Below are 56,183 nucleotides of genomic sequence, written 5' to 3'. Positions count from 1 at the left end.
GTCCAACGGATTTCCCTCGCTCAGGAGCGTTAATGCCTGATCCCACGCCGCTACCGCTCGATCAACTGGCCGAGCGCGGAAGTGCACAGGCACCCGCATTGGTGCTGCGCGACCGTACCCTTAGCTTCGAGGAGTTGAGGAAACGTGTCTCGCTGCTGGCCGGGTGGCTGGCCGCGCAGGCGGAGAAGGGTGCGCGGGTGGCCAGCTGGGCCGCCAAGGGCGAGCTGACCTGCCTGCTTCCGCTCGCGGCAGCGCGCGCCGGCCTCGTGCATGTGCCGATCAACCCGCTGCTGAAGCGCGCGCAGGTCGCACATATCCTTTCCGACAGCGGATCGGTATTGCTGATGGGCACCAAGGCGCGCCTCGCCACGCTGGAAGACGGCGATGCGCCTGCGGCCTGCACGGTGATCGAGGAGGACGCGGTCTTCGCCCTGGCTGAAGAGCACGGTGCCGGCCTGCCGCCATCGCAGCACGATCCCGACGACCTGGCGGCAATCCTCTACACCAGTGGATCGACGGGCCGGCCCAAGGGCGTCATGCTGAGCCATGCCAACATGTGGCTGGGTGCCGTCAGTGTGGCCGATTATCTCGGCATGGCGGGTGATGACGTCACGCTTGCCGTGTTGCCGCTAAGCTTCGACTACGGCCAGAACCAGCTTCTTTCGACCTGGTACGCCGGTGGCTGCGTGGTGCCGCTCGACTATCTCTTTCCGCGCGATGTCGCCAAAGCCTGCGCGAAGCACGGGGTCACGACGCTGGCGGCGGTTCCGCCCCTGTGGGTGCAACTGACCGATCTCGACTGGCCCGAAGAGGCCGTGTCATCCATGCGGCGCCTGACCAATTCGGGCGGGGCCCTGACGGTCGACCTGGTCGCCGATCTGCGCTCTATCTTCCCGCAATCGCGGCTTTTTCCGATGTACGGCCTGACCGAGGCCTTTCGTTCGACCTATCTCGATCCCGATCTGGTGGACACGCACCCCACCTCGATGGGCACGGCGATCCCCTTTGCCGAGATCCTGGTGATCACCGATGATGGCAGGCGCGCCGAGCCTGATGAGGAAGGCGAGCTGGTCCATTGCGGGCCGCTCGTGGCGCATGGCTACTGGCAGGACCCGACGCGCACCGCCGAACGCTTCAAGCCTGCGCCTGCCATGTCCGAATATGGCGGCACGGCGGTGTGGTCGGGCGACCGGGTCAAGCGCGACGCGCAGGGCCTGCTCTATTTCGTCGGTCGCCGCGATGCGATGATCAAGAGCGCAGGGAACCGCATCAGCCCGCAGGAACTCGAAAGTGCGGCGCTGGCGACGGGCCTTGTTGCCGAAGCCGTGGCGCTGGGCGTCAAGGACGAGCGGCTCGGCCACGCCATCCACCTTGTGGTCCGGCCCGATCCCGGCGCCGAGAACCCCGAAGAGGCGCTGCCGAAGGCGCTCAAGAAGGAGCTTCCCAACTTCATGCAACCGCACGCCTTCCACTGGCGCGAGACGCTGCCGCTCAACCCCAACGGCAAACTCGACCGCACTGCCATTGCTGCGGAGATCGGCGCATGAAGCCGCTTGGCCCCATTCCCGCAGGCTTTGCGGCTATCAATGGCGAGCTGGCGATCGGCGGCAAGCCTGCCAGCCACTGGGTCGAAGAGGCCGGCCGGACGCCGCTGTTCGTCTATTCGCGCGAGCGGATCGAACAGCGTTTTGCCGAGCTGCGCGCCGCGATGCCGGAACGTCTCAAGGTAAATTACGCCATTAAAGCCAACAGCTTTGGGCCCGTTCTTTCACTGGTTTCGACCCTTGCCGATGGCCTCGATATTGCCTCGGGCGGCGAGCTCGAAATGGTTCGCGCGACCGGTTTCGACCTGTCGCGTGTCAGCTTTGCCGGGCCTGGCAAGCGCGATGAGGAACTGAAGGCTGCGATCGAGGCGGGCGTCACGCTCAACCTCGAAAGCGAGAACGAAGCGCAGCGCGCGATAGCGATCGGCGGCGAGCTGGGCGTCACCCCGCGCATGGCGGTTCGCGTGAACCCGGATTTCGAGCTCAAGGGCTCGGGCATGAAGATGGGCGGGGGCGCGAAGCCCTTCGGGATCGACGCGGAGCGCGTCCCAGCGCTTATCCGGCGTATCCTGGATGCAGGCTGTGACTTCCGCGGATTGCACATCTTCACCGGCAGCCAGGCGCTGTCGGCCGAAGCGGTGATCGACATGCAGGCGAAGGTGCTCGATTGCGCGCACCGTCTGGCCGTCGAGGCGGACACGTCCATTCCCAAGCTCAACATGGGTGGGGGCTATGGCATCCCCTATTTCCCGGGCGACAAGCCGCTCGACATCACGGCGGTTGGTGAGGCGCTGGAACAGCGCTTCGCAGAACTTCCCGACACGCTTTCACAGTCCGAGCTGTTTATCGAACTTGGCCGCTATCTCGTTGGCGAAGCAGGAGTTTACCTGACCCGCATCGTCGACCGGAAGGACAGCTACGGCGAGACCTACCTCGTGACCGATGGCGGTTTGCACCACCAGCTTGCCGCCTCTGGCAACTTCGGCACGGTGGTGCGCAGGAACTATCCCGTCGCCATCGCCTCGCGCTTCACGGCCGAGCCGGTGGAGGAAGCCAATGTGGTGGGCTGCCTGTGCACCCCGCTCGACCGCCTTGCGGACAAGGCGCACCTGCCACGCGCCGAAGTGGGCGATCTGGTCGCCGTCTTCTGCGCCGGGGCCTACGGCGCCAGCGCATCCCCCAGTGCCTTTTTGGGACAGGGCCCGGCAGAAGAAATGCTCGTCTGAGCGCTGCGTGGTAAAGGCCGCAAAACCCGCGATTTCTGCGGGATTTGCTTGCTATGGCTAACGGTCTGTTCACCTTTTTCAGGCAATAGATATCCCAACTATGGGGAATAGCGGGCGCATTACGTGTCCGGGACAGCCCCGGTCGATGCCAGGGAAACGATTTATGCGCCTTACTCGTACCACCACGCTCCTTGCCGGATGCGCTGCCTCCACGCTGGTACTGGGCGGCTGCGCGGCGGGCAGCGGCGAGCAGCTTCCCCCGGCGACCTTTGTGGCCATGCAGGAAGGCCCGGGCGAGGAGTATGTGATCGGCCCGCTCGACGAGCTGACGATCCACGTCTGGCGCAATCCGGAACTGGGCGCCGAGAAGATCCAGGTGCGCCCGGACGGCCGCATCACGATCCCGCTGGTCAAGGACATGCCGGCGGTCGGCAAGACGCCTTCGATGCTGGAAGAGGATATCCGCCTCCAGCTCAGCCAGTACATCGAAGACCCGCTGGTCTCGGTGATCGTCAACGAATTTGCCGGCACCTTCAGCCAGCAGGTCCGCATCGTCGGTGCGACCGAGCAGCCGGCTTCGCTGCCGTACCGCGCGAACATGACCGTGCTCGACGCGATGATCGCCGTCGGCGGCCTGTCGGAGTTTGCCGCGGGCAACCGTGCGAAGCTCATCCGCTTCGACAAGCAGCTTGGCCGCCAGCGCGAATACGCGCTGCGCCTGACCGACCTGCTCAAGCGCGGCGACAGCAAGGCGAACGTCCTCCTTCAGCCGGGTGATGTGATCATCATCCCGGAAAGCACCTTCTAAGGGGATACGGGGGGCATGCAGGAAGTCTTCGACGAGATCCGCAGCGCGCTGCACACGGTGTGGAACCGCCGGTGGATCGCGCTTGCCGTGGCCTGGGGTGTCTGCATTCTGGGCTGGCTGGCGATCGGGTTGATCCCGAACAGCTATGAAAGCCGGGCGCGTATCTACGTCGAGCTTGAAGACGTGCTGTCCGAACAGCTCGATATTTCGGGCGATGGCAAGCAGGCCATCACCAAGGTCCGCCAGACGCTCGTGAGCGCCGTCAATCTCGAACGCGTGGTGCGCAACACCAAGCTGGGCGAGAAGGTGGCGACCGACACCGAGATGCAGAGCGCGGTCGAGAACCTGACCAAGAACATCCTCGTCGAAAGCGAGCAGGACAACCTCTTCCAGATCACTGCGACCGTCGGCAAGTCGAGCTTCAGCGATGCCGAGAACGCCGCGCTGGCCAAGGACGTGGTCCAGAACCTGATCGACATTTTTCGCGAGTCCAACATCGCCGGCAATCGCGGCGACGTGGCCGATACGATCGCGTTCCTCGACGAGCAGCTCGAAGACCGCAAGCGCGAACTGGAAGCGGCCGAGCAGCGCCGGCTTGCCTTCGAGGCGCAGCATCCCGACCTCATCGGCGGCACCGGCTCGGTTGCCGGTCGTCTCCAGGGCATGCGCAGCGAGATGCGCGGCATCGATGCCGATATCGCGGCGGCGCAAAGCGCGCTGGCAGCGATCAATGGCCAGATCGCCAGCACGCCGCGCACGATCCTCTCCCCGAACAGCGGCGGTGCTCGTGGTGCCCTGATGTCGGCCGAATCGCAGCTTGCCGCCATGCGTGCACGCGGGCTGACCGATAGCCATCCCGATATCCAGGCCCAGCAGCGCCAGATTGCCGCGCTGCGCGAACAGGCGGCGCGCGAACCGGCAGGGGCCGGCGGCTCGCCGAACCCGGCCTATACCTCGCTCCAGTCGATCCAGGCCGAGCGCCAGGCCAATGTTCAGGCGCTCCAGGCCCGCAAGGCCGCGCTCCAGTCCGACATCTCCGCGCTGGTCGCAGCCCAGGCCGACGAACCGGCCGTTGCTGCCGAAGCCAACCGCATCAGCCGCGACTACGAAGTCCTCAAGGACAAGTATGACGAGCTGCTCAAGGACCGCGAGGAAATGCGCCTGCGCGGCCAGGTCGAAACCGAACGCAGCGCCTTCCAGTTCGAAGTTATCGACCCGCCGACCGCGCCGCGCAATCCGTCGGCTCCCAACCGTCCGCTCCTGCTGCTCGGCGTGCTCATCGTCGGCATCGGTGCTGGCGCGGGCGTGGCCTTCGTCATGGGCCAGCTGAAGTCCAGCTTTACAACGGCCGACAAGCTCGAGCGCACACTCGACCTGCCGGTCATCGGCACGATCTCGCGCTCGATGACCGATGCGGCCCGCGCGCATGAGAAGCTTCGCCTCAAGCAGTTCCTGGCGGGTGCCGGGGGGCTGGCGGGCGTGTGCTTCTTGCTGCTGGTGGTCGAAATCATCCAGGTCGGCTCGGTGGCCTGAGGGGGGAACGTGTCCGTGAATAAGCCCACAAACATCGTCCCGCCCAAGGATGGCGAGGATAAGCCCAAAAAGGGATCGCTGTTCGAACGCGCGAGCGGCGCCTTCGGTCTCGACCGGTTGGCGCCGGCGGCCGTTCCCGAGAAGCTCGCGGACGACAAGGCCAAGAAATTCGCGCCCAAGCGCAAGAGCGACACGGCGGCTGCTCCCGCGCCGACGCAGGAAACGCCCAAGCGCCGTGCCTCCGACTGGATCGGAGAGGCCGCGTCGGACGCATCGGCCGTACCGGCCGCAGCGCCCACTGTCGCGGCAGAACCGGCCAAGCCCGCGGTAGTATTCAACGGTCCGAAGCAGGCGGTCCCGCGCGAAATCCTGCGCGAAAAAGGTCTGATCGATCCCGACGGCGGCGCTTCGACGCTGCTGGAAGAATTCAGGATCGTGAAGCGCCAGGTGCTCTCCACCGCAAAGGCGGAAGGCACACAGCAGTCGCGCCGGGTGCTGGTCTGTTCGCCGCACCCCAACGAAGGCAAGACCTTCTGCGCGCTCAACCTCGCCATCGCCCTTGCCGGCGAGCGTGACATGGAAGTGCTCCTGGTCGATGCCGATTTCGGCAAGCCCTCGATCATGGGCTCGCTCGGTCTTGAAGCCGGGCGCGGCTTCATGGACGTGCTGGCCGATCCCGCTTCGCATGTCGAAGACGTGGTCGTCGGCACCGATATCCCGGGCCTGTGGGTCCTGCCCGCCGGTCAGCGCACTGGCCGCGACAGCGAATACCTTGCCAGCGAGCGCACCTGGACGGTGCTCAACAGCCTGACCCGCGGCGCTCCCAACCGTATCATCGTGTTCGACAGCCCGCCGGCCCTGGCCGCGACGCCAGCTGCCGAACTGGCCAAGCATGTCGGCCAGGCGCTGCTCGTTGCGCGAGCCGACATGAGCGGGCGCGCCGCGCTCGAAGATGCCGTCGATCTCCTGTCGGCCTGTCCCGACATCAAGCTGCTGCTCAATGATGCCACGTTCAGCCCGAGCGGGCGCAAGTTTGGCAGCTATTATGGATATGGGGAGTAAACCCATGGCCCAGCGTTACAAATTTCGTCTGATCGCCAGCGCTTCTGCTGCGCTTGTCCTGGCCAGCGCCGCTCCGCTCGCCGCGCAGTCCTATCAGGGCGCCGGTGCCGATGATGCCGAAGCGGAAGCCGAGGGTGTCGGCCAAGGGCGCGGGCGCGTCGAGATCAATCCCTATATCGAAGCCAATTCGATTGCCGCCTGGCAGATTTCGCCCATCAGCGATGTGGTGACCTACACCCAGATCGCGGCCGGCGTGGACGCATCGATCAACGGGCGGAACAACGGGGGCAGCGTCTCGCTGCGCTACGAGCGCAACTTCGCGCACCAGAACAGCGGATCGGATTCCGATACGATCACGGGTATCGCTCGCGGCTACGCCTCGATCGTCCCGCGCGTCCTCACATTCGAGGCAGGCGCGCTGGCCAGCAGCACCCGGGTCGATGCGCAGGGCCGTTCGGTGATCAACCCGATCGTCGACGACAACTTCTCGACCCAGACCTACTCGGTTTACGCAGGGCCGAACCTGACGACCCGTGCAGGCGATGTCGAAATCGAAGGCAATTACCGGATCGGCTATACCCGTGTGGATGGACCCGATTTCGTCGGTGCCGGCGGACAGCCTGCCGACCTCTTCGACGACAGCGTCACCCATAGCGCCAGCATCCGCGCGGGCACGCGTCCGGGCGAACCGCTGCCGGTGGGTGTGGGCGTTGGCGCCGGGTACTACCAGGAAGACGTCTCCAACCTCGATCAGCGCGTGCGCGATGCCTATGTGCGCGGCGATGTGACCTTCCCGGTCACGCCGACCCTGGCCTTCGTGGCCGGCGCGGGCGTGGAGGATGTCGAGGTTTCGAGCCGCGACGCCGTGCGCGATGCATCGGGCAATCCGGTCATCGGTGCCGACGGGCGCTTTGTTACCGACAAGGCCAGCCCGCGGATCATCGCCTATGAAGCCAGCGGCCTGATCTGGGATGTGGGCGTTGTCTGGACGCCCAGCAGCCGCACCCAGCTCGAAGCGCGTTTCGGCCATCGCTACGATAGCGAAACCTTCTACGGCAGCTTCAGCTGGCAGCCGAGCCGCCGCAGCAACTTCCAGATCGGCGTCTATGACGGCATCCAGGGCTTTGGCGGCCGCCTCAACAACTCGCTGGCTGCGCTTCCGACCGACTTCACGGTCACGCGCGATCCGGTCACGGGTGAGCTGACCGGCTGTGTCGCCACGCTCGACGGCGCAGGCTGCCTCGACGGCCTGCTCGGCTCGGTCCGCTCCTCGGTCTTCCGCGGCCGCGGCGTTGTGGCGAGCTATTCGCGCCAGGTTGGCCGTGTGACCGCCAATATCGGCGCCGGCTATGACCGCCGCCGCTTCATCGGCGCGCCGGGCACCGTGCTCGCGCTGGCCGATGGCATCGTGGACGAGAGCTTCTACCTCACCGCGGGCGTTTCCGGCCCGATCGGGGACCGTGCGAACTACTCGATCAACACCTTCGCGAGCTGGTTCGATAGCGGCGCAGCCAACACGGGCGACGTCCGTGCGCTGGGTAGCTCGGCGAGCTACACGCAGGAGGTGTTCCGCAACCTCTCCGCCCGCGCTGCCGTCGCCATCTCGATGCTCGACAGCGACACGGCAAACGACAACTTCACGACCGCTTCGGCCCTGCTCGGCCTGCGCTACGATTTCTGATAGGACATCCGGCATGTACGAAGAATTTTACGGTCTCAGCGAGCGCCCCTTCCAGCTCACGCCCGACCCGGCCTTCTATTTCGAAAGCATCACGCACAAGAAGGCGCTGAGCTACCTCGGCTATGGCCTCAACCAGGGTGAAGGCTTTGTGGTCATCACCGGCGAGGTGGGTTCGGGCAAGTCGACGCTGGTCGCGCATCTCAAGCAGAAGCTCGACGATGATCGGATGACCGTTGGTGAAGTGGTGACGAGCGCGCTCGACGATGACGAGATGATCCATGTGGCCGCGCGCAGCTTCGGCCTCGATATCGAAGGCGGGGACAAGGCCGCCGCGCTCGCCGCGATCGAACTGTTCCTGCACGAAGAAGCCCGCAACGGACGCCGCGTGCTGCTGATCGTCGACGAGGCCCAGAACCTGTCCATCGGCGCGCTCGAAGAACTGCGCATGCTGTCGAACTTCCAGCTCGGCGCGCATCCGCTGCTGCAGACGCTCCTGCTCGGCCAGCCGGAGTTCAAGCAGCTCCTCGCCCATTCCGACGAGCTGGAGCAGCTTCGCCAGCGCGTAATTGCCGCACACCACTTGGAGCCGATGCAGCCGGGCGAGATCGAGCCCTATGTCATGCACCGCCTGGAGCATGTCGGCTGGAACGGCAGCCCCGAAATCGACAGCGGCATCTGGGTGAAGCTTCACAAGGCTACCGGCGGCATCCCGCGCCGGATCAACCAGGTCATGACTCGCCTCCTGCTGCTTGGCGCCGTGGAAGAACAGGCCGTTCTGGAAGCGGACATGCTCGACGCGGTGGTCGAGGAAATGGCCGGTGACGCATCGCCTTCCGACGAGCTGGAGAAGGGCCCGCGCCCCGATCGCGACCTCCCGGCAGCCGAAGCCATCGCCAAGGCGAAGGACGAAGCCCGCAAGCCGGTGGAACAGCCGCAGACTGCTGCCGCTCCTGTGGCGGACCAGGCGGAAACCTCGGACAAGGGGCTGCTCGACTACCAGATCGAGGCGATTGAGGCCGCTTTCGCCCAGCGCGACAAGCACATGGCCGCGCTGCGCCGCGAAGTGGAGAAGCTGGGCCAGAACGCCAGCTCGGGCGAGCTGCCGGACGATGTCGGCCAGCGTCTTTCCGCAATCGAAGCCCGGCTCGACGAGCAGGAACGCTCCTTGCGCCATGTGCTGACCATGATGATAGACTATTTCGAAGCGCAGGGTTCGCGCGCAGCGGCCTGACCATCCAAGAGGAGACTGCGTTGAACGAGAGTTCCATCGTCAACGGCCTCTCGGTCGATGTCGAAGACTGGTTCCAGGTCGGCGCGTTCGAGAACACCATCGCGCGCGAGGACTGGGACGGTCTCGAGCTGCGCGTGGGCGACAATGTCGCGCGTATCCTCGACCTGTTCGACGAAGCGGGCGTCAAAGGCACCTTCTTCTCGTTGGGCTGGGTGGCGGAGCGCAATCCGGCGGCCATGCGGGCGATTGTCGAGCGCGGACACGAACTGGCCAGCCACGGCTATGACCACACCCGCGTGTTCACCTTCACGCGCGAGGAATTCGCCGCTGACCTCGCCAAGTCGCGCGCGATCCTGGAGGATACGAGCGGGCAGGCCATTACCGGCTACCGCGCGCCCAGTTTCTCGATCGATGCGCGCAACGCCTGGGCGCATGAGGTTCTGGCGGAGCAGGGCTATGCTTACTCTTCCTCCGTCGCGCCGGTGGTCCACGACCACTACGGCTGGCGCGAGGCACCGCGTTTTGCCTTCGATCCCGTGCCGGGCAGCGATCTTGTCGAGATCCCGGTCACGACGGCGCTGTTTCGCGGCAAGCGGCTCGCAGCAGGGGGCGGGGGCTTCTTCCGCGTGCTGCCCTATGGCTTCAGCCGCTGGGCCATCCGCCAGGTCAACCGCGATGGCCGCCCGGCGATCTTCTATTTCCACCCGTGGGAAGTCGATCCGGGCCAGCCGCGGGTTGCGGGCGCGCCCATGCGATCGCGCCTGCGCCACTACACCAATCTGTCGCGCATGGCGGGCAAGCTCACCGACCTTCTCGGCGATTTCGAGTGGGGCCGGATGGACTCGCTGGCCGAGCGCGAAAAACCGCGCAGCCTGAAGTGGGCGGCATGAACGCGCCGCTAAAGCACAGCGCAAGCCTGCGCGTGGCCGAGCTGCGCCAGCCCGACGAGGCGGCGCGGATCGAAGGCTTCGTGCGCGAGCAGGGCGGCAGTGTGTTCCAGCGCCCGCTCTGGTTGTCGGCCATCGAGGCGGGCACCGGCAACGAAGCGACCGGTCTCGTGCTGGAGCGTGCCGGTCAGCTCGAAGGCTGGCTGCCGCTGACCCTCGTCCATTCCCCGCTGTTCGGCCGCGCGCTCGTATCGAGCGGTTTCGGCGTAGGCGGCGGCGTGCTTGCGCGGCGCGATGACGACGCCGCGGATTTGTGCCGCGGTGCGGAGGAAATGGCCCAGCGCCTGTCGGTCCCGACCATCGAGCTGCGCGGCAAGGGCGCGCCGGCCGACTGGCAGGTCATTGAAGGCAAGCACGCGAACTTCGCCGCCGATCTCGCTTCGGATGACGAAGCGCAGTTGCTCGCCATTCCGCGCAAGGCCCGCGCCGAAGTGCGCAAGGGCCTGAAGAACGACCTCGAGATCACCACGGGATCGGGCGAAGCGGACCGTGCGGCGCATTACGCCGTCTACGCCGAAAGCGTTCGCAACCTCGGCACGCCGGTATTCCCGCGCAGCCTGTTCGATGCGGTTCTCGATGCTTTTGGCGAGAATGCCGATATCCTCACCGTGCGCCACCAGGGCGTCCCGGTTTCGAGTGTCCTGTCGCTCTATCACGCAGGCGCCGTCATGCCTTTCTGGGGCGGCGGCACCTGGCACGCACGCGGCCTGCGCGCCAACGAGCGCATGTATTACGAGCTGATGCTCCACGCGCGGCGCAAGGGCTGCACCCGGTTCGATTACGGACGCTCGAAGACGGGCAGCGGACCCTTTTCGTTCAAGAAGAACTGGGGCTTCGAGCCCGAACCGCTGACCTATTTCAGCTGGTCGGCACCCGGTGTCGAGGCGCGCAATATCGACCCCACCGACGAAGGCTATTCGGCCAAGATCGCCCTGTGGAAGCGCTTGCCTCTGCCTATCGCCAACCGGCTCGGCCCATGGATCGCGCGCGGACTGGGCTGACATGGGCGAAGTGCTGTTCCTGGCCCACCGGGTCCCGTTTCCGCCGGACCGCGGTGACAAGATCCGCTCGCACAACCTCTTGAAGGGCCTGGCCGCGCTTGGCCCGGTGCATGTCGGCACCTTTGGCGAAACACCGCAGGACATGGCGCAGAAGGGCGAGCTTGCCCGGCTTGCCAAGACCCACGCGCTGATCGAGCGCAGCAAGCCGCTGCCGCTGGCCGGGCTGGAGGCCCTGTTCAAGTCCAAGCCCGTCAGCCTTACAGCCTTCGACCACGAAGCGATGCGCCGGTATGTGGCCAAGACGCTGGGCAACCACCGGATCGAGACGATCTTCGTGTTCTCCGGCCAGATGGGCCAGTACATTCCCGATAGCTACACCGGCCGCGTCGTCATCGACCTTTGCGACGTCGATAGCGCCAAGTTCGAAGCCTATGCCGAGGCCGGGCAGCGGCGCTGGCTGAACACGCGGGAAGGGCGCCTGCTGTCGGCTGAGGAAGCCCGTCTTGCGCGGCGCGCCGATACGACCCTGCTCATTAGCGAGAACGAGGCGGCGCTGCTACGTTCGCGCCTGCCGCAGGGCAGCGAGGCATGCCTGCGCGCGCTGGGCAACGGTATCGATGCCGCATTCTTCGCGCCGGATCAGGCAGAGCTCCAGCCCGACCTCGAAGAGGGAGAGGATCCGCAGCTCGTCTTCACCGGGCAGATGGACTACGCCCCCAATGTTGCTGCGGCGGAATGGATGATCGAGAACGTCCTGCCCGAGCTGCGCAAGACCTACGCGCGGGCGCGTTTCCATATTGTCGGCCGCGCACCGACGCCCGCGCTCAAGGATCGTCATGGCGAACATGGCGTGCGCGTGTGGGGCGAGGTTCCCGATGTGCGCCCGTTCCTCAAATCGGCTGACCTTGTCGTCGCTCCGCTTCTGATCGCGCGCGGTGTGCAGAACAAGGTGCTGGAGGCGATGGCCATGGGAAAACCCGTCGTCGTGACGCCCGGCGCAGCAACGGGTATCGATGCAAGCGATGGCGAGCACTTCGCGATTGCTCCGGCGGAGGCCGCGCCGATGCTGGCGCGGATCGAAGCCCTGCTTGCCGATGACGAAGCACGCGCAGCCATGGGCCGTGCGGCGCGCGAATTTGTCCTTGAAAGGATGAGCTGGGCAAGCGTCCACGCGCAGCTTGCCGACCTTCTCAATTCAGACCAGGCGCCGCGCGATGCAGCCTGATGCCGCCCTGACCCGCGCACCGGCACAGGCCTGGGGCAGGGCGCTCGCGCTGCTTGGTGCGGTGTGGCTCGGCCTGTTCTGGCTGACCTTCCCGCAATGGGCGCAGATGGCGCATCAATGGTGGGATATCGACACCTACAGCCATATCCTCCTCGTCCCGCCAATCGTGGCGTGGCTCGCCTGGAACCGGATGGAGGAGCTGACGAAGTTTGCCCCGACGGGGTGGCTGCCCGGTTTGGCGGGCGTGGTTCTCGGCTTGGTCGTGTGGCTCATAGGACTCCGGATGGACATCAACCTCATCGCGCAGGCGGGCACGGTATTTGCCTTCCAGAGCGCGGCGTTCGCGGTTCTCGGCCTCCGCGCTGGGCTGATCCTCGCCTTCCCGCTCGGCTACATGGCTTTCCTCGTACCCTTCGGTGACGAGATCATCCCGCCCCTGCAATTCGTCACCGCCGAAATTGCCACGGCCCTGACGATGTGGAGCGGGATCGACACGGTTGCCGACGGCATCCTGATCGACACGCCGGCGGGCCTGTTCATCGTGGCGGAGGAATGCTCGGGCGTGAAATTTCTCATCGCCATGGTCGCCCTCGGCGTACTCGTCGCGCACACCTGTTTCTCGAGCTGGAATCGGCGCGCTTGGTTCCTGCTGGCCTGCGTGGTGGTGCCGATCATCGCCAATGGCATCCGCGCCTGGGCGACGATCTTCATCGCCCAGTATATCGGGGCCGAGGCAGCGGGCAGCTTCGACCATATCGTTTATGGCTGGGTGTTCTTCGGCATCGTGATCGCACTCGTGCTGGGCGTCGCCTGGCGCTGGTTCGAACGCGAGCCGGAAGAAGCGGGCTGGAGCGCGCAAGAGGTGGCAGAACTGCCCCTCGTCGCCCCGCTCGAAGGGCGCGCGCACACCCCTGCGCTGGTCGCCGGCATCGCGCTGGCGGTCGCATTGCTCTTTGCCGTTGTCGGCCGCGTCGGCTAGGCCGCTCGTCACATGTGCGGGATCGCGGGAATCTTCCATTACGAAACGGTCAAGCCGGTCGATCCCAAGCGGGTCGAGCGGATGGCCAATGCGCTTGCCCATCGCGGCCCTGATGGCAGCGGTGTGTGGACCGCGCCCGGTGTCGGCCTGGGGCATCGCCGCCTTTCGGTGATCGATCTCGAAGGCTCGCCGCAGCCGATGGCCTCGGTCGATGGCCGCGCGGTGATCGCTTTCAACGGCGAAATCTACAACTACCGCGCGCTGCGCCGCGAGCTGGAGCAGGCGGGCGCGAAATTCCGCACCGATGGCGATACCGAAACGATCCTGGCGGCCTGGCAGAAATGGGGCCCCGACTGCCTCGAGCGCTTCGACGGCATGTTCGCCTTCGCGCTGTATGATCTCGACAAGCGCCAGATGTTCCTCGCGCGCGACCGGCTTGGCGTGAAGCCGCTCTACCTTGCCCGGCTCGAGGGTGGGGCGCTCGCGTTTGCAAGCGAGCTGAAGGGCCTCCTCGCCAACCCCCTTATGCGCCGCCAGATCGATCCGCTGGCGATCGAGGACTACATGACCTGGGGTTACGTCCCCGATCATCGCGCGATGCTGAAGGGTGTCGAGAAACTACCCGCCGGGCATTTCCTCCTGCTCGAACATGGCCGCGAGCCCGCGGCGCCGCGTCAGTGGTGGGACGTGAGCTTTGCCGAGCGGGAGAAGGGCAAGACCGAGGACCTCTCGGCCCAGCTTCTCCACCTGATGCGCGAAGGCGTGACGAGCCGGATGGTCGCCGATGTGCCGCTTGGCGCGTTCCTGTCGGGCGGCGTGGACAGCTCCTCTGTCGTGGCGCTGATGAGCGAGGCGAGCGCGTCGCCGGTGACCAGCTGCTCGATCGGCTTCGATGTCGAGAGCGTCGATGAGACCCGCTACGCGCGCAAGGTCGCCGAATTGTTCGGCTGCGACCACCATGAACGCATCGTCTCGGCCGACCAATTCGGCGAGATCGACCGGATCGCTTCGATCTTCGACGAACCCTTCGCCGATGCGAGCGCGCTGCCGACGCTGCGCGTATGCGAACTGGCGCGCGAGCATGTGACGGTCGCGCTGTCGGGTGACGGGGCGGACGAGGCCTTTGCCGGCTACCGCCGCCAGTTATTCCATGCGCGCGAGGAACAGGCGCGCTCAGTCCTGCCGCGCGCCCTGCGCGAACCGGTTTTCGGGGCGCTGGGGCGCATCTGGCCCAAGGCCGACTGGGCGCCGCGTCCGCTGCGCGCCAAGACGACCTTCCTCTCGCTCGCCGACAGCGGTGAGGCGGGCTACGCGCGGGCGCTTGCTATCTTGGCACCCGAGCAGCGCGCTGCGCTCTATGGCGAGGGGCTATTGAAGGCGCGCGGCGACTACCGCGCCGAACAACCCTTTGAGGCTCTCATGCGCTCCGCTCCGGCGCGCAGCGGCCTCGACCGGGCGCAATACGCAGACCTCAAGTTCTGGCTGCCGGGCGATATCCTGACCAAGACCGACCGGACCAGCATGGCGGTGGCGCTGGAAGCGCGCGAACCTCTCCTCGACCACCGCCTGATCGAGTTCGGGGCGCGCCTGCCGCACCGTCAGCGGTTCCGTGGAAACACCGGCAAGTGGCTGATCAAGCGCACGATGGAGCGCTACCTGCCCGAAGACATCCTCTACCGCCAGAAACAGGGCTTCGTTACGCCGCTGTCCCAGTGGTTCCGCGGCCCGCTGGCGAGCGAGGCGCGCGCAATTGCCTCGAGCGAACTGCTGACCGGCAGCGGGTGGTTCGCCCGCCCGGCGCTCTCACGGCTTGCCGAGGATCACATTGCCGGGCGCGCGGATCATGGCCGTGTCCTGTGGCAATTGCTGATGCTGGAGCGCTCGCTGCGCCACCTGAAGCCGAGCGCCTGACGGCTGCTATGACGCGAGGCCATGGCCACGCGCCATGTAATCGGCGCTCTGCATTTCCTTGAGGCGACTGACCGTGCGTTCGAACTCGAAAGCGCCATCGCCCGAAGTGTAGAGGTTCTCCGGCTCCGCTGCAGCGGTCACGAAGAGCTTCACGCTGTTCTCGTACAGCGCATCGACCAGCTTGGTGAAACGGATCGCCTCGTTGCGATTGTCCGGCGACATGGCCGGAATGCCGACCACGATGATGGTGTGATAGGCATGCGCGACGGCGAGATAGTCGGCCGCACCCCGGTTCTCGCCGCATAGCCGCTTGAAGCTGAACACGCCGACGCCCTTGAGGCTCTTGGGAACATGCAGTGTCCGACCGCCGCCAAGGTCCAGCTCGGCGCTCGGCACGTGCTCGGCGTCTTCGGGCTTGTAGTCGGTCAGGCGGAAGAAGGCTTCGCGGACCTGCGCGGTGGCTTCTTCACCCAGCGGCGAATGCCATGTGTCGATATCGCCGAGGCGGTCGAGCCGATAGTCGGTCGGGCCGTTGAGGGGCAGCACGTCGAGCTCGGCCTCGACCAGGTCGATGAAGGGCAGGAAAAGCGAGCGGTTGAGCCCGTCCTTGTAGAGATCGCGGGGAGGGCGGTTGCTGGTGGTGACCACCGTCACGCCCTGGTCGCGGATGAGCGCGGTGAAGAGCCGCGCCATAATCGCCGCATCGGCGGTGTTGGTGACGACCATCTCGTCGAAGGCAAGGCAGCGCACGTCTTCTGCGATATCGCGGGCGACCTTGCCGGTCGGATCGCCCGGATCGGTTTCGCGGCGCTCGCGCATCCTGCGGTCGACTTCGAGCATGAACTCGTGAAAGTGCACGCGGCGCTTCTCATCGATGCCGAGTGTCTCGACGAAGAGGTCCATCAGCATGGATTTCCCGCGCCCCACACCGCCCCACATGTAGACGCCTTGCGGGCTCGCCTTCTTCGCACGGAACAGCTGGGCGAGCAGGCCGCCTGAGCTTTCGGCTTCGAGGTCTTTCTGGAGCCGGTCGAGACGCTCGGCCGCGCGGCGCTGGTCGGGATCGGCCTGGAGCTCGCCCGCCGCCACGAGCCGCTCGTAGCGGGCCAGCATCCCGGTCATGGGGTCACGCGGCGCTTCATCTTCTTCACGATCCCTGAGAAGCTGGCGACCGTGTGGTCTTGCTGCTCCACCGTGCCGCGCACAAACACCATGCTGCCGGTTTCGCGCACGATCTCGCACACCGCGTCGAGCGGTTCGCTTGGCTTGCCGCCACCGACGAACTGGGTCGAGAGTTCCACCGTTACCGAAGGCCCTGCGTTGCCGGTTCCGATAGTGTGCATGGTGGTGAACAGGCTGATGTCGATCAGCGAGAGCGTGACCGCGCCGTGGATGATACCCTGCAGGTTCTCGTGCCGCCGCTCGGGAAACATGCGCAGGCGCGCCTTCCCGTCATCATCGACGCGGGTGATGAGCTTGCCCATCACCGCGCCGTTGAACAGCGTCTGGTCCTTGAGGTTCCAGTGGCGCCAACCTGGGTTCTCCGGGTCAGGGCCGTGTTCGAAGATCTCGTCGCGCAGCGCCACGGGATCAGATGGCGCGTTCGGCCATCATCTTCTTGGTTTCGGCGATCGCCTTGGCCGGGCTGAGTCCCTTGGGGCAGACGTTCGCGCAGTTCATGATCGTGTGGCAACGATAGAGGCGGAAGGGGTCTTCCAGCTGATCGAGCCGTTCACCGGTCATCTCGTCGCGGCTGTCGGCAAGCCAGCGATAGGCCTGCAGCAGGATCGCCGGGCCCAGGAACTTGTCCGAATTCCACCAGTAGCTCGGGCACGAGGTCGAGCAGCAGGCGCACAGGATGCACTCGTAAAGGCCGTCCAGCTTCTCGCGCTGTTCGGGCGACTGCAGGCGTTCCTTGCCCGAGGGCGTGGTCGAGACGGTCTGCAGCCAGGGACGGATGCTGGCGTATTGCGCGTAAAAGTGCGTGAAATCGGGGACGAGGTCCTTGATCACGTCCATGCTCGGCAGCGGGGTGATGCGGATTTCACCCTTCAGGTCCTCGATAGCGGTGGTGCAGGCGAGGCCGTTCTTGCCGTTGAGGTTCATCGAGCAGGACCCGCAGATGCCTTCGCGGCACGAGCGGCGGAAGGTCAGCGTGGGATCGATCTCGTTCTTGATCTTGAACAGCGCGTCGAGGACCATCGGGCCGCAATCGTCGAGGTCGAGCTCGAAGGTGTCGTAACGCGGGTTTTCGCCGCTGTCCGGATCGTAGCGATAGATCTTGAACGTCTTGAGGCGACCGCCGCTTTCGGCCTTGTGCGAGCGGCTCTTGCCGGTGATCTTCGAGTTCTTCGGAAGGGTGAAGGTCGCCATTACGCTGTCAGTCCTGTTGCTTTGAGAAACCCATCTAGCGGTTCGGGCGGGGGGCGCAAGACCGAGTATGACGCATTTCCCGCAATGCCCGTCCAACAGGATGGAACACATGGAACACGCTCCTGCGCGAAAACGCGCTTGAGGGCGAAAAGCGCACGAATTCACGGGTCTTGGCGGGAACCGGAGGCATGGGCGAGGGGTCTAGGACGGTACGATGGCTGCAGGAAAGAGCTTTGAGCGCGCCGCCGTATTCGGCGCGAGTGGCGGGATCGGCAAGGCGCTGTGCATGGCGCTCGCCAACTGCGGGACGCAGGTGTGGGCGGGCAGCCGTTCGGGTGAGGTGGCGGACGACCGGCTCACCGGTTTCCGTTTCGACCTTGCTGACGAAACCTCGATCGCCGAGGCAGCGAAGGCCATGGCGGACACACCACCCGATCTTGTCATCGTAGCGAGCGGCGTGCTGACGCTCGCTGACGGCACCGGGCCGGAACGCACCTTCAAGCAGATCGACGGCGCCGCGATGGAAGAGGTCTTTCGCCTCAACACCATCGGGCCCGCGCTGGTTGCCAAGCATATGCTGCCGCTGTTCCCGCGCCGCGATCGCGCGGTTTTCGCGGCCTTGTCGGCGCGAGTGGGCTCGATCTCGGACAACGGCCTTGGCGGGTGGCACAGCTACCGCGCGAGCAAGGCGGCGCTCAACATGCTGTTGAAGAACTTCGCCATCGAGCTGGGGCGCACGCACAAGCAGGCATCCGTCGTGGGCTTGCATCCCGGCACAGTCGACACACGCCTTTCGGAGCCGTTCCAGTCGAACCTGCCCGAGGGTCAGCTGACCGAACCCGGCACGGCTGCCGAACACCTTCTCGGGGTGCTCGACACGATCGGTCCCGAGGACAGCGGCGCGGTGTTCGACTGGAAGGGCGAGAAAATTCCCGCCTAGCCTTCGAGCAGCAGGCGCCTTCGCCCGTTCTGCGCTGGCGCACGTTCGAGGTGGTGCCGTACCAGCTCACCATAGCGGGTAGCGCCGATGCCTTTGCGCAAGAGGCGCTGGGTCAGCCGCACGGCGGGTCGCTGGTTCGCCTCGATCAGCACCGGGCCGCGGTCCGAAAGACCGAGATCCCACCCAATGATCACCTGATCGCGGGCGAGCGAGCGATGCGCGTCCAGAGTGAGATCCTTCGTCGCCTGCCAGTTTGGAACCGGCGTGCCGGTAATCGGGGCGCCGGTAGCAGGATGGCTGTTGAATTCCGCCGGACCGGCGACCACCACGCCCTTGCCAAGTGTCCCGCTGGCAAGGTCGATCGGCGCCCCGAAGCCGCCTTGGTGGCCGTTGTCGACAATCGCGTCGGCGCGCCCGGCAAACCGCATCCCGGCAAAGACGATTTCGGGAGCGCCGTCTTCGTCGAGCACGGTGACTATCCGGGCGGTTGCAAGGACGTCGAAGGTCAGCGGCACCAGGTCGGGGTGGGGCGCCAGGCGTTCCTGCAAGAGGAAGTCGCCGCGGAGAAGTGCCTCGGGCACGGCGTCGCCGCAGAAGTCGCTTCGCTCGAAGGCGAGAATGCCCACGCCGCCGCTCCCGCGAACCGGTTTGGCAAGAAACCGCTCGGGTGCGCGGTCGAGCCACTCGATTCGCCCATCGGTGATCCGCGCGGCGAGGCGCGGCACGGCCAGTCCCAGCGCTTCGCAGCGCGCCTGGAACCGGGCCTTGTCGAGGAGGTCGGCCGGATGATCGGTAGCCGCGCTTTCCATCGCCCGGATGACGCTTGCCTGCTCGAACCGCCTCTGATGGGTCTCAAGCCCGCCGTTTTCGAGCAAGGAGAAAAGGGCAAGGTCGTTGGGGTCGTAAAACCATGCCCGCCCCACGCGTGTGGCTTCGGTGATCCACGCCTTTTCCTTGTTCCATGCCGCAGCAATGCGGCGCGCGCGCAGGGGTACCCACAGCCACCAGATGCACCAGATCAGCGCGTTGAATGCGATGCGCAAGGGGCCCTGGGCGGCCTTGCGCCTTTCGTAGTGCGGGTGAAGGAAGTCGGCGGAGCGAAAGGCGATAATGCCGGGATAGAGCGCGAAGTTCAGCCGGAGAAGATCGTAAAGTCGCTTCACTAGGCCGCCAGGCTTCTCGCGGTCACCAGCCCTTCGCGATGCCAGGCTTCCGCCAGCAGCGTTTCGAGGAGGTCGGCATGGCTGAAGCCGGCCACAGCGGCAGCCTTGGCCATCACCTTTTCCGACCACAGATTGCAGTTGAGGTTGATTTCGATGAAGTTGATCGCTCCGGATTTGGGATCGTAGCGGAACTCGATGCGACCGTAGTCGAAGGGCGTGAATTCCTTGGCGACCTTGTGCGCCATGGCCTCGATACGCGGAGCGATCTCAGGATCGTCGAAACGCTTGAGCGCGGACTTTTCGCTGTTCTGCACGAGATCGCGCTTCTCGTAATAGGTCCACAGGCGCTGCGTATCCTCGCGTTCGTACCACAGCATGGGCAGGGCCACCGGTTCGCCATGCATGGTGATGAAGGCGCATTGCACGTCGTAACCGTCCAGATAGGGCTCGACGATTGCGTCGTGGCCTTCGCCATGGATGAGGCGCACTGCGTTGGCGACGGTTGTCCAGTCGTGCGCATCGGAGATGCCCCAGCTGGCCGACGAGGCATTGGGCTTGATGACCCAGCGCCCGGCGTCCTTGGCGGGCAGGTCCGCTTCGAGCAAGGGCGCGCCGCGGCGGTAGCAGAACCACGGCGCGGTCGGGACGCCTGCATGATCGCACACCAGCTTCGATACCGACTTGTCATCGCCGAGCCCGCGCAGGAACGGCATGGCGCCGAGGTAGGGCAGGCCATGCTTGTTGCACAAGATCGGGATCAGCATCTCGCTGTTCACGAAGCCGCCGCGGTTGAGCAGCGGGAAGACGAAATCTGCGTCGGGCTTCTCAAACAAGACCTCGTAGGTGTTGGCCAGCGCAAGGTTCAGGCCGAGCCCTTCCAGCGTGGTCCGCACCTCGTGATGATAGATCGCGTGGTTGCCGTCTTCGGGATGCATGCCCCCGCCAAACAGGGCGTGCTTGGCCATGAAGAGGGTGCGGATGCGGTTCTTTGCCTCGTCTGGGAGGCGCAGCGGCGCGAGGTTAGTGGTCATGTGGCGATACCCGTTTTTGGTTTTGCAGGCGGCTTAGGCCCGGAAATCCGCGGTCGCCAGCGGTTTGTTGCCCTCAAGAATCCGCTTGTCGTGCGGCAGAAACACGATACCTTGAAATTGTCGCGCAATTGGAGGGTCTTGCGCCGTGGGACTGAAAACTTGGTACGACAGGCATATCATGCCGCGTTTGATCACGGCGGCCTGCGGACAAGAGGGAATCGAGAAAAGGCGCCGCCAGGTCGTGCCTCTTGCACGCGGCCGGGTTTTCGAGATCGGCTGCGGAGGCGGCCTCAACCAGGCGCTCTACGACACCGACCGGATAACCAGTTTCGCCGGGATCGATCCGCACGAAAAGCTGCTCGACGGCGCCCGTGACCGGGCGAGGGCGAACGGTTGGGAGCACGATATCCGGCAAGGCGTGGGCGAGGCGATCCCGTTTCCGGACGGCTCGTTTGACACGGTGGTGTGCACCTACACGCTGTGTTCGGTCGATGACCCGGACAAGGTGCTTTCCGAAATGCGGCGCATCCTGGCGCCCAGCGGCAGGCTGTTGTTCCTCGAGCATGGGCGTGCACCCGATGCCTCGGTGGCGCGCTGGCAGGATTGGGTGGAGCCGGTGTGGAAGCCCATGGCGGGCGGCTGCCATCTGACCCGCCCGATCGGCTCGGCGCTGCGCGGGGCCGGGTTCGCGGTCGAGCCCCTTGGGCAGGCCTATCTCAAGAAGACGCCCAAGGTCCTTGGCTGGATGGAGTGGGGCGTCGCCCGCAAGGCGTAAAAAGGGCGCCGGACCGCTGGTCCGACGCCCCCTTTAGTTCGCCAGGCAATCGCGCTTATTCGTCGCCGAAGGTACGCTGCCACCAGCCGCGCTTGGGCTTGGCGGGTTCTTCGCTTGCATCGTCAGCCTGTGCTGCGGGAGCCGGTTCTTCGGCTGCAGCGGGTTCTTCGGCCACGGCCTCTTCAGCCGGCTTGGCCTTCTTCGCGGCAGGCTTGCGGCGCGTACGCTTGGGCTTTTCTTCGGCCGGAGCGGCTTCAGCTTCCGCCTCGGGAGCGGCTTCCTCGGCGGTGTCCGCCTTCTTCTTGCGCGGAGCCCGCTTCTTCTTGGGCTTCTCCTCGGCTTCGGCTTCCGTCGTATCTGCGGTTTCCGTCTCGGCTTCAGCGTCAGCCTTCTTCTTGCGCGGGGCGCGCTTCTTCTTCGGCTTGGGCGATTCTTCCTCTGCCGCTGCATCCGCGTCCGCTACCGCCTCGGCGGTTTCGGGCGAATCGTCGGGCCCAGCCACGACGGCCATGTCATCGACCACCGCTTCGGAGACCTCTTCGAGGTTCTCGGCGTCTTCGGCGGTTACTTCGTCGGTTTTGCGGCCACGACCGCGACCACCCCGACGACGACCGCCGCGGCGGCGACGCTTCTTCGGCTTGTCTTCGCCATCCTCGCTTTCATCGGATTCGGCGTCGGAGGTTTCCTCCTCATCTTCGTCCTGATCGCTGGCGTCGTCGCGCTGGCGGTTCTTGTTGCGCCCGCGGCCGCCACGGCGGCGACGGCGCTTCTTGCGGGGACGGTCGTCCTCGCCATCGTCTTCATCCGCCTCGTCGACGATGTCCTCATCCTCGTCCTCGTCGTCGAGGATGGCGTCGAACTTCGGCGCGTCCTTGGGCTTGGGGCCGTGGCTCGACACGGTCATCTTCGCGCCTTCGTCCTCGCCCTCGGGGACGACTTCGACGGACACGTGATAGCGTTCCTCGATCTCCATGAGATCGGCACGCTTTTCGTTGAGCAGGTAAACCGCCGCTTCGGTGCTGGCCGCAAGGCGAATGGTCGAACCCTTGCCCTTGGCCGCTTCGTCCTCGATCAGGCGCAGCGCGGACAGGCCGGCGCTGGAGGCGGTGCGCACGAGGCCGGTGCCGTCGCAATGCGGGCATTCGCGCGTAGTCGCTTCGAGCACGCCGGTGCGCAGGCGCTGGCGGCTCATTTCCATCAGGCCGAAGCTCGAGATGCGGCCCACCTGGATGCGGGCGCGGTCGTTCTTCAGCGCTTCCTTCATCGCCTTCTCGACCTTGCGGGTGTTGGAGTGGTGCTCCTGGTCGATGAAGTCGATGACGACGAGGCCGGCCATGTCGCGCAGGCGCAGCTGGCGGGCGATCTCGCGTGCAGCCTCCAGATTGGTGTGCAGCGCGGTCTGCTCGATATTGTGCTCCTTGGTGGAGCGGCCCGAGTTGATGTCGATCGACACCAGCGCTTCGGTCGGGTTGATGACCAGATAGCCGCCCGATTTTAGCTGCACTACGGGGTCGTACATGGCCTTGAGCTGGTCTTCCGCGCCGTAGCGTTGGAACAGCGGCACGGGATCGGAATACTGCTTCACCCGGCGCGCATGGCTTGGCATCAGCAGTTTCATGAACTGCTTGGCGGATTTGTAGCCGTCTTCACCTTCGACGACGACTTCCTCGATCTCGCGGTTGTAGATGTCGCGGATCGCGCGCTTGATGAGGTCGCTGTCCGAATGGATCAGGGCCGGGGCCGCCGACGACAGCGTGCGCTCGCGGATCTCGTCCCACAGGCGGGCGAGATAGTCGAAGTCGCGCTTGATTTCGGTCTTGGTGCGGCTGAGGCCCGCCGTGCGGACGATCAGGCCCATGGTGCGCGGCAAACTGAGGTCGGAAACGACCTGCTTCAGGCGCTTGCGGTCCGAGGCGCTGGAAATCTTGCGCGAAATGCCGCCGCCGTGGCTGCTGTTCGGCATGAGCACCGTGTAGCGGCCGGCGAGGCTGAGATAGGTGGTGAGGGCCGCGCCCTTGTTGCCGCGCTCTTCCTTCACGACCTGGACGAGCAGCACCTGGCGGCGCTGGATGACGTCCTGGATCTTGTAGCGGCGACGCAGCGCCATGCGCTTGGCGCGCGCTTCGTCGACTTCCTTGGCACGGGTGCGACCCTTGCCCTGCCGACGCCCGCGACCACGGCCGCGGCCACGACGGCCCTTGGGCTTGTCAACGCTGTCGTCGTCCTCGGACGATTCTTCATCGTCGTCGCTGTCGTCGTCCTCGTCGTCATCATCCTTGTCGAGATGACCTTCCTCGATCGTGGCGACATCGTCCTTGTCGGAGGTGTCGACTTCCTCGAGGCCGTCTTCGGCGAGATCTTCGGCGAGCGCTTCGGAGCTTTCGTCCTCGGCGTCGTATTCCTCGCCCGGCATTTCGCCGCGCTGTTCTTCCTCGTCACGCAGACGCTGCTCTTCCTCGGCCGCTTCGGCTTCGGCGGCGAGCAGGGCGTCGCGGTCTTCCTTGGGAATCTGGTAGTAGTCGGGGTGGATTTCGCTGAAGGCGAGGAAGCCGTGGCGATTGCCGCCGAAATCGACGAACGCTGCCTGGAGCGAGGGTTCGACCCTCGTGACTTTTGCTAGATAGATATTGCCTTTGATCTGCTTGTGATCGGCAGATTCGAAATCGAATTCCTCAATCCGGTTGCTCTTGACTACCGCCACCCGGGTTTCTTCCTGGTGGCGCGCATCGATTAGCATGCGCGTGGCCATTGATAAGTCTCCAGCCGCGAGCGTTCAGGGCTGACCCTGCGGCATCGCGGCGCATCATGTTGGAAAATCCGCGGCCCGGTCCGAGCATCGCGGTGTTTGCGAACCGGCCATCGTCGCTTCGTGCGAGCGGCCGGGTATTCGTGACTGCGGGACTGGCCTTGCGCAAAACCTGCGCTGAATGGTCCGATACGGCGGCAAAGGCGGGTGCCTGTGCGCTTTGTATCGGGGTGGAACGGGCCATGTCCGGCATCAACCTGTGTTATCGTGGGGCGTGAGCGGGAGAGCCGCTGCCGCCTGAAAAAGAACGGCTTTTTCCGCTGTCCCTCTTCGTCGCGTCACTCTCGCGCCGATCGGAGGCATCGTAAAAACCGATGAGATGCTCGCTAGCACCGTGGGTTTCACACGGCAACCATATTGCGTCATTCGATAACAACGCCCTAACCATGCGCTCGATGTCGACCCGGGTGCAAATCCTCCTGTTGATCCTGCTGCCTCTTGTGCTGGTTGTGGGCTTGGTGCTGACCGCGCAGCGGATTCCGGTGCCGGAAATCGGCCGCGGATACGTGCTGCGCGTGGCCTTGCCCGAGGCGGATGCGCCCACCGCCTTGCCTGAGGTTGCGGGCGAAGAGGGGCTGCCGCTGGTGGTGATCGACGCCGGGCATGGCGGCCATGATCCGGGCGCATCCGGGCAGGGCTACCGCGAAAAGACGATCGTGCTGGGCCTCGCGCGCGCATTGCGCGACGCGCTGGAAAAGGAAGGGGGTGTGCGCGTAGCCCTGACCCGTGAAGACGATCGCTACCTCGTCCACGCAGAGCGGGTCGAAATTGCCCGACGGCTCGATGCGGACCTTTTCCTGTCGATCCACGCCGATAGCGCGGGCGAAGCGGCCGAGGTGACGGGGGCGAGCATCTACACGCTGTCCAACCAGGCCTCGAGCGAGGCGGCGGCGCGCTTTGCCGAGCGCGAGAACGCGACCGACCGGTTGAACGGGGTCGATGTCGGCGGGCAGAGCGATGCGGTGAGCACGATCCTGGTCGAGCTCTCCCAACGGCGCACGCAGGAGCAATCGGACGAATTCGCCCGGCTTATCCGGCGCGAGGGCGAGGGAGCGATCCGATTCCATCCGCAGCCGCGCCGTTCCGCGGCCCTGAAGGTGCTGCGCGCGCCCGATGTGCCCTCCGTGCTGTTCGAAAGCGGGTTCATCACCAACGAGGCAGACGCGCAGCGGCTCGCCTCCGCCGAGGGGCAGGCCCGTTTCGCCGAAGTCATGACCCGCGCCATCCGCGCCTATTTCGCGCGCCAGCAGGAGAGCTGATGCGGGGATTTTTCCGCGCAGTGCTGTTCGTTCTGGCGAAGTGCAGAATGGGCGTGCTAGGGGCCACTTCAGAACGATGTCCGAACAGTCCGCCCTCGACTATTACCGTTACCGCATCAGCCGCGATCCCAAGCGGCTTGTCGCGTGGTTCAACGACAATTGGGCGCACAACCGCAAGCTGCGCGTCGCAAGCTATATCGGCGGTTTGGGCCTTGTACTGTTCCTGCTCGCCTGGGCAACGCTCGGCCGCAACCTGCCCGACGCCGAATCGCTGCTCGAATACGAGACCCCGCTGCCCACGGTCGTACGCGGGATCGATGGCGAGATCGTCAACACCTACGCGCGCGAGCGGCGCGTCCAGCTCCAGTATGTCGATTTTCCCGACCGGCTGATCGAGGCCTATCTCTCGGCCGAGGACAAGACCTTCTTCAGCCATGGCGGCGTCGACCTGACGGGGACCGCCAATGCGGTCATCGACTACGCGACCAAGTTCGGTTCGGGCGAGCGCGCGGTCGGCGGATCGACCATCACCCAGCAGGTGGCCAAGAACCTGCTGCTGGGCGACGAATATTCGGTCACCCGCAAGCTGAAGGAAATGATCCTCGCCACACGCATCGAAAGCGTGCTGACGAAGGAGGAAATCCTCGAGCTTTACCTCAACGAGATTCCGCTCGGGCGCCGCAGCTTCGGCGTGCAGGCCGCTTCGCGCGCTTATTTCGACAAGGACGTCGGCGATCTCGACCTGCATGAGATGGCCTTCCTCGCGATCCTGCCCAAGGCACCGGAACGTTATGGCCGCGAACGCTACCGCGACATGGCGGTGGTGCGCCGCAATTTCGTGCTCGACCAGATGGTCGCCAACGGATTCATCTCTTCGGAAGAAGGGGCAGCAGCCAAGCGGCTCGACCTCGGCCTCGTCCAGCAGCGCAGCACGCGCAACGCCGATGCGGGCTATTTCCTCGAAGAGGTCCGCCGCCAGCTGATCGAGCGCTTTGGTGAAACCGCGGAAGACGGGCGCAACAGCGTCTATGCCGGCGGTTTGTGGGTCCGCACCTCGCTCGACACCGAGCTGCAGGACGCGGCGCGCGATGCGCTGCGCGCGCAGCTGATCAGTTATCACGGCAATCGCGGCTTTACGGGGCCCGTGGCGACGCTCAATCCCGACAACGGCAACCTTGCCTCGCAGCTCGCCTCGTCGAACCTTTCGATCAATTACCGCGACTGGCGCATCGGTGTTGTTACCGCGCCGGGCCGTATTGCCTTCAGCGATGGCGAGGAATTTGCGCTGAGCGGCGGTCCGTCCTCGCTCAAGGCAGGCGACGTGGTGGCCGCTGCGCCTTCGGGCAACGGGTACGCCATTCGCGGCGTGCCGGAAATTTCGGGCGCCTTCCTTGCCGAAGCCCCGCAAACGGGCCGGATCCTTGCCATGCAGGGCGGTTTCGACGCGCGCCTCGGCAGCTTCAACCGCGCCACCCAGGCGCTGCGCCAGCCGGGTTCGACCATCAAGCCGTTCGTCTACGCAGCCGCGCTCGACCAGGGGATGACCCCTGCGAGCCAGGTCCCCGACCAGACCTTCTGTGTCTGGCAGGGCGCCTCCCTGGGTGAGAAATGCTTCCGCAACTTCGGCGGCGGCGGCGGCGGCGTGCACACGATGCGCTGGGGCCTCGAACAGAGCCGCAATTTGATGACGGTCCATATCGCCGACGACACCGGCATGGACAATGTCGTGAAGGCCATCGCCCGCATGGGGATCGGCGAGTACGAACCCTACTATGCCTTCGCCCTTGGCGCTGGGGACACCACGGTCGCCCGCATGGTCAATGCCTACGCCGCGCTGGCCAACTGGGGTCGGCAGAATGAAGGCTCGGTCATCGACTACGTCCAGGACCGCGATGGCAAGGTGATCTACCGCACCGACCGCCGCGATTGTTCGGCCTGCAACATGGAAGATTGGGACGGGCAGCCGATGCCGCGCTTCGATGTGTCGGGCCGTCAGGTCATGGACGCGCGCACTGCCTTCCAGATGGTCCATATGCTGCAGGGCGTCGTGACGCGCGGCACCGCGGTGCGCCTGCGCAGCCTCGACCTGCCGATGTTCGGCAAGACCGGCACGACCAACGGCCCCACCAACGCCTGGTTCGTCGGTGGCACGCCCGATGTGATCGCGGGCATGTATGTCGGCTTCGACCAGCCCCGCAATCTCGGCGGATGGGTCCAGGGCGGCAACACCGCGGCCCCGATCATGAAGCGTTTCGTCGAAGCCACGCGCGATCGCTGGAACGCCGAAGCCTTCGTTGCCCCGCCGGGCGTGCGCATGGTCAAGATCGACCGCCGTACCGGCAAGCGCGTATTTGATGGCACGCCCTCGGACGAACCGGGCGCGACGATCATCTGGGAGGCCTTCAAGCCCGACACCGAACCGCCGCGCGCGACCCGTTCGGACGCGATCGCCGCCAAGCGCAACGAGATCCTCGAGCTGATCCGCCGGGGCCGCCAGGGCGCGGTCGATGGCAGCGTGCGCGACCGGGGCGACCAGCCCAACGACTTCGTCGAAGACCAGGGCGGCATTTACTGACGCGGGCGCCTGGCGGGCGCTCCCCAAGCTGTGCGCGCCGCGCGGCGCGGCACTTTACAATCGCCTCACGCATATTAGGGGCGAGACCAACCCGAGACGAAGGAATTTCCTATGCGTGCCGAAGGGCAGGCCCACATCGAACGGATCGAAGCCGCGCTTGCGCTGGTGCGCCAGTCGCTCGACTGGGAGCAGGCGCTGCGCCGCCTCGACGAGCTCGACGCCCGCGTGCAGGACCCGACCCTGTGGGATGATCCCAAGCAAGCGCAGGCGATTACGCAGGAACAGAAGCGCCTCGACACGTCCATCAACACGGTTCGCGAGATCGAAAGCGAGATGGCCGACGCCATCGAATTCGTCGAGATGGGCGAGGCCGAAGGCGATGCGGATGTGGAGCGCGAAGGCCTCGACACGCTCGCGAGCCTTGCCGAGCGCGCCGACCGCGACAAGGTACAGGCGCTGCTTTCGGGCGAAGCCGACAGCTACGACACCTATCTCCAGATCAACGCCGGCGCCGGCGGTACCGAGAGCCAGGACTGGGCCGACATGCTGCTGCGCATGTACGCGCGCTGGGCCGAACGCCGCGGCTACAAGGTCGAGACGGTCGAATACGCCGCGGGCGAACAGGCCGGGATCAAGAGCGCGACGCTGCTGATCAAGGGCGAAAATGCCTATGGCTACGCCAAGACCGAAAGCGGCGTGCACCGCCTTGTCCGCATCAGCCCCTACGACAGCTCCGCGCGGCGCCACACCAGCTTCAGCTCGGTCTGGGTCTATCCGGTGATCGACGACGATATCGACATCGAGATCAATCCGTCAGACCTCAAGATCGACACGTACCGCGCGTCCGGCGCTGGCGGCCAGCACGTCAACACGACCGATAGTGCCGTGCGGATTACCCACCAGCCGACCGGTATCGTGGTGGCGAGCCAGAACGACCGCAGCCAGCACAAGAACAAGGCCACGGCCATGAACATGCTGAAGGCGCGCCTGTTCGAACGCGAAATGGCCGAGCGCGAGGCGGCGGCCTCGGGCGAATACCAGGAGAAGAGCGACATCGGGTGGGGCCACCAGATCCGCTCCTACGTGCTCCAGCCGTACCAGATGGTGAAGGACCTGCGCACCGGTGTGCAGTCGCCGACGCCAGACGACGTGCTCGACGGCGCGCTCGACCCGTTCATTTCCGCAGCGCTCGCCCAGCGTGTGACCGGCGAGACGGTCGAGGTGGAGGACGCCGAGTGAGGCATGGCCTTGCCTTGATCCTGCCGACAGCGCTGCTTGCCGCGTGCAACGGCGCTGCGCCGGCGGACGAGGAAGGTCCGCGTTTTCCCGAGCCCGATCGCCCAGTTTCGGCGCTCGGTTCCAACGAGTTTTCGACCGAAGACCAGCGTGATCGGCGCGGCGAAGCGCAGACGGTCATGGACCTTGCCGAAATCGAGGACGGCATGACCGTGGCCGATATCGGCGCAGGCAATGGCTATTACACCGTTCGCCTGGCGGAGCGCGTGGGCGACAGCGGGCGCGTGCTGGCGCAGGACATCGATGGCGACGCGCTCAGCCGCCTTGGCCGACGCATCGAGCGCTACCGGCTCGAGAACGTCTCCATCCGGCTCGGCGAATTTGCCGATCCCAAGCTCCCCGATGCCAGCTTCGACCGCATCTTCATGGTCCACATGTACCACGAGATCGAGCAGCCCTACGAGTTCCTCTGGCGCATGTGGCCGGCGCTGCGCGAAGGCGGGCAGGTTGTCGTCGTCGACATAGACCGGCCGACCGACCAGCACGGCATCGATCCGCTGCTGCTAAGCTGCGAATTCGAAGCCAGCGGGTACGAACTGGTCGCATTCAAGGACGCGCCCGAGCTTGCCGGGTACTATGCACAGTTCAAGGCAGCCGCTACGAGGCCCGCGCCTGGAGAGATTGAGCCCTGCCGCGGCGACCGTGCCGCGATGGGCGAGGGGACCGAGCGCCCCGCCAAGAGAGAGAAAGCGTAAGAACATGGGTTTCAAGGGACTGCAGCCGATCAATTACGGCGGCAAGGAAGTCTGGCCGCTGGTCGAAGGCGGCAAGGGCGTTTCGGCCACCAACCACATGAGCTCGGGCGCCTGGGCGGCGGCCGGCGGCATCGGCACGGTGAGCGCGGTGAACGCCGACAGCTACGACGAGGACGGCAACCCGATCCCGCAGGTCTATCCGCAGGCCACCCGCAAGGAACGCTTCGAACAGCTCGTGCGCTACGGCATCGACGGCGGCACCGAACAGGTGAAGCGCGCCTACGAGATCGCGGATGGCAAGGGCGCGATCAACATCAACGTGCTGTGGGAAATGGGCGGCGCGCAGCAGGTGCTCGAAGGCATCCTGGAAAACTGCCCGGGCCTTGTGACCGGCGTCACCTGCGGGGCGGGCATGCCCTACAAGCTTGCCGAGATCGCCGCGCGCCACAATGTGCATTACCTGCCCATCGTCTCCTCGGCCCGTGCTTTCCGCGCTCTGTGGAAGCGCAGCTATTCCAAGGTGCCCGAGCTGATGGCCGCAGTGGTCTATGAGGATCCCTGGCTCGCGGGGGGCCACAACGGCCTGTCCAATGCCGAAGATCCGACCAAGCCGGAAGATCCCTTTCCGCGCGTCAAAGCCCTGCGCGAGACGATGCGCAAGGAAGGCGTGTCGGAGGAAACCGGCATCGTCATGGCTGGCGGCGTGTGGTTCCTGCGCGAGTGGGAGAACTGGATCGACAACCCCGAGCTCGGCAAGATCCTGTTCCAGTTCGGTACCCGTCCGCTGCTGACGCAGGAAAGCCCGATCCCGCAAGTCTGGAAGGACATGCTGCGCACGGTCGAGCCGGGCGATGTGCTGCTGCACAAGTTCTCGCCCACGGGTTTCTATTCCTCGGCCGTGAAAACGCCGTTTCTCTATGACCTGATGCACCGCTCGGAACGCCAGATCCCGATCTTCAAGCGCGACGAGGAAGAGGGCACGGTCCCTCTCATGGACCACGGCAAGGCGAAATACTTCTTCGTCCACCCGGGCGACCAGCGCAAGGCGCAGGCCTGGATGCACGAAGGCTTCACCGAAGCGCTTAAGACGCCCGACGACACGGTGGTCTTCACCACGCCCGAAAGCGCCGAACAGATCCGCGCCGACCAGCAGGGCTGCATGGGCTGCCTGTCGCACTGCCAGTTTTCGAGCTGGAAGGACCACGACAACAACACCACCGGTCGCCTCGCCGACCCGCGCAGCTTCTGCATCCAGAAGACCCTGCAGGACATCGCCCATGGCGGCGATCCGGACGAAAATCTCGCCTTCGCCGGCCACGCAGCCTATCGCTTCAAGCAGGACCCGTTCTATTCGAACAACTTCACTCCGACCGTGAAGGAATTGGTTGACCGCATCCTGACGGGCGACTGAGGATGGAGTTCGGCGTCGCCAGCCTGGCCAGCGCCGATGTCCGCGAACTTGTCACGCTGCACCAGCGCAGGATGTACGAGGCGTCACCGCCCGGCACGTCCTTCGCGCTCGACCTCAGCGGTCTGGAGCGGCTGGATGTGACGGTCTTTGCCCTGCGCGAGGACGGTCACCTGCTCGGCATCGGGGCGCTCATGGAGCTGTCGCCGGTGCTTGGCGAGATCAAGTCGATGCGCACGCACGACACCGCCTTACGGCGCGGGGTCGGACAGGCCCTGCTCGACGGGATTACGGCAGAGGCGCGGCGCCGGGGCTATGAGGCTTTGCTTCTGGAAACGGGGACCGGCGAGACCTTCGAGCCCGCCAACCGGCTCTACATACGAAACGGTTTCACGCGCCGAGCAGCCTTTGGCGACTACGCCGAGACCGACTTCAACATCTTCTACGAAAAAGCGCTCTAGCTCACCGCCAGAGCTGCATAGCGCGGATCGCCTCGGGCACTTTCGCATCGGTGTCGGGGCGTGAGAGAACGCGCTCGACCAGCTTCCATTTGCGGCGCACTCCGCCCTTCTGCCACAGGTCGACAACCCAGCTGTCGCCGCTCCAGTCGTGGTCGCCGATCTGCGCTTCGAGGCCGAGCCGCGTTGCGAACACGGCGAGATTGCCGTGACGGCGGACATAGACTTCATCGAAACGGTATCCGGTGCAGCGGAAGCGGGTCGTTGCCGCCTCCAGCCAGCTCGCACGGTCGAGGATGGTCGGCTTTTCGGACCCGAGCAGGAAGATGAAATCGCGCGCTGCGATCTTCTTCATCTGGTTGCGGTCGCGCTGCATCCATGCGCGCATCCAGAGATGTTCGAGAGCTTCGATCCGGGCAGAGAATTCGTCCATGCCCGTGCGCTTACAGCATGATCCGCGAGGGGCAAGACCTTCGCGCAGGGAAGGCTCAGCCGAGGCCGGTCAGCACCTGGTCGGGCGGCCGGTGACCGTCGGCCCACATGCGAATGTTGGCGATGACCTTCATGCCCGATTCCGCGCGCCCCTCGCGCGTGGCGCTGCCGATGTGGGGCAGGGTCATGACGTTCGGATGGCGGATCAGGCGGGGATCGACATTGGGCTCGTCCGGATAGACATCGAGCCCGGCGCCGGCGAGCTTGCCACTCTCCAGCGCTGCGATCAGCGCCTCCTGTTCGACGAGGTCACCGCGCGCGGTGTTGATGAAACTCGCACCGTCTTTCATCAGGGCGATGCGGCGCGCGTCGATCATGTGATGCGTATTGGGCCCAGCGGGGCAGTGCAGGGTGAGGATGTCCGCTTCGCCCATCAGCGCATCCAGGCTGTCGACATAGCGGGCCTGAAACATGCGCTCGACCGCTTCGGGCAGGCGCTTGCGGTTGTGATAGGCGATTTCCAGGCCGAAGGCGCGGGCGCGGTGCGCGACCGCCTGTCCGATACGTCCCATGCCGACAATGCCGAGCACCTTGCCGGCAAGCTTGGTGCCAAGCAGGGCGGTCGGCGTCCATCCGGTCCATTCGCCGCTGCGGATCAGCTCGACCCCTTCGCGTACACGGCGCGGGACGCCGATGATCCCGGCCATGGTGAGGTCCGCCGTATCGTCGGTGAAGACACCCGGCGTGTTGGTCACCAGCATGCCGCGTTTCGCCGCTGCGTCGAGGTCGAGATGCTCGGTCCCGGCGCCAAAATTCGCAATCAGGCCGAGATCCTTGCCCGCGCCCGCGATCATGTCTGCATCGATACGGTCGGTAACGGTGGGAACGAGGACGTCGCAGCCCTGCATAGCTTCGACCAGCTGGTCGCGCGTGAGCGGGGTATCGCTGGTGTTGAGCTGTACGTCGAACAGCTCGCCCATGCGCTCCTCGACACTGGGCATCAGGTGGCGCGTCACGAAGACGCGCGGCGTGCGATCGAGGCGTTTGGCGGGGCGTGTGTCGGGGCTTTCCATGCAGGAAAGACCGCTAGGCCGGGCCAAGGGGCGCGGTCAAGGATTCGCACATAGGGATGAGTGGTCGCAAGAGCGTTGACTGCGCTCGCGGTTTCCGGAAAATCACGCTCCATGGTCGTACGGCTCATCGCTCTTTCGGTTATCTTCCTCGCCGTCCTCGCCACGGCTGCGCAGGCGCAGGATCGCGAGGCGCCCTACTGGGCGACCATCCGCGCGAGTGAGCTCAACATGCGCGTGGGGCCCAGTCCCGATTACAAGATCGACTGGGTCTACAAGCGGCCCGGCCTGCCGATCAAAGTCGTGCGCCTGATGGAAGGCTGGCGGCTGATCGAGGATCCCGACGGCGCGCAGGGCTGGGTGGTGGCCCGGCTGCTGAGCCCCGATCGCGGCGCGATCGTGATCGGCGAAGGGCTTGCCGAGATGCGCGAAGCGGGCGCGGAAGGGGCTGCGATCAAATGGCGGCTCGAGCCCGGCGTTGTTGGCGCGCTGGGCGAGTGCGAGGCGGGTTGGTGCGCGCTCTCGGTCGATAACCGACGCGGCTATGTCCGCGAAGAGCGGTTGTGGGGCGTCGGCGCGCCCTAGCTGTTATTCCGGGAGCGGGCGGATCGTGTAGCTCATGCTGCCATCGTCCATGGTCGAGATGAAGCTGCCGTCTTCCTGAAGCTCGGAATTGACCCAGCAGCGCTCCTGCTCTTCCGGACCATCGCCTTCGGGATCGAAACAGGCCTTGCCGCGCTCGTCGCGCCAGGTGCCCTGGCCAACAACCGTGCCCTCGGCGTCTTTGTCGACATAGGTGCCGTCCGTTTTGACCTCGGTCGTCGCATAGGCGATTTCATCGCTGCCGATCGCGTAGGTGCCGGGCCCCATTACGTAGGCAGCGGGCGACCCTTCCTCGGGCTCTTCCGGTGCCGCTTCCTGCGGTCCGCCGCAAGCAGCCAGGAACGCCACGCTTGCGACAAGGGTCAGTTGGCCCATCTTCATGTCTCTCTCCCTCTTCCTTAAATCGGCACCTTACTGCCCGGGGGCGGTCTCCGCCTCTTCAGCCGGCTCTTCCGCCTCGGCGCCTTCGTCCGCTTCGATTTTGCGCACGCTCGAGGTCACGCTGCCGTCGGAGCCGAGCACTTCGAACGCGCCGTTCTCGCCCGGTTCGCCGCCAGCGTAGCATTCTTCCGGATCGTCGCCTTCGGGATCGAAGCACATCGCGCCGGCATCGCCCACGCGCCATGTCCCGCCGCCCGTGCGCGTCCCGTCGCTCGTGGTGTCCGCGTAGGTGCCGTCTTCGTTGATTGTCTGGAGAGCCACGCTGCCGTCGGAAAGCGTGATCTCGTATGTGCCGGCGATATCACCCATCGCGGTGCTGCCGAGGGTGATCTCCTCCCCGGCTTCCGTGGTGTCGGGAGCGGCGTCCTCGGCCGCTTCGGATCCGCAGGCCGTCAGCGTAGCCAGGGCGGCAAGGGTAACGAGTGTTCGCAAAAGGGCTCCTCCTCCTCGCGCAGCGCCGATGCGCCGCGCGGGAGAGAGAATGCCCGGATTTTACGGAGAAGACTAGGGCAGTTCGACGGCAACCGCGGTGGCTTCGCCGCCGCCGATGCACAGGCTCGCCACGCCGCGCTTCTTGCCCTGCGCCTTGAGAGCGTTGAGCAGGGTGACGATGATGCGGGTGCCGCTGGCGCCGATCGGGTGGCCAAGAGCGGTGCCGCCGCCGTTCACGTTGATCTTCTCATGCGGGATACCGATGTCGCGCATGGCGAACATGGCGACGCAGGCAAAGGCCTCGTTCACTTCCCAAAGGTCGACATCGTCGGCCGACCAGCCGGCCTTTTCCAGAACCTTGGTGATGGCACCGACGGGAGCGACGGTGAACTCGCTAGGCTCCTGTGCGTGGGCGGCCATGGCGACGATCTTCGCCACGGGTTCCTGACCGTTGGCCTTGGCGACGCTTTCGCGGGTCAGGACCACGGCGGCTGCGCCGTCGGAGATCGAGGAGGAGGTCGCTGCGGTGATCGTGCCGTCCTTGGCGAAAGCCGGGCGCAGCTGCGGGATCTTGTCCGGGCGGCCCTTGCCGGGCTGCTCGTCATGCTCGACCGTTACATCGCCGCGGCGGGTCGAGAAGGTGACCGGGACCACTTCGTCGGCAAAGGCGCCGCTTTCGATGGCGGCGTTGGCGCGGCGCAGCGATTCGATCGAATAGTCGTCCATCTGCTCGCGGGTGAGCTGGTATTCGTTCGCCGTGTCCTGCGCGAAGGTGCCCATGGCGCGGCCTTCCTCATAGGCGTCTTCGAGGCCGTCGAGGAACATGTGGTCATAGGTCGTGTCATGGCCGAGGCGCGCGCCCGAGCGGTGCTTTTTCAGCAGGTACGGTGCGTTAGTCATGCTCTCCATGCCGCCGGCAACGACATAGTCGATCGTGCCGCTGGCCAACGCTTCGGCGCCCATGATGACCGTCTGCATCCCGCTGCCGCAGACCTTGTTGACCGTGGTTGCCTGCACCGACTTGGGCAGGCCGCCCTTGATCGAGGCCTGGCGGGCCGGCGCCTGGCCGAGGCCTGCGGGAAGGACGCAGCCCATGTAGGTCCGGTCAAAGCTTTCGGGAGCGACGCCCGAACGCTCGACCGCAGCCTTCACGGCAACGCCGCCGAGATCAGTCGCCGAGACATCGGCGAGGGCGCCCTGCATGCCGCCCATGGGGGTGCGGGCGTACGACAGGATCACAACGGGATCGGCTGCGCTGAACTGGGTCATCTTGTGCAAGTCCTTCGGTTCTGGAATATCTCGCCGTCGAGATAGGATGCGCGTCGCTGCGACGCAACATACACAAAGGGAGAATACGATGGCGGATAATCGCAAGATGGAAATGGAAGCCATTCTGCGCAAACAGCGCGCGGCCCACCATCAGATGCGTCCCGAACCCATGGCGCTGCGCAAGGACCGCATCGAGCGCGCGATGAAGCTGCTGAAGGACCACGGCGAGGACCTGTGCAAGGTGATGGCCGCCGATTTCGGCAACCGTTCGCCCCACCAGTCGATGATCACCGACATCGCCGGCACGGTGAACTTCGGCAAATATTGCCTCAAGAACATGGACAAGTGGGCGCGGGCGGAAAAGCGCCACGTCCAGTTCCCGCTCGGCCTGCTCGGCGCGAAGGCCGAAGTGCGTTACGAGCCCAAGGGCGTCGTCGGCATCCTCAGCCCGTGGAATTTTCCCGTCAATCTCGCCTTCGGCCCGCTGATGCAGATCTTCGCTGCCGGCAATCGCGCGATGATCAAGCCTTCGGAATTTACCGAGAAGACCAGCCTTCTGACCAAGGAGCTGGTGGAGGAATACTTCACGCCCGACGAGTGCGCGGTCTTTACCGGAGGGCCTGAGGTCGCAGCCGCCTTTAGCGAACTGCCCTTCGACCATCTGATCTTCACCGGTTCGACCGCAACCGGCCGCAAGGTCATGGAGGCTGCTTCCAAGAACCTCGTCCCCGTCACGCTCGAACTGGGCGGCAAAAGCCCGGTGTTCATGGGTGAGAGCGCGGATTTCGCCAAGGCGGGCGAGCGTGTGGCTCTGGGCAAGATGATGAACGCAGGCCAGATCTGCCTTGCGCCCGACTATCTCTACGTGCCGGAAAGCAAGCAGGACGATGCAATCCATGGCGTGTGGCAGGGTACGGCCAACATGTACCCCACGCTGCTCGATAACGAGGACTACGCCAGCGTCGTCACCGATCGCCATTTCGACCGTCTGCAGGAACTCGTCGCCGATGCGCGCGACAAGGGCGCCGAGGTGATCGAGGTCAATCCGGGCAATGAAGACTTCTCCAACACCAACGCGCGCAAGATGCCGCTGACGATCCTCAAGAACGTCAATGAGGACATGAAGGCGATGCAGGAGGAAATCTTCGGTCCGGTCCTGCCGGTGAAGACCTACTCCCACATCGACGAAGCGATCGACTATGTGAACGAGCACGACCGACCGCTCGGCCTCTACTACTTCGGTCAGGACGCCGGCGAACGTGAGAAGGTGCTCACCAAGACGATCAGCGGCGGCGTCACGGTGAACGACGTGATCTTCCACGTCTCGATGGAAGACCTGCCGTTCGGCGGTGTCGGCCCCTCGGGCATGGGCAGCTATCACGGTGTGGAAGGCTTCCGCGAGTTCAGCCACGCGCGCAGCGTCTACACTCAGCCCAAGATCGATGTGGCCAAGCTGGGCGGGTTCAAACCGCCCTATGGCGCTTCGACCGAGAAGGCCATCAAGACCATGATGAAATAGGGCACAGGGCAGGGGCCTTGCACCACCGTGAGGCCCCGATGCATCGGATGCAGGGGTTTGTGCGTGAATTGCGCCATGCGCACCCTTGCACCATGCCCTTGAGCGGCCTAGAGGCGGGCGCGAACCAAGCCCCTGCCTAGGAATCATTCGTGGTCGACCTCGAACAATACCTTCCGATCCTGATCTTCCTGTTTATTGCCGCAGGCCTTTCCGCTCTCTTCGTGTTCCTCCCCATGGGCGTATCGCGCCTGACCGGGGCCCACGCACCGAACGCGGAAAAGCTTTCGGAATACGAGTGCGGCTTTCCCGCCTTTGAGGACGCGCGCAGCCAGTTCGACGTGCGCTTCTACCTCGTGGCGATTTCGTTCCTCCTGTTCGACCTCGAAGCGTCCTTCCTGTTCCCCTGGGCTGTCAGCCTCGATGTGACCGGATGGGCCGGCTGGATCAGCATGGTCATCTTCCTCGGCATCCTCGCGATCGGGCTTGCCTACGAATGGAAGATGGGCGCTCTGGATTGGGACTGACATGACCAACTCGACCATCATCACGCCCCCCAACGCCGTTCCTGCCGCCCAGGGCGGTGAAGTGCGTCAGCCGGATGCGGATTACTTCAACGCGCTGCAGACCGAAGTGAACGACAAGGGTTTCCTTGTCACGTCGACCGAGGAACTGTTCCAGTGGGCGCGCACCGGTTCGCTGTGGTGGATGACCTTCGGCCTTGCCTGCTGCGCGGTCGAGATGATCCACGTCAACATGCCGCGCTACGACATGGAGCGCTTCGGCGTCGCCCCGCGCGCCTCGCCGCGCCAGAGCGACGTGATGATCGTTGCCGGCACGCTGTGCAACAAGATGGCCCCGGCGCTGCGCAAGGTCTACGACCAGATGTCGGAGCCGAAATACGTCATCTCGATGGGAAGCTGCGCCAATGGCGGCGGATATTATCACTACAGCTACAGCGTCGTGCGCGGTTGCGACCGGATCGTGCCGGTCGACATCTACGTGCCCGGGTGCCCGCCGACCGCTGAAGCGCTGCTCTACGGCGTCATGCAGCTGCAGCGGAAGATCCGCCGCGTCGGTACGATCGAGCGTTGAGGTAGGGATCGATGGCTACTCTCCATTCCGCACCGCGCTTCACGCAGATCGAAGGCCTCAAGACCACGCTTTCGGCCGCGCTTGGTGACCACCTCATCGAAGCGCACGAAGAGCACGGCGAGCTTCTGCTGACCGTCAAGCGCGACAGCATCGAAGACGTCCTGCGCATCCTGCGCGACGATCACGCCTACCAGCAGCTGATGGAAATCGCGGGCGTCGACTACCCGAGCCGCGCAGAGCGGTTCGAAGTGGTCTACATGCTGCTTTCGCTGACGACCAACAGCCGCATCATGGTGAAGTGCTCGGCCGGCGAAGACACGCCGGTGCCGACCGTCACCACCCTGTGGCCCAACGCCGGCTGGCTCGAGCGCGAAGTGTTCGACATGTTCGGCGTGCTGTTTGCGGGCAATCCGGACCTGCGCCGTATCCTCACCGACTACGGCTTCGAAGGCCATCCTTTCCGCAAGGACTTCCCGCTCACCGGCTATCACGAGCTGCGCTATTCGGAAGATGAAAAGCGCGTGGTCTACGAGCCGGTCGAGCTCGCCCAGGACCTGCGCCAGTTCGATTTCATGAGCCCGTGGGAAGGCGCCGATTACGTGCTTCCGGGCGACGAGAAGGCGGACACTCCGCCGGTCGACGACCCCAAGACCACGGAAAAGCCCTCGGACACGGGCGCCGGCGCGAAGACCGATGCCAAGGCCGCCGAGAAGGTCAGCGCCGATGCCCCGGCCGAGAAGGATGGCGGCAAGGCTGCGGACGCTCCCGAGCCGACCGAGGACCAGCCCTCGCGCGCCAAGCGCAAGGGCAAGACCAGCGGAACTGCTGAAGCGACCGAAGTCGACGGGAAGGACACGAAGTGAAGAAGCTGATCCTTCTTTCCCTCCCGCTCGCCTTGGCGGCGTGCTCGGGCGAGACCGCCGAGCCGGAAAGCGCGGATGATTTCGCGATCCGCATCGGCCAGAGCGGCGAAGCGCTCGATCCTTCGCAGCCCGATCCGGACGCGCCCAATGTTGCCAGCGAGGCGCCGCCCGCCGGCGCCGATCTCACCACCCTGCAGAAGCTGGGTGATGTGGGCGGCGTGAACCTGGGCCCGCGCGAAGGCGGCTGCACCCTCATGGTCGGCGGCGACGAAATGCTGATTGCAGCGGGTCTCGGCGACAAGGCGATCCCCGGCAAGGCCGTGGTCCGTCTCGGCGACGGCCTGACGATGGTCGACGCGGATGTCGGCGGCCTCGACGCGATCAAGAACGGCACGACCTTCAATGGCGAAGGTTTTACCATTTCCGTGGCTCCGGCCGCCGGTGACCAGCAGAGCCGTCCGGCCAATGTCACCGTCACCGACGCCTCGGGCAAAACGAATTCCTATAGCGGCAATTGGATCTGCGCATGAGCCACGCCATGCATCTCGAAGAGTCGCCGACGACCGGTGACGAGGTCATCACCAACTACACGATCAACTTCGGGCCCCAGCACCCCGCAGCACACGGCGTGCTGCGCATGGTCATGGAGCTCGACGGCGAGATCATCGAGCGCATCGACCCGCATGTCGGCCTGCTGCATCGCGGCACTGAGAAGCTGATCGAGCACAAGACGTACCTGCAGGCGCTGCCGTATTTCGACCGCTTGGACTACTGCTCGCCGCTGGCGCAGGAATACAGCTACGTCCTCGCGATCGAGAAGCTGCTCAACGTCGAGGTGCCCGAGCGCGGCCAGTACCTGCGCGTGCTGTTCGCCGAGCTGACCCGCATCTGCAACCACATGCTCAACATCGGCGCGCACGTCATGGACGTCGGCGCAATGACGCCCAACCTGTGGGTGTTCGAGCTGCGCGAAGACTGCATGAACTTCTTCGAGCGGGCGTCGGGCGCGCGCATGCACAGCGCGTATTTCCGCCCGGGCGGTGTCCACCAGGACGTGCCCGAAAAGCTGCTGGTCGATATCGGCAACTGGATCGACACGCGCCTTCCGGAACTGTTCGGCGATGCGATGAGCCTCGTGCTCGACAACCGCATCTTCAAGCAGCGCAACGTTGATATCGCCGTGGTCAGCAAGGACGACGCGGTTGCCTGGGGCTTCTCCGGCCCGATGATCCGCGCTGCCGGCATCCCCTGGGACCTGCGCAAGTCGCAGCCCTACGACGTTTACGACCGGATGGAGTTCGACATTCCCGTCGGCACCAATTCGGACTGCTACGACCGCTTCGTGGTGCGCGTGAAGGAAGTCTACGAGAGCGCGAAGATCATCAAGCAGTGCCTTGCGCAGATGCCTTCGGGCCCGATCTGCTCGGACGACCGCAAGGTTTCCCCGCCCAAGCGCGGCGAGATGAAGCAGTCGATGGAAGCGCTGATCCACCACTTCAAGCTCTACACCGAAGGCTTCCACGTGCCGGCCGGTGAGGTTTATGTCGCGACCGAAAGCCCCAAGGGCGAATTCGGCGTCTACCTCGTCAGCGACGGGTCGAACAAACCCTATCGCTGCAAGATTCGCCCGACGGCCTTTAGCCATCTGCAGGCGATGGACTTCATGTCGAAGGGCCACATGCTGCCCGACGCGACCGCCATCCTCGGCGCGATCGACGTGGTGTTCGGGGAGTGCGACCGCTAATGGCGCGCGAACTGTTCATCTTCGTCGCGGCATTCGCGGCGTTCGCTTCGGCGGTGGCGGCCTATCTGGCGGCCTTTCACGGCGAAGCATCGCTCAAGGAAATTCTCTCGACGGCGTTCGCTGCCGTCATCGGCCTTTACGCGGGCCGCTATCTCGAACGCAGGTTGATCAATGGCTGACCGTTCCCCCGCACCCGATACCCCCGAGCTGCGCGAGCGCTGGGGCGGCTTCGAGTTCACCGAGGCTTACCGCGCCAAGGCGGACAAGGCGATTGCGCGCTATCCGGAAGGGCGCCAGCGCTCGGCCGTGATGCCGCTGCTCGACCTTGCCCAGCGCCAGGTGGGCGAGGAAACCGAAACGCAGGGCTGGCTGCCTCTGCCGGTGATCGAATACGTCGCCGACTATCTCGATATGCCGGTTATCCGCGTGCTCGAAGTCGCGACCTTCTACTTCATGTACAACATGAAGCCGGTGGGTAAGTATCACGTGCAGGTTTGCGGCACGACGCCGTGCATGCTGCGCGGTTCGGACGGCCTGTTCGAAACCTGCAAGAAGCGCGGCATGAAGAAGGGGCATGTCTCGGAAGACGGGCTTTGGACCCTCACCGAGGTCGAATGCATGGGCAATTGCGCCACCGCGCCGATGGTCCAGATCAACGACGACAATTACGAAGACCTGACGCCCGAGCGGCTCGATGCCGTGCTCGACGCGCTGGCCAAGGGCGAGAGCCCCAAGGCGGGCACGCAGGAACCGGGCCGTCACACCAGCGAGCCGGCGAACGCGCTCAGCTCGCTGCCCGAAATGGTCGACGCCAACCACGATTACCGGAAGGACTGGTGATGGATATCGCCACCGTCCTCATCGCGCTGGTCGTCGGCTTCATCGCCTGGAAGGTGCTGGTCGGCCTCGTCAAATTCGCCGCGCTCGCGCTTATCGCGGTCGCCGTCATTTATGTCCTCTCGCAGGGGAGTTTCGCCTGATGCTCGCCGATAAGGATCGCATCTTCACCAATGTCTACGGCTTCCAGGACTGGGGGCTGAAGGCAGCGCAGCAGCGCGGCGACTGGGATGATACCAAGTCGCTGATCGCGCGCGGCCACGACAATATCATCGAAGAGATCAAGGCCTCGGGCCTGCGCGGCCGCGGCGGCGCAGGCTTCCCGACCGGCCTCAAATGGTCGTTCATGCCGAAGGAATCTAAGGACGGCCGTCCCAGCTTCCTCGTCATCAACGCCGACGAATCCGAACCCGGCAGTTGCAAGGACCGCGAGATCATCCGCCACGATCCGCACAAGCTGATCGAAGGCGCGCTGGTCGCCGGCTATGCCATGCGGGCGAGGGCGGCCTACATCTACATTCGCGGCGAATACATCCGCGAGGCTGAAACGCTGCAGGCCGCGATCGACGAGGCCTATAACGCGGGCCTCATCGGCAAGAACGCCTCGAAGTCCGGCTACGATTTCGATGTCTTCCTGCACCGCGGCGCGGGCGCCTACATCTGCGGCGAAGAAACCGCGATGATCGAAAGCCTCGAAGGCAAGAAGGGCCAGCCGCGCCTCAAGCCGCCGTTCCCGGCAGGTGCTGGCCTTTATGGCTGCCCGACCACGGTCAACAACGTGGAATCGATCGCCGTTGTCCCGACCATCCTGCGCCGCGGCGCGAGCTGGTTCGCAAGCTTCGGGCGCGAGAACAACAAGGGCACCAAGCTCTTCCAGATCAGCGGCCATGTGAACAAGCCCTGCGTGGTCGAGGAGGCTCTCAGCATTCCGTTCAGCGAGCTGATCGAAAAGCACTGCGGCGGCATCATCGGCGGCAAGGACAACCTCCTCGCCGTGATCCCGGGCGGTTCGTCGGTCCCGCTGGTTCCGGCAGAGCAGATCTGGGACGCGCCGATGGATTTCGACGGTCTCAAGGACCTGGGCTCGGGCCTCGGCACGGCAGGCGTCATCGTGATGGACAAGTCGACCGACATCGTCCGCGCCATCAGCCGTCTTTCGTACTTCTACAAGCACGAGAGCTGCGGCCAGTGCACCCCCTGCCGCGAAGGCACGGGATGGATGTGGCGCATGATGGAGCGCCTGCGCACCGGCGATGCTGCGATCGAGGAAATCGACATGCTGCAGCAGGTCACCAAGCAGGTCGAAGGCCACACCATCTGCGCGCTGGGTGACGCGGCCGCATGGCCGATCCAGGGCCTCATTCGCCACTTCCGCCCCGAGCTCGAACGTCGGATCGAAGAACACAACGCCAAGTTTGCCGAGGCAGCCGAATAATGCCCAAGGTCACTGTAGACGGACAGGAACTCGAAGTCCCCGAAGGCGCAACCGTCCTTCAGGCCTGCGAGCTTGCGGGTAAGGAAATCCCGCGCTTCTGCTATCACGAGCGGCTGTCGATTGCCGGCAACTGCCGCATGTGCCTGGTCGAAGTGAAGCCCGGGCCGCCCAAGCCGCAGGCAAGCTGCGCGCTTCCGGCAACCGAAGGCCAGGAAATCCGCACCGACAGCGAGATGGTGAAGACCGCGCGCGAAGGCGTGATGGAATTCCTGCTCATCAACCACCCGCTCGATTGCCCGATCTGCGATCAGGGCGGCGAATGCGACCTGCAGGACCAGTCGGTTGCCTACGGACGCGGCGCGACGCGCTATGACGAGAACAAGCGCGCCGTCACCGAGAAATACATGGGCCCGCTGATCAAGACGGTCATGACCCGCTGCATCCACTGCACCCGCTGTGTGCGATTCTCGGAAGAGATCGCCGGCGTGGACGAAATCGGCGCGCTTTACCGCGGCGAGGACATGCAGATCACGACCTATCTCGAGCAGGCCGCGGAGCACGAGCTATCGGCCAATGTGATCGACCTGTGCCCGGTCGGCGCGCTCACCAGCCGTCCCTACGCCTTCGAGGCGCGTCCGTGGGAGCTGAAGAAGACGCTCAGCATCGACGTTTCGGACGCGGTTGGCGCGAACATCCGCCTCGACAGCCGTGGCCGCGAAGTCATGCGCGCGCTTCCGCGTGTCAACGATGCGGTCAACGAGGAATGGCTGTCCGACAAGGGCCGCTACCAGGTCGACGGCTTGTCCAAGCGCCGCCTCGACAAGGTCTTCATGCGCAAGCGCGGCAAGCTGCAGCCGGCAAGCTGGGACGAGGCTTTCAAGGCCATCGCCAAGGCAAAGCCCGGGAAGGCGATTGCCGCCGTTGCAGGCGACATGCTCGATTGCGAAACCATGTTTGCGGCCAAGGCGCTGCTCAAGGCCTGCGGTTCGACGCTGGTCGAAGGCCGCCAGACCGGCATGGACTATGACGTGTCGAACCTTGCCGCGGTCAATTTCAACTCGACCTTCGAGGGTATCGAGACCGCCGACGCGATCCTGATCGTGGGCAGCCACATCCGCTGGGAAGCCCCGCTGGTGAACGTGCGCATTCGCAAAGCAGTGAAGCGCGGCGCAAAGGTCTTCGTCATCGGCCCACGCTGGGACACGACCTATCCGGCCGAATTCCTTGGCGAGGACCTCTCGGTCCTGTCGAAGCTCCCCAAGGCCGCGGCCGACGCCTTCAAGGGGGCCGAGCGTCCGGCGATCATCATGGGCGGCGCTGCGCTGGCCAAGGGTGCGCTCGCCGGCGGTCTTGCCTTTGCCGACAAGTACGGCCTCGTGAAGGATGGCTGGAACGGCTTCAACGTCATGCACTTCAGCGCCGCGCGCATGGGCGGGCTGATGCTCGGCTTCGCGCAGAAGGGCGGCATGGCGGACATCGTGAAGGCGAGCCCCAAGGTCGTCCTCAGCCTTGGCGCGGACGAGATGGATTTCGAACCCTTCGCCGATGCGCTCAAGGTTTACATCGGCCACCACGGCGACCGCGGCGCGCACGCTGCTGACATCATCCTGCCGGCCGCGAGCTTCGCCGAGAAGGACGGCACCTACGTCAACACCGAAGGCCGCGTGCAGTTTGCCGAAAAGGCCGTATTCGCGCCGGGTGACGCGCGCGAAGACTGGACCATCCTGCGCGCGCTGGCCGATGCGCTGAAGGTCGAAGTCGGCTTCGACAGCTTTGACGAGCTGCAGGCCGCCATGATCAAGGCCGTCCCGGCGCTGGGCGAGGAAGGCCTTGCTGACTATGGCGCGCTGCCCAAGGCGGACACGAAGGTCAAGGCGGAAGGCACGATTTCAGCCTATCCGATCAAGGACTTCTACCTCACCAACCCGATCGCCCGCGCCAGCGCGGTGATGCAACAGTGCTCGGCCGAACTGCTCGGCAGCGACGAACTTGCGGAGGCTGCGGAATGACCGAATTCTTCCAATCCCTCGGCATGAGCTACGAATTTGCGTGGTTCACTGCGACGATCGCAGGCATCCTGCTGATTGCGCTGCCGCTGATGCTGGCCGTGGCCATGATCATCTATGTCGACCGCAAGGTCTGGGCAGCGATCAACCTGCGCCGCGGGCCCAATGTGGTCGGCCCCTTCGGCCTGCTGCAGAGCTTTGCCGACGGTCTGAAGGTGTTCCTGCAGGAAACCATCATCCCGAGCGCGGCGAACAAGGGCATCTTCCTGCTCGCGCCGATCATCACCTTTACCGTGGCGCTGCTCGCCTGGGCGGTAATTCCGTTCGATGCGGGCGTGGTGCTCGCCGATATCAACGTCGGCCTGCTCTATGTCCTCGCGATCAGCTCGCTGGGTGTTTACGGCGTGGTCATGAGCGGGTGGGCGAGTAACTCGAAATACCCGTTCTTCTCGGCCATGCGCGCCGCCGCGCAGATGATCAGCTACGAGGTGTCGATTGGCTTCATCCTGGTCTGCGTGGTGCTGTTTGCCGGCACCTTCAACCTGACCGGCATCGTCAACGCGCAGCAGGAATTCGGTCTCGGTATTATCAACGCCTATGTCGTGCACCCGCTGATCTTCCCGATCTGGGTGATGTTCTTCATCTCCTGCCTTGCCGAAACGCAGCGCGTACCCTTCGACCTTACCGAGGCGGAGAGCGAGCTCGTGGCCGGCTACCAGACCGAATACAGCTCGATGAGCTTCGCGCTCTTCTGGCTGGGTGAATACGCCAACATCCTGCTGATGTGCTCGCTCAACACGATCCTGTTCTTCGGTGGCTGGCTGCCTCCGATCGACTGGGCGCCGCTGTATTATGTGCCCGGGATCATCTGGTTCCTGCTGAAGACGTTCTTCTTCTTCTTCATGTTCAGCTGGGTCATGGCGACCGTTCCGCGCTACCGCTACGACCAGCTGATGCGCCTGGGCTGGAAGGTCTTCCTGCCGCTCAGCCTCGTTTTCGTCCTTGTCATCTCCGGTTACCTGATGGCGACCGGCCACTACGGAGCCGCCGCATGAGCGTCGCGCATCTGATCAAGTCGTTCACCCTGTGGGAGTTCGTGAAGGCGCACGCCCTCACGCTGAAGTACTTCTTCAAGCCCAAGGTTACGATCAACTACCCCTTCGAGAAGAACCCGATCTCGCCCCGTTTCCGCGGCGAGCACGCGCTGCGCCGCTATCCCAACGGGGAAGAGCGCTGCATCGCCTGCAAGCTGTGCGAGGCCGTGTGCCCTGCGCAGGCGATCACGATCGAGAGCGAACCGCGCGAAGACGGCAGCCGCCGCACCACGCGCTACGACATCGATATGACCAAGTGCATCTACTGCGGTTTCTGCCAGGAAGCCTGCCCGGTCGATGCCGTGGTCGAGGGACCGAACTTCGAATACGCGACGGAAACGCGCGAGGAACTGCTGTACGACAAGGCGAAACTGCTGGCCAACGGGGACAAGTGGGAGCGGGCAATCGCCGCGAACCTTGAAGCCGATGCGCCCTATCGCTAACCGCCGCGCCAACGAGAAACGGGGCCAATGATTCAAACTCTCGCCTTCTACCTGTTCGCAGCACTGGTCATCGCCAGCGCCGTCATGGTGATCATGGCGCGCAACCCGGTGCATTCGGTGCTGTGGCTGATCCTCGCCTTCTTCAACGCCGGCGGCCTGATGGTGCTGGTGGGTGCGGAATTCATCGCGATGCTGTTGCTGATCGTTTACGTCGGCGCGGTCGCGGTCCTGTTCCTGTTCGTCGTCATGATGCTGAACATCGACTTCGCCGAACTGCGCGCCGGGTTCATCAAGAACTTCCCGCTGGGCATCGTCATCGCGCTGATCCTGGCGGCCGAGCTGATCTTCGGCATCGGCGCCTACCAGGCGGGCAAGCTGGAGCTGGGCATCGCCAACGGTGCGGCATCGCCGGCGCTCGACGCGGCGAACACGGCCAGCATCGGCGCGCTGCTCTACAGCGACTACATCTTCCTGTTCGAAGCGGCCGGCATCATCCTGCTCGTCGCCATGATCGGGGCCATCGTGCTGACCCACCGTCCCAAGCCGCCGGGTTCGCGCGGCCACCAGGACATCGGCAAGCAGAACCGTCGCAACCCGGATGAAGCGACCGTCATGAAGCAGCCCGAAGTGGGCAAGGGGGTCGAGCTGTGATCGGCATCGAACACTATATCGTTGTCAGCGCGCTGCTGTTCGTGCTCGGCGTGCTCGGCATCTTCCTCAACCGGAAGAACATCATCGTCATCCTGATGGCGATCGAGCTCATCCTGTTGAGCGTGAACCTGCAGCTTGTGGCGTTCAGCGCATTCCTCGGCGATCTGGTCGGACAGGTGTTTGCCATGTTCGTCCTCACCGTGGCCGCTGCCGAAGCGGCCGTCGGGCTCGCCATCCTTGTCATCTATTTCCGTGGCCGCGGCACAATCGCGGTCGACGACGTCGACCGGCTGAAGGGATAAGTTCCGGTGCATCCGATCCTCCTTATCGTCTTCCTGCCGCTGGTTGCGGCAATCGTTGCGGGCTTGGTCAACAAGTCGGCCCCGAGCGTGTTCGCCAAGTCGATCACGACCGGCGCGCTGTTCGTCAGCGCGGCGCTGAGCTGGCCGATCTTCCTTGGCTTCGTGAGCGGCACTTACGAGCCGACCGTGGTTCCGGTGCTCAAGTGGGTGCAGTCGGGCTCGCTCGCCTTCGACTGGGCGCTGCGCGTCGACACGCTGACTGCGGTCATGCTGGTGGTGATCAACACCGTCTCGGCGCTCGTCCACCTCTACAGCTGGGGCTACATGGACGAAGATCCGGACCAGCCGCGCTTCTTCGCTTACCTCTCGCTCTTTACCTTCGCCATGCTGATGCTGGTGACCGCCGATAACCTCGTCCAGATGTTCTTCGGTTGGGAAGGCGTGGGCCTCGCATCCTACCTGCTCATCGGTTTCTGGTTCCGGAAGCCCAGTGCCAACGCTGCCGCGATCAAGGCCTTCGTGGTCAACCGCGTGGGCGACCTTGGCTTCATGCTCGGCATTTTCGGCACTTACTTGGTGTTCGACACGGTCTCGATCAGCGAGATCCTGGCCGCTGCGCCGGGCATGAGCGGGGCGACCATCGGCTTCCTTGGCTACAGCGTCCACACGATGGACGTGCTGTGCATCCTCCTGTTCATCGGCGCGATGGGCAAGTCGGCGCAGCTTGGCCTGCACACCTGGCTGCCCGACGCGATGGAAGGCCCGACCCCGGTTTCGGCGCTGATCCACGCGGCCACCATGGTGACCGCAGGCGTGTTCATGGTCTGCCGCCTCTCGCCCATGTTCGAGACGGCCCCGGTCGCGCTTGCCATGGTGACCTTCGTTGGCGCGGCGACCTGTATTTTCGCCGCCACGGTTGGTACGACGCAGTGGGACATCAAGCGCGTCATCGCCTATTCGACCTGTTCGCAGCTCGGCTACATGTTCTTCGCAGCGGGTGTGGGCGCTTACGGCGTCGCCATGTTCCACCTGTTCACGCACGCTTTCTTCAAGGCGCTGCTGTTCCTCGGCGCAGGCTCGGTCATCCATGCGATGCACCACGAGCAGGACATGCGGTATTACGGCGAGCTTCGTAAGCACATCCCGCTGACTTTCTGGGCCATGATGATGGGCACGCTCGCGATCACCGGTGTGGGTGTCTACCACCTCGGTGTGGGCTTCGCCGGCTTCTGGTCGAAGGACGCCATCATAGAGGTCGCCTTCGCGCGCGGCACCGAGCTCGGCAATTTCGCCTTCTGGATGGGCGTGTTCGCAGCGCTGCTGACCAGCTTCTACAGCTGGCGCCTGATGTTCCTCACGTTCTGGGGCAAGCCGCGCTGGATCGAGAGCGAGCACATCCAGCACAGCGTTCACAAGACGCCGGAAGAGGCGGGCGAGGACACCACGGGCGGCTATCACCCGCACGAGAGCCCGATCAGCATGCTGGTCCCTCTCGGCGTGCTGTCGATCGGAGCGGTGCTTGCGGGCCAGGTCTTCGCGCCGACCTTCCTCGACGATGCCGCCTTCTGGGGCAGCTCGATCTTCTACAACGAGCCGCTGATCCACGCGATGCACAATGTGCCGTACCTCGTGAAGTACGCCGCCTTTATCGTGATGCTGCTCGGCCTGTTCGTGGCCTGGTATGCCTACATCAAGGACACCAGCGTGCCCGGCAAGACGGCCGAACAGCTCGGGCCGATCTACCGGTTCCTCTACAACAAGTGGTATTTCGACGAACTCTACCACTACCTCTTCGTGGTCCCGGCCTTCTGGCTTGGGCGCCAGTTCTGGAAACTCGGCGATGTCGGCACGATCGACCGCTTCGGCCCCAATGGCATTGCCTGGGTGGTCGAGAAGGGCGCTGTCGGCGCCAAGAAGTTCCAGACCGGATATCTCTATAGCTATGCGTTGGTGATGCTCCTCGGGCTCGTCGCCGCGATCACCTGGGTGCTGTTCTGATGGATTTCCCCATCCTTTCCCTGATGCTCGCCGTCCCGATGGCCGGCGCAATCGCCTGCCTGTTCCTCGGCGCGCAGACCGCGCGCATGACGGCGCTGGGCGTGACCCTGTTCAACCTCGCGCTGGGCGTCCTCCTCTGGATGAACTTCGAGGTCGGCGGCCCGCAGTGGCAGTTCGTCGAGCGGGCGGAAATCTTCGCCGTCTTCAGCTACGCGCTGGGGATCGATGGCATCGCGCTCATGCTGATCATGCTCAGCGTGTTCCTCATGCCGATCTGCATCCTCGCCAGTTGGGATGCGATCACCAAGCGCGTGGGCGAATACATGGCCGCCTTCCTGCTGATGGAAGTGCTGATGATCGGCGTGTTCGCCGCGCAGGACCTCTACCTGTTCTACATCTTCTTCGAAGCCGGCCTTATCCCGATGTACCTGATCATCGGCGTGTGGGGCGGCGATAACCGCATCTACGCTTCGTATAAGTTCTTCCTCTACACGCTGCTCGGCTCGGTCCTGATGCTGATCGCGATGATGTGGATGGTGAACGAAGCGGGCACCACCGACATCCCGACGCTGCTGAACTACGATTTCGACCCGTCGGCACAGACGTGGCTGTGGCTCGCCTTCTTCGCGAGCTTCGCGGTGAAGATGCCGATGTGGCCGGTCCACACCTGGCTGCCCGACGCGCACGTCCAGGCGCCGACCGCCGGTTCGGTGATCCTTGCCGGCGTCCTGCTGAAGCTCGGCGGCTACGGCTTCATCCGTTTCAGCCTGCCGATGTTCCCCGAAGCGAGCGAGCAGTTCGCATGGCTCGTCTACATCCTCTCGATGGTCGCGGTGATCTACACCTCGCTCGTCGCGCTGGTGCAGAACGACATGAAGAAGCTGATCGCCTATTCCTCGGTCGCACACATGGCGATCGTGACGGTCGGCCTGTTCGCCTTTAACGTGCAGGGCATCGAGGGCGCGATGATGGTCATGCTCGGCCATGGCCTCGTCTCGGGCGCGCTGTTCCTGTGCGTCGGCGTCATCTACGACCGCCTGCACACCCGCGAGATCGCGCGCTACGGCGGGTTGTCGATCAACATGCCGAAATACGCGCTGTTCTTCCTGCTGTTCACGATGGCCAGCATCGGCCTGCCGGGCACCAGCAACTTCATCGGCGAATTCCTTGCGCTGGCCGGGATCTACAAGGTCTCGACGCTGGTGACGCTGGTCTGCACCACGGGTATCATCCTGGGCGCCGCCTACATGCTCTATCTCTACCGCCGCGTGGCGTTCGGCGAGCAGAAGAACGCCGATGCGGCGGCCATGCTCGACCTCAACGCCCGCGAATGGGCCATGCTCGCCCCGATCGCAGCCGCCGTGCTGTGGATGGGCGTCTATCCGGAAAGCTTCCTTGCCCCTATGCGTCAGGACATTGCCGCACTCGAAGCGCGCATCGCGCGCGCCGCTCCCGATTTCGACGCCGACAACGTGATCGGTACCCCGCGCGAGCACAATGCGAACTACGTCGCTGCCTCCGCCCATGGTGAAGAGGGAGCGCACTGATGTCCTACGCCACTTCGCTTTACCTCACCGGCGCGGAAGTCGGTCTTTCGATCCTCGGCCTCGCCTTCCTGCTGGTGGCTGCCTGGGGCGGTCCGAAGGCCGCGCGTGGTCTTACCGCAGCCACGATCGCTTCGCTGATTGGCGCGGCGCTGTTCAGCGTCCACCTCTTCGGCCAGGCTTCGGGTGAAGTCGCGGGCCGTGCCTTTGGCGACCTCTACCGCGCAGACGCCTTCGGCAGCTTCGCCAAGGTTCTGATTTATCTCGCCAGCGCCGCCGTGCTCGTGGTGACCCCGCGCTTCTTCGACCAGCGCGGCGCCTATCGCGGCGAATACCCGGTCCTCATGCTGTTCAACGCAGTCGGCATGGGCATGATGGTTTCGGCCACCGACCTGATGACGCTGTACATCGGCCTCGAGATGTCGAGTCTCGCCAGCTACGTTCTTGCAAGCTTCCTCAAGAACGACACGCGTTCGAGCGAGGCGGGCCTCAAGTACTTCGTCCTCGGCGCGCTTGCTTCGGGCATCATCCTTTACGGCGTGAGCCTCGTCTACGGCTTCACCGGCTCGACCAATTACGAAGGCATCCGCGCCGCCTTCGACACCAACTTCTCGACCGGCGCGCTGTTCGGCGTGGTGTTCGTGCTCGCGGGTCTGGCCTTCAAGGTCAGCGCCGTGCCGTTCCACATGTGGACGCCCGACGTTTACGAAGGCGCGCCGACGCCGGTCACCGCTTTCTTCGCCAGCGCCCCCAAGGTTGCGGCGATGGGCATGCTGGTGCGCATGGCGATGGAACCCTTCGCGGGCGAGGTCGATGCCTGGCGCCAGATCGTGATCTTCGCCGCGCCCGCCTCGATCGTGGTCGGCGCGCTCGGCGCCATCGGCCAGCAGAACCTGAAGCGTCTGCTTGCCTATTCCTCGATCAACAATGTCGGTTTCATCCTGATCGGCCTTGCCGCGGCGACGCCGGCGGGTGTTGCCGGGGTGATGATCTACCTTGCGATCTATGTCGCCATGGTGATCGGCAGCTTCACCGCGCTGCTCATGCTGCGCGATCCGATGGGCAACTCGCTGGAGACCTTCGACGATATCTCGGGCCTTTCGACCAAGCGCCCGGCGCTGGCCTGGTCGCTGCTGGCCCTCATGTTCAGCCTTGCGGGCATTCCGCCGCTGTTCGGCTTCTGGGGCAAGTTCGTGGTCTTCCAGGCCGCGGTGCAGGCCGACCTGATCGCGCTTGCCGCCATCGGCATCGCCGCCAGCGTCATCGGCGCCTTCTACTACCTCAAATTCATCAAGGTGATGTTCTTCGACGAGCCCAAGCGCGAGATCGAAGACGAAAGCCCGATGAGCCATTGGGTGGTGCTGGGCCTGTGCGTCGCCTTCATCTCGCCGCTGGGCTACCTGCTCACGCTGCCGCTGGGTGACTGGGCAGCGACGGCGGCGGCTTCCTTCGTCGCGGCGATGTGATCCGTTTCCTAGCCGAAACCGGCTCCACCAACAGCGATATCGCCGCCCAGCTGCGCGCTGGCGAGGCCGTGCCCGAGGGCAGCTGGCTGGTCGCAGACCGGCAGGTTGCCGGGCGGGGCCGCCAGGGCCGGACCTGGTTCGACGGCAGCGGCAATTTCATGGGCTCGACCACGGTCCACATCGCGCCGCGCGATCCCAATCCGGCAACACTGGCGCTGGTCGCGGGTCTTGCCGCCTTCGAAGCGGTTTCCGCCCAGCTGGCCGATCCCAGCGCTCTGCGCCTCAAATGGCCCAACGACCTGATGCTCGGCGATGCAAAGCTCGCCGGGATCCTGCTGGAGCGGGAAGGGGACGCGATCATCGTTGGGATGGGGATCAACCTTGCCGCAGCGCCTGAATTGCCCGATCGCAAGACCATAGCGCTCTCCGCGCTCGGCCCGGCACCCGACCGTGATCTGTTTGCCCAGGCGCTCGCGCAGGCCTTCGACCAGGAGCTTGAGCGCTGGCGGACCTACGGGCTCGAACCGCTGATCCGCCGCTGGGAAAGCGCGGCGCATCCCCAGGGTACGGCGCTCACCGTCCATCCGCCTGGTGAAGAGCGCATCGAAGGCCGCTTTGCAGGCCTGACAGCGGAAGGCGCGCTGTCGCTGCGCTTGGCGGACGGCACTGTCCGTGCCATCCACGCGGGCGACGTCATGCTCGTGAATGAGGAGAGCTGAACCATGTTGCTCGCTGCCGATGTCGGGAACACCAATGTCGTATTCGCTCTGATCGAGGGGCGCGAGATCAAGGCCCGCTGGCGGATCGCCACCGACCCGCGACGGACGGGCGACGAATACGCCGTGTGGCTGCTCCAGCTCGCCGAATTCCAGGGGTTCGACAAGGCGGATATCACGCAGGTCATCATCGGTTCGGTGGTGCCGCGCGCGATCCACAACCTTACTGTCCTCTCGGAAAAGTACCTCGGCGTGACGCCGCTGATCGCTGGGCAGGGTGCGGCCGAGTGGGGTTTCGAGCTCGATATCGAGCAGCCCAGTTCGCTCGGCGCCGACCGCGCGCTCAACACGCTTGCCGCGCACGCCAAATACGACGGTGACCTGATCGTCATCGATTTCGGTACGGCGACGACCTTTGACGCGGTGGATTTCAACGGCGCCTACAAGGGCGGCATCATCGCGCCGGGTATCAATCTCTCGCTCGACGCGCTGGTCGGCAACACTGCCAAGCTGCCGCGCATCGCGATCGAGAAACCGGGCAGCGACAGCGTCATCGGCCGCAACACCGAAGACCAGATGCTGATCGGCGTTTTCTGGGGCTATGTCGCCCTTATCGAAGGGCTGATTGACCGCATGAAAAAGGAAATCGGACGTCCGGCCAAGGTCGTGGCGACCGGCGGACTCGCCATCCTGTTCGACGAGCATACGGAGCTGTTCGACGCGGTCGACGCGGACCTTACGCTCGAAGGCCTTGCCATTCTTGCGGAGCGCGTCGCTTGAAGAAGGACTTCACCCCCGAAGACGAACTGCTGTTCCTCGCGCTCGGCGGGTCGGGCGAGATTGGCATGAACGTCAATCTCTATGGCTGCCAGGGCCGCTGGCTGATGGTCGACCTCGGAATGACCTTCTCCGGCGACCAGTATCCCGGTGTCGACCTCGTGTTCGCCGACCTCGAATTCATCGAGGACCGGACCGACCAGCTCGAAGCCATCGTGCTGACCCACGCGCACGAAGACCATATCGGCGCGGTGCCTTATTTCGCCGCCGACCTGGCTGTGCCGATCTACGCCACTCCCTTCACGGCGGATCTCGTGCGGCGAAAGCTGGACGAGGCGGGTATCGCCGACCAGGTCGAGCTGCATGTCATCAGCGACGATCATGGCAGCTTCGATATCGGCCCGTTCGGCATCACCTACCTGCCGCTCGCTCACTCGATCGCGGAGGGCAACGCCCTGCTGATCGAGACGCCGCACGGGCGCATCTTCCACACGGGTGACTGGAAGCTCGACGAAGACCCGATCATCGGCGAGCCCACCACCGAAGAAGAGCTGACCGAGATCGGGGACGAGGGCGTGCTGGCGCTCGTGTGCGACAGCACCAATGTCTTCAACCCTGCGCCAAGCGGGTCGGAAGGCGCGGTCTACAAGGGCCTGCTTGAAGAAGTGCAGCGCCATTCGGGCAAGCGCGTGCTGGTCACCACTTTCGCGAGCAATGTCGCGCGGCTGCAGACATTGGGTGAGGTCGCGCGCGAGACCGGCCGGCAGATTTGCGTCGCTGGGCGTTCGCTCGACCGCATCATCGAGGTCTCGCAGGCTAATGGCTATCTCGCCGATTTCCCCGAGCCGGTCGATTTCGACACCGCCATGGGCCTGCCGCGCGGCGAAGTGCTGATCGTGGCAACCGGTGGGCAGGGCGAACCGCGCGCGGCGCTTGCGCGTATTGCGGACGAAAACCACCCGCTCGAACTGGTCCGCGGCGATGTGGTGCTGTTCTCCAGCCGCCAGATTCCGGGGAACGAGATCTCCATCGGTGCGGTGCAGAACAAGCTCGCCGCGCGCGGGATTACCATGGTTACCGACCGCCAGAGCATGATCCACGTATCGGGCCATCCGGGCCGGCCGGAGCTCGAGGCGCTCTATGGCTGGCTGCGGCCCGATATCCTCGTGCCCGTGCATGGCGAGATGCGGCACATGCAGGAGCAGGGCCGCCTGGGGCGTGCTAATGGCATTCCCGACCAGGTGGTTCAGCAGAACGGCGATATCGTTCGCCTTGCGCCGGGCGCGCCGGGCAAGATTGCCGAAGTGCGCTCCGGGCGCCTGGTGCTCGACGGGGACCTGATTGTCCCGGCCGATGGCGAGGCGATTGCCATGCGCCGCCGGATCATGCGCGAAGGCGTGGTGATCGTTGCGCTTGATGGCGATCTCAACCCGCGGATCGACAGCCTTGGGCTGCCGCTGGACGAAGATTACGAAGACTTCGTTGCCGAAGCGAGCGACGATATCCGCGCCGCGATCAAGAA

54 protein-coding genes (2 of these 54 running past the window's edge) are annotated in these 56,183 nt (G+C 64.8%); 42 read left to right on the top strand and 12 right to left on the bottom strand.

Annotation, left to right across the window (positions count from 1 at the left end):
- Nucleotides 1–6, bottom strand: partial view of a GNAT family N-acetyltransferase gene (locus tag KUV82_RS08830; protein ID WP_258319694.1) — the beginning only. It extends 960 nt beyond the left edge of the window; only the first 6 of its 966 coding nucleotides appear in the window; it begins with the start codon at nucleotides 4–6; the stop codon falls past the left edge of the window.
- Between the two features lie 26 nt (nucleotides 7–32).
- Between KUV82_RS08830 and KUV82_RS08825 the strand changes: the two genes are divergently transcribed.
- The 12 genes from KUV82_RS08825 to KUV82_RS08770 all read left to right on the top strand — a co-directional run bounded on the left by KUV82_RS08825 (nucleotide 33) and on the right by KUV82_RS08770 (nucleotide 15,148).
- Nucleotides 33–1,547, top strand: coding sequence for an acyl-CoA ligase (AMP-forming), exosortase A system-associated (locus KUV82_RS08825; protein ID WP_219953933.1), 1,515 nt, complete (start codon nucleotides 33–35; stop codon nucleotides 1,545–1,547).
- Nucleotides 1,544–2,770: a pyridoxal-dependent decarboxylase, exosortase A system-associated gene (locus tag KUV82_RS08820; protein WP_219953932.1), complete on the top strand. Its 1,227-nt coding sequence runs from the start codon at nucleotides 1,544–1,546 to the stop codon at nucleotides 2,768–2,770. The genes KUV82_RS08825 and KUV82_RS08820 overlap by 4 nt, the downstream gene beginning before the upstream one ends.
- Before the next feature lie 163 nt (nucleotides 2,771–2,933).
- A complete protein-coding gene (locus tag KUV82_RS08815) occupies nucleotides 2,934–3,578 on the top strand; it encodes an XrtA/PEP-CTERM system exopolysaccharide export protein (protein WP_219953931.1) in 645 nt (214 codons plus the stop codon).
- Nucleotides 3,579–3,593: 15 nt separating this feature from the next.
- The gene (locus tag KUV82_RS08810; RefSeq protein WP_219953930.1) at nucleotides 3,594–5,111 is read left to right on the top strand and encodes an XrtA system polysaccharide chain length determinant; all 1,518 of its coding nucleotides are present in this window, start codon (nucleotides 3,594–3,596) and stop codon (nucleotides 5,109–5,111) included.
- Nucleotides 5,112–5,126: 15 nt separating this feature from the next.
- Nucleotides 5,127–6,173, top strand: a complete 1,047-nt coding sequence (locus KUV82_RS08805) for a capsular biosynthesis protein (protein WP_309148070.1) — start codon at nucleotides 5,127–5,129, stop codon at nucleotides 6,171–6,173.
- A gap of 4 nt (nucleotides 6,174–6,177) precedes the next feature.
- The gene (locus tag KUV82_RS08800) at nucleotides 6,178–7,854 is read left to right on the top strand and encodes a preprotein translocase subunit YajC (RefSeq protein WP_219953928.1); all 1,677 of its coding nucleotides are present in this window, start codon (nucleotides 6,178–6,180) and stop codon (nucleotides 7,852–7,854) included.
- A 13-nt stretch (nucleotides 7,855–7,867) separates the two neighbouring features.
- A complete protein-coding gene (locus KUV82_RS08795) occupies nucleotides 7,868–9,085 on the top strand; it encodes an XrtA/PEP-CTERM system-associated ATPase (RefSeq protein WP_219953927.1) in 1,218 nt (405 codons plus the stop codon).
- 20 nt (nucleotides 9,086–9,105) lie between these two features.
- Nucleotides 9,106–9,975 carry an XrtA system polysaccharide deacetylase gene (locus KUV82_RS08790; protein ID WP_219953926.1) on the top strand — a complete coding sequence of 290 codons (870 nt, stop codon included), beginning with the start codon at nucleotides 9,106–9,108 and terminating at the stop codon, nucleotides 9,973–9,975.
- A complete protein-coding gene (locus tag KUV82_RS08785) occupies nucleotides 9,972–11,033 on the top strand; it encodes a FemAB family XrtA/PEP-CTERM system-associated protein (protein ID WP_219953925.1) in 1,062 nt (353 codons plus the stop codon). Before KUV82_RS08790 ends, KUV82_RS08785 begins: the two co-directional genes overlap by 4 nt.
- 1 nt (nucleotide 11,034) lies before the next feature.
- Nucleotides 11,035–12,258, top strand: coding sequence for a TIGR03087 family PEP-CTERM/XrtA system glycosyltransferase (locus KUV82_RS08780; protein ID WP_219953924.1), 1,224 nt, complete (start codon nucleotides 11,035–11,037; stop codon nucleotides 12,256–12,258).
- On the top strand, nucleotides 12,248–13,237 hold the full coding sequence (gene xrtA / locus KUV82_RS08775) for an exosortase A (protein WP_219953923.1): 990 nt from the start codon (nucleotides 12,248–12,250) through the stop codon (nucleotides 13,235–13,237). Before KUV82_RS08780 ends, xrtA begins: the two co-directional genes overlap by 11 nt.
- A gap of 12 nt (nucleotides 13,238–13,249) precedes the next feature.
- On the top strand, nucleotides 13,250–15,148 hold the full coding sequence (locus tag KUV82_RS08770; protein ID WP_219953922.1) for an XrtA/PEP-CTERM system amidotransferase: 1,899 nt from the start codon (nucleotides 13,250–13,252) through the stop codon (nucleotides 15,146–15,148).
- A gap of 6 nt (nucleotides 15,149–15,154) precedes the next feature.
- On the opposite strand, the gene zapE is transcribed toward KUV82_RS08770, so the two are convergent.
- Genes zapE through KUV82_RS08755 form a run of 3 tightly spaced genes read right to left on the bottom strand, consistent with a single transcriptional unit; the run spans nucleotide 15,155 to nucleotide 17,521 of the window.
- Complete coding sequence (gene zapE, locus KUV82_RS08765) at nucleotides 15,155–16,270, bottom strand: cell division protein ZapE (RefSeq protein WP_219953921.1); 1,116 nt, start codon at nucleotides 16,268–16,270, stop codon at nucleotides 15,155–15,157.
- Nucleotides 16,267–16,734: a PaaI family thioesterase gene (locus KUV82_RS08760; RefSeq protein WP_219953920.1), complete on the bottom strand. Its 468-nt coding sequence runs from the start codon at nucleotides 16,732–16,734 to the stop codon at nucleotides 16,267–16,269. The genes zapE and KUV82_RS08760 overlap by 4 nt, the downstream gene beginning before the upstream one ends.
- Before the next feature lie 4 nt (nucleotides 16,735–16,738).
- Nucleotides 16,739–17,521 (bottom strand): succinate dehydrogenase iron-sulfur subunit, encoded by a 783-nt coding sequence (locus KUV82_RS08755; protein WP_219953919.1) that lies wholly within the window; start codon nucleotides 17,519–17,521, stop codon nucleotides 16,739–16,741.
- 214 nt (nucleotides 17,522–17,735) lie between these two features.
- Between KUV82_RS08755 and KUV82_RS08750 the strand changes: the two genes are divergently transcribed.
- Complete coding sequence (locus KUV82_RS08750) at nucleotides 17,736–18,461, top strand: SDR family NAD(P)-dependent oxidoreductase (RefSeq protein WP_219953918.1); 726 nt, start codon at nucleotides 17,736–17,738, stop codon at nucleotides 18,459–18,461.
- On the opposite strand, the gene KUV82_RS08745 is transcribed toward KUV82_RS08750, so the two are convergent.
- Together KUV82_RS08745 and KUV82_RS08740 are read right to left on the bottom strand one after the other, a co-directional pair.
- Nucleotides 18,458–19,624 (bottom strand): sugar-transfer associated ATP-grasp domain-containing protein, encoded by a 1,167-nt coding sequence (locus KUV82_RS08745; protein ID WP_219953917.1) that lies wholly within the window; start codon nucleotides 19,622–19,624, stop codon nucleotides 18,458–18,460. The two genes, KUV82_RS08750 and KUV82_RS08745, sit on opposite strands and share 4 nt — an antisense overlap.
- The gene (locus tag KUV82_RS08740; protein WP_219953916.1) at nucleotides 19,624–20,655 is read right to left on the bottom strand and encodes a phosphoribosylglycinamide synthetase; all 1,032 of its coding nucleotides are present in this window, start codon (nucleotides 20,653–20,655) and stop codon (nucleotides 19,624–19,626) included. Before KUV82_RS08740 ends, KUV82_RS08745 begins: the two co-directional genes overlap by 1 nt.
- A gap of 178 nt (nucleotides 20,656–20,833) precedes the next feature.
- Between KUV82_RS08740 and KUV82_RS08735 the strand changes: the two genes are divergently transcribed.
- Nucleotides 20,834–21,430: a class I SAM-dependent methyltransferase gene (locus tag KUV82_RS08735; protein ID WP_219953915.1), complete on the top strand. Its 597-nt coding sequence runs from the start codon at nucleotides 20,834–20,836 to the stop codon at nucleotides 21,428–21,430.
- A gap of 55 nt (nucleotides 21,431–21,485) precedes the next feature.
- Here KUV82_RS08735 and KUV82_RS08730 read toward each other — a convergent pair whose 3' ends face one another.
- The gene (locus KUV82_RS08730) at nucleotides 21,486–24,179 is read right to left on the bottom strand and encodes an Rne/Rng family ribonuclease (RefSeq protein WP_219953914.1); all 2,694 of its coding nucleotides are present in this window, start codon (nucleotides 24,177–24,179) and stop codon (nucleotides 21,486–21,488) included.
- Between the two features lie 479 nt (nucleotides 24,180–24,658).
- On the opposite strand from KUV82_RS08730, the gene KUV82_RS08725 reads away from it, so the two are divergent.
- From KUV82_RS08725 to KUV82_RS08700, 6 genes are all read left to right on the top strand, one after another.
- The gene (locus KUV82_RS08725) at nucleotides 24,659–25,495 is read left to right on the top strand and encodes an N-acetylmuramoyl-L-alanine amidase family protein (RefSeq protein WP_309148069.1); all 837 of its coding nucleotides are present in this window, start codon (nucleotides 24,659–24,661) and stop codon (nucleotides 25,493–25,495) included.
- A gap of 76 nt (nucleotides 25,496–25,571) precedes the next feature.
- Complete coding sequence (locus KUV82_RS08720; protein WP_219953913.1) at nucleotides 25,572–28,070, top strand: penicillin-binding protein 1A; 2,499 nt, start codon at nucleotides 25,572–25,574, stop codon at nucleotides 28,068–28,070.
- A 111-nt stretch (nucleotides 28,071–28,181) separates the two neighbouring features.
- Nucleotides 28,182–29,309 carry a peptide chain release factor 2 gene (gene prfB, locus KUV82_RS08715; RefSeq protein WP_219953912.1) on the top strand — a complete coding sequence of 376 codons (1,128 nt, stop codon included), beginning with the start codon at nucleotides 28,182–28,184 and terminating at the stop codon, nucleotides 29,307–29,309.
- Entirely contained in the window at nucleotides 29,306–30,061 is a 756-nt protein-coding gene (locus KUV82_RS08710) for a class I SAM-dependent methyltransferase (protein ID WP_375541197.1), read from the top strand. The genes prfB and KUV82_RS08710 overlap by 4 nt, the downstream gene beginning before the upstream one ends.
- 4 nt (nucleotides 30,062–30,065) lie before the next feature.
- The gene (locus KUV82_RS08705; protein WP_219953911.1) at nucleotides 30,066–31,472 is read left to right on the top strand and encodes an NAD(P)H-dependent flavin oxidoreductase; all 1,407 of its coding nucleotides are present in this window, start codon (nucleotides 30,066–30,068) and stop codon (nucleotides 31,470–31,472) included.
- 2 nt (nucleotides 31,473–31,474) lie between these two features.
- Complete coding sequence (locus KUV82_RS08700; protein ID WP_219953910.1) at nucleotides 31,475–31,930, top strand: GNAT family N-acetyltransferase; 456 nt, start codon at nucleotides 31,475–31,477, stop codon at nucleotides 31,928–31,930.
- Between the two features lies 1 nt (nucleotide 31,931).
- Here the strand turns inward: KUV82_RS08700 and KUV82_RS08695 are convergent, their stop codons facing one another.
- Nucleotides 31,932–32,360, bottom strand: a complete 429-nt coding sequence (locus tag KUV82_RS08695; protein WP_219953909.1) for a nuclear transport factor 2 family protein — start codon at nucleotides 32,358–32,360, stop codon at nucleotides 31,932–31,934.
- A 55-nt stretch (nucleotides 32,361–32,415) separates the two neighbouring features.
- Entirely contained in the window at nucleotides 32,416–33,432 is a 1,017-nt protein-coding gene (locus KUV82_RS08690; protein ID WP_219953908.1) for a 2-hydroxyacid dehydrogenase, read from the bottom strand.
- Between the two features lie 111 nt (nucleotides 33,433–33,543).
- On the opposite strand from KUV82_RS08690, the gene KUV82_RS08685 reads away from it, so the two are divergent.
- Nucleotides 33,544–34,014, top strand: coding sequence for an SH3 domain-containing protein (locus KUV82_RS08685; RefSeq protein WP_219953907.1), 471 nt, complete (start codon nucleotides 33,544–33,546; stop codon nucleotides 34,012–34,014).
- A gap of 3 nt (nucleotides 34,015–34,017) precedes the next feature.
- On the opposite strand, the gene KUV82_RS08680 is transcribed toward KUV82_RS08685, so the two are convergent.
- The 3 genes from KUV82_RS08680 to KUV82_RS08670 form a co-directional block, all read right to left on the bottom strand.
- A complete protein-coding gene (locus tag KUV82_RS08680; RefSeq protein ID WP_219953906.1) occupies nucleotides 34,018–34,413 on the bottom strand; it encodes a hypothetical protein in 396 nt (131 codons plus the stop codon).
- Between the two features lie 30 nt (nucleotides 34,414–34,443).
- Nucleotides 34,444–34,905, bottom strand: a complete 462-nt coding sequence (locus KUV82_RS08675) for a hypothetical protein (RefSeq protein ID WP_219953905.1) — start codon at nucleotides 34,903–34,905, stop codon at nucleotides 34,444–34,446.
- Between the two features lie 72 nt (nucleotides 34,906–34,977).
- Nucleotides 34,978–36,174 (bottom strand): thiolase family protein, encoded by a 1,197-nt coding sequence (locus tag KUV82_RS08670; RefSeq protein ID WP_219953904.1) that lies wholly within the window; start codon nucleotides 36,172–36,174, stop codon nucleotides 34,978–34,980.
- A gap of 88 nt (nucleotides 36,175–36,262) precedes the next feature.
- Here KUV82_RS08670 and KUV82_RS08665 point away from each other — a divergent pair, with 88 nt between their 5' ends.
- The 21 genes from KUV82_RS08665 to KUV82_RS08565 all read left to right on the top strand — a co-directional run.
- The gene (locus KUV82_RS08665) at nucleotides 36,263–37,693 is read left to right on the top strand and encodes a coniferyl aldehyde dehydrogenase (RefSeq protein ID WP_258319693.1); all 1,431 of its coding nucleotides are present in this window, start codon (nucleotides 36,263–36,265) and stop codon (nucleotides 37,691–37,693) included.
- A gap of 149 nt (nucleotides 37,694–37,842) precedes the next feature.
- Nucleotides 37,843–38,217 (top strand): NADH-quinone oxidoreductase subunit A, encoded by a 375-nt coding sequence (ndhC, locus tag KUV82_RS08660; protein WP_219953902.1) that lies wholly within the window; start codon nucleotides 37,843–37,845, stop codon nucleotides 38,215–38,217.
- Between the two features lies 1 nt (nucleotide 38,218).
- A complete protein-coding gene (locus tag KUV82_RS08655; RefSeq protein ID WP_219953901.1) occupies nucleotides 38,219–38,785 on the top strand; it encodes a NuoB/complex I 20 kDa subunit family protein in 567 nt (188 codons plus the stop codon).
- 11 nt (nucleotides 38,786–38,796) lie between these two features.
- A complete protein-coding gene (locus KUV82_RS08650) occupies nucleotides 38,797–39,648 on the top strand; it encodes an NADH-quinone oxidoreductase subunit C (RefSeq protein WP_219953900.1) in 852 nt (283 codons plus the stop codon).
- Nucleotides 39,645–40,178, top strand: a complete 534-nt coding sequence (locus KUV82_RS08645; RefSeq protein WP_219953899.1) for a hypothetical protein — start codon at nucleotides 39,645–39,647, stop codon at nucleotides 40,176–40,178. Before KUV82_RS08650 ends, KUV82_RS08645 begins: the two co-directional genes overlap by 4 nt.
- A complete protein-coding gene (locus KUV82_RS08640) occupies nucleotides 40,175–41,392 on the top strand; it encodes an NADH-quinone oxidoreductase subunit D (RefSeq protein ID WP_219953898.1) in 1,218 nt (405 codons plus the stop codon). Before KUV82_RS08645 ends, KUV82_RS08640 begins: the two co-directional genes overlap by 4 nt.
- The gene (locus tag KUV82_RS08635) at nucleotides 41,392–41,571 is read left to right on the top strand and encodes a hypothetical protein (protein WP_219953897.1); all 180 of its coding nucleotides are present in this window, start codon (nucleotides 41,392–41,394) and stop codon (nucleotides 41,569–41,571) included. The genes KUV82_RS08640 and KUV82_RS08635 overlap by 1 nt, the downstream gene beginning before the upstream one ends.
- A complete protein-coding gene (locus tag KUV82_RS08630; protein ID WP_219953896.1) occupies nucleotides 41,564–42,232 on the top strand; it encodes a complex I 24 kDa subunit family protein in 669 nt (222 codons plus the stop codon). The genes KUV82_RS08635 and KUV82_RS08630 overlap by 8 nt, the downstream gene beginning before the upstream one ends.
- The gene (locus KUV82_RS08625) at nucleotides 42,232–42,372 is read left to right on the top strand and encodes a hypothetical protein (RefSeq protein ID WP_219953895.1); all 141 of its coding nucleotides are present in this window, start codon (nucleotides 42,232–42,234) and stop codon (nucleotides 42,370–42,372) included. Before KUV82_RS08630 ends, KUV82_RS08625 begins: the two co-directional genes overlap by 1 nt.
- Nucleotides 42,372–43,664 (top strand): NADH-quinone oxidoreductase subunit NuoF, encoded by a 1,293-nt coding sequence (gene nuoF, locus KUV82_RS08620; protein ID WP_219953894.1) that lies wholly within the window; start codon nucleotides 42,372–42,374, stop codon nucleotides 43,662–43,664. The genes KUV82_RS08625 and nuoF overlap by 1 nt, the downstream gene beginning before the upstream one ends.
- Entirely contained in the window at nucleotides 43,664–45,673 is a 2,010-nt protein-coding gene (gene nuoG, locus KUV82_RS08615) for an NADH-quinone oxidoreductase subunit NuoG (protein ID WP_219953893.1), read from the top strand. The genes nuoF and nuoG overlap by 1 nt, the downstream gene beginning before the upstream one ends.
- Complete coding sequence (gene nuoH, locus KUV82_RS08610) at nucleotides 45,670–46,725, top strand: NADH-quinone oxidoreductase subunit NuoH (protein WP_219953892.1); 1,056 nt, start codon at nucleotides 45,670–45,672, stop codon at nucleotides 46,723–46,725. Before nuoG ends, nuoH begins: the two co-directional genes overlap by 4 nt.
- The gene (gene nuoI / locus KUV82_RS08605) at nucleotides 46,722–47,207 is read left to right on the top strand and encodes an NADH-quinone oxidoreductase subunit NuoI (protein WP_219953891.1); all 486 of its coding nucleotides are present in this window, start codon (nucleotides 46,722–46,724) and stop codon (nucleotides 47,205–47,207) included. Before nuoH ends, nuoI begins: the two co-directional genes overlap by 4 nt.
- A 27-nt stretch (nucleotides 47,208–47,234) precedes the next feature.
- Nucleotides 47,235–47,858 carry an NADH-quinone oxidoreductase subunit J gene (locus tag KUV82_RS08600; protein WP_219953890.1) on the top strand — a complete coding sequence of 208 codons (624 nt, stop codon included), beginning with the start codon at nucleotides 47,235–47,237 and terminating at the stop codon, nucleotides 47,856–47,858.
- Nucleotides 47,855–48,160: an NADH-quinone oxidoreductase subunit NuoK gene (gene nuoK, locus KUV82_RS08595; protein ID WP_115416840.1), complete on the top strand. Its 306-nt coding sequence runs from the start codon at nucleotides 47,855–47,857 to the stop codon at nucleotides 48,158–48,160. The genes KUV82_RS08600 and nuoK overlap by 4 nt, the downstream gene beginning before the upstream one ends.
- 6 nt (nucleotides 48,161–48,166) lie before the next feature.
- Nucleotides 48,167–50,158: an NADH-quinone oxidoreductase subunit L gene (gene nuoL, locus KUV82_RS08590; RefSeq protein ID WP_219953889.1), complete on the top strand. Its 1,992-nt coding sequence runs from the start codon at nucleotides 48,167–48,169 to the stop codon at nucleotides 50,156–50,158.
- On the top strand, nucleotides 50,158–51,705 hold the full coding sequence (locus KUV82_RS08585) for an NADH-quinone oxidoreductase subunit M (RefSeq protein WP_219953888.1): 1,548 nt from the start codon (nucleotides 50,158–50,160) through the stop codon (nucleotides 51,703–51,705). Before nuoL ends, KUV82_RS08585 begins: the two co-directional genes overlap by 1 nt.
- The gene (gene nuoN / locus KUV82_RS08580; protein ID WP_219953887.1) at nucleotides 51,705–53,168 is read left to right on the top strand and encodes an NADH-quinone oxidoreductase subunit NuoN; all 1,464 of its coding nucleotides are present in this window, start codon (nucleotides 51,705–51,707) and stop codon (nucleotides 53,166–53,168) included. Before KUV82_RS08585 ends, nuoN begins: the two co-directional genes overlap by 1 nt.
- Nucleotides 53,165–53,887 carry a biotin--[acetyl-CoA-carboxylase] ligase gene (locus tag KUV82_RS08575; RefSeq protein WP_219953886.1) on the top strand — a complete coding sequence of 241 codons (723 nt, stop codon included), beginning with the start codon at nucleotides 53,165–53,167 and terminating at the stop codon, nucleotides 53,885–53,887. Before nuoN ends, KUV82_RS08575 begins: the two co-directional genes overlap by 4 nt.
- 3 nt (nucleotides 53,888–53,890) lie before the next feature.
- Nucleotides 53,891–54,664 (top strand): type III pantothenate kinase, encoded by a 774-nt coding sequence (locus KUV82_RS08570; RefSeq protein WP_219953885.1) that lies wholly within the window; start codon nucleotides 53,891–53,893, stop codon nucleotides 54,662–54,664.
- Nucleotides 54,661–56,183: the 5' portion of a ribonuclease J gene (locus tag KUV82_RS08565; RefSeq protein WP_219953884.1), read on the top strand. The gene runs 127 nt beyond the window's last position; 1,523 of the gene's 1,650 nt are visible here — the first part of the coding sequence; its start codon is at nucleotides 54,661–54,663; the stop codon falls past the right edge of the window. The genes KUV82_RS08570 and KUV82_RS08565 overlap by 4 nt, the downstream gene beginning before the upstream one ends.

The sequence above is a fragment of the Qipengyuania flava genome, assembly GCF_019448255.1.
Lineage (GTDB): Bacteria > Pseudomonadota > Alphaproteobacteria > Sphingomonadales > Sphingomonadaceae > Qipengyuania > Qipengyuania flava_A.
The sequence above is the reverse complement of the archived record's forward strand: the minus strand, read 5'-3'. Positions and strand labels throughout refer to the sequence as shown.

What these genes read in the sequence shown, in the direction of transcription:
- KUV82_RS08815 (WP_219953931.1), top strand. Translation starts at nt 2,934, where the DNA reads ATGCGCCTTACTCGTACCACCACGCTCCTTGCCGGATGCGCTGCCTCC.
- KUV82_RS08600 (WP_219953890.1), top strand. Translation starts at nt 47,235, where the DNA reads ATGATTCAAACTCTCGCCTTCTACCTGTTCGCAGCACTGGTCATCGCC.
- KUV82_RS08650 (WP_219953900.1), top strand. Translation starts at nt 38,797, where the DNA reads ATGGCTACTCTCCATTCCGCACCGCGCTTCACGCAGATCGAAGGCCTC.
- nuoG (WP_219953893.1), top strand. Translation starts at nt 43,664, where the DNA reads ATGCCCAAGGTCACTGTAGACGGACAGGAACTCGAAGTCCCCGAAGGC.
- KUV82_RS08635 (WP_219953897.1), top strand. Translation starts at nt 41,392, where the DNA reads ATGGCGCGCGAACTGTTCATCTTCGTCGCGGCATTCGCGGCGTTCGCT.
- nuoF (WP_219953894.1), top strand. Translation starts at nt 42,372, where the DNA reads ATGCTCGCCGATAAGGATCGCATCTTCACCAATGTCTACGGCTTCCAG.
- KUV82_RS08700 (WP_219953910.1), top strand. Translation starts at nt 31,475, where the DNA reads ATGGAGTTCGGCGTCGCCAGCCTGGCCAGCGCCGATGTCCGCGAACTT.
- KUV82_RS08770 (WP_219953922.1), top strand. Translation starts at nt 13,250, where the DNA reads ATGTGCGGGATCGCGGGAATCTTCCATTACGAAACGGTCAAGCCGGTC.
- KUV82_RS08680 (WP_219953906.1), bottom strand. Translation starts at nt 34,413, where the DNA reads ATGAAGATGGGCCAACTGACCCTTGTCGCAAGCGTGGCGTTCCTGGCT.
- prfB (WP_219953912.1), top strand. Translation starts at nt 28,182, where the DNA reads ATGCGTGCCGAAGGGCAGGCCCACATCGAACGGATCGAAGCCGCGCTT.
- KUV82_RS08800 (WP_219953928.1), top strand. Translation starts at nt 6,178, where the DNA reads ATGGCCCAGCGTTACAAATTTCGTCTGATCGCCAGCGCTTCTGCTGCG.
- KUV82_RS08810 (WP_219953930.1), top strand. Translation starts at nt 3,594, where the DNA reads ATGCAGGAAGTCTTCGACGAGATCCGCAGCGCGCTGCACACGGTGTGG.
- KUV82_RS08630 (WP_219953896.1), top strand. Translation starts at nt 41,564, where the DNA reads ATGGCTGACCGTTCCCCCGCACCCGATACCCCCGAGCTGCGCGAGCGC.
- KUV82_RS08740 (WP_219953916.1), bottom strand. Translation starts at nt 20,655, where the DNA reads ATGACCACTAACCTCGCGCCGCTGCGCCTCCCAGACGAGGCAAAGAAC.
- xrtA (WP_219953923.1), top strand. Translation starts at nt 12,248, where the DNA reads ATGCAGCCTGATGCCGCCCTGACCCGCGCACCGGCACAGGCCTGGGGC.
- KUV82_RS08670 (WP_219953904.1), bottom strand. Translation starts at nt 36,174, where the DNA reads ATGACCCAGTTCAGCGCAGCCGATCCCGTTGTGATCCTGTCGTACGCC.
- KUV82_RS08690 (WP_219953908.1), bottom strand. Translation starts at nt 33,432, where the DNA reads ATGGAAAGCCCCGACACACGCCCCGCCAAACGCCTCGATCGCACGCCG.
- KUV82_RS08785 (WP_219953925.1), top strand. Translation starts at nt 9,972, where the DNA reads ATGAACGCGCCGCTAAAGCACAGCGCAAGCCTGCGCGTGGCCGAGCTG.
- KUV82_RS08750 (WP_219953918.1), top strand. Translation starts at nt 17,736, where the DNA reads ATGGCTGCAGGAAAGAGCTTTGAGCGCGCCGCCGTATTCGGCGCGAGT.
- KUV82_RS08780 (WP_219953924.1), top strand. Translation starts at nt 11,035, where the DNA reads ATGGGCGAAGTGCTGTTCCTGGCCCACCGGGTCCCGTTTCCGCCGGAC.
- KUV82_RS08755 (WP_219953919.1), bottom strand. Translation starts at nt 17,521, where the DNA reads ATGGCGACCTTCACCCTTCCGAAGAACTCGAAGATCACCGGCAAGAGC.
- KUV82_RS08795 (WP_219953927.1), top strand. Translation starts at nt 7,868, where the DNA reads ATGTACGAAGAATTTTACGGTCTCAGCGAGCGCCCCTTCCAGCTCACG.
- KUV82_RS08665 (WP_258319693.1), top strand. Translation starts at nt 36,263, where the DNA reads ATGGCGGATAATCGCAAGATGGAAATGGAAGCCATTCTGCGCAAACAG.
- KUV82_RS08705 (WP_219953911.1), top strand. Translation starts at nt 30,066, where the DNA reads ATGGGTTTCAAGGGACTGCAGCCGATCAATTACGGCGGCAAGGAAGTC.
- KUV82_RS08695 (WP_219953909.1), bottom strand. Translation starts at nt 32,360, where the DNA reads ATGGACGAATTCTCTGCCCGGATCGAAGCTCTCGAACATCTCTGGATG.
- KUV82_RS08720 (WP_219953913.1), top strand. Translation starts at nt 25,572, where the DNA reads ATGTCCGAACAGTCCGCCCTCGACTATTACCGTTACCGCATCAGCCGC.
- nuoH (WP_219953892.1), top strand. Translation starts at nt 45,670, where the DNA reads ATGACCGAATTCTTCCAATCCCTCGGCATGAGCTACGAATTTGCGTGG.
- KUV82_RS08685 (WP_219953907.1), top strand. Translation starts at nt 33,544, where the DNA reads ATGGTCGTACGGCTCATCGCTCTTTCGGTTATCTTCCTCGCCGTCCTC.
- KUV82_RS08625 (WP_219953895.1), top strand. Translation starts at nt 42,232, where the DNA reads ATGGATATCGCCACCGTCCTCATCGCGCTGGTCGTCGGCTTCATCGCC.
- KUV82_RS08570 (WP_219953885.1), top strand. Translation starts at nt 53,891, where the DNA reads ATGTTGCTCGCTGCCGATGTCGGGAACACCAATGTCGTATTCGCTCTG.
- KUV82_RS08735 (WP_219953915.1), top strand. Translation starts at nt 20,834, where the DNA reads ATGCCGCGTTTGATCACGGCGGCCTGCGGACAAGAGGGAATCGAGAAA.
- KUV82_RS08640 (WP_219953898.1), top strand. Translation starts at nt 40,175, where the DNA reads ATGAGCCACGCCATGCATCTCGAAGAGTCGCCGACGACCGGTGACGAG.
- KUV82_RS08820 (WP_219953932.1), top strand. Translation starts at nt 1,544, where the DNA reads ATGAAGCCGCTTGGCCCCATTCCCGCAGGCTTTGCGGCTATCAATGGC.
- KUV82_RS08730 (WP_219953914.1), bottom strand. Translation starts at nt 24,179, where the DNA reads ATGGCCACGCGCATGCTAATCGATGCGCGCCACCAGGAAGAAACCCGG.
- KUV82_RS08655 (WP_219953901.1), top strand. Translation starts at nt 38,219, where the DNA reads ATGACCAACTCGACCATCATCACGCCCCCCAACGCCGTTCCTGCCGCC.
- zapE (WP_219953921.1), bottom strand. Translation starts at nt 16,270, where the DNA reads ATGACCGGGATGCTGGCCCGCTACGAGCGGCTCGTGGCGGCGGGCGAG.
- KUV82_RS08585 (WP_219953888.1), top strand. Translation starts at nt 50,158, where the DNA reads ATGGATTTCCCCATCCTTTCCCTGATGCTCGCCGTCCCGATGGCCGGC.
- nuoN (WP_219953887.1), top strand. Translation starts at nt 51,705, where the DNA reads ATGTCCTACGCCACTTCGCTTTACCTCACCGGCGCGGAAGTCGGTCTT.
- KUV82_RS08825 (WP_219953933.1), top strand. Translation starts at nt 33, where the DNA reads ATGCCTGATCCCACGCCGCTACCGCTCGATCAACTGGCCGAGCGCGGA.
- nuoI (WP_219953891.1), top strand. Translation starts at nt 46,722, where the DNA reads ATGAGCGTCGCGCATCTGATCAAGTCGTTCACCCTGTGGGAGTTCGTG.